General features: G+C 60.1%; 45 protein-coding genes and 3 tRNA genes. 23 read left to right on the top strand and 25 right to left on the bottom strand.

The annotated features are described in order from the left end of the window. The first annotated feature begins 504 nt into the window (after positions 1–504). From K6T12_RS07800 to K6T12_RS07815, 4 genes are all read left to right on the top strand, one after another. Positions 505–1,008 (top strand): DUF4402 domain-containing protein, encoded by a 504-nt coding sequence (locus tag K6T12_RS07800; protein WP_222221168.1) that lies wholly within the window; start codon positions 505–507, stop codon positions 1,006–1,008. Then, positions 992–1,456, top strand: coding sequence for a hypothetical protein (locus tag K6T12_RS07805; protein ID WP_222221169.1), 465 nt, complete (start codon positions 992–994; stop codon positions 1,454–1,456). The genes K6T12_RS07800 and K6T12_RS07805 overlap by 17 nt, the downstream gene beginning before the upstream one ends. Beyond that, on the top strand, positions 1,456–2,268 hold the full coding sequence (locus K6T12_RS07810) for a fimbrial biogenesis chaperone (RefSeq protein WP_222221171.1): 813 nt from the start codon (positions 1,456–1,458) through the stop codon (positions 2,266–2,268). The genes K6T12_RS07805 and K6T12_RS07810 overlap by 1 nt, the downstream gene beginning before the upstream one ends. Positions 2,269–2,374: 106 nt before the next feature. Next, complete coding sequence (locus tag K6T12_RS07815; protein ID WP_222221173.1) at positions 2,375–5,782, top strand: SPOR domain-containing protein; 3,408 nt, start codon at positions 2,375–2,377, stop codon at positions 5,780–5,782. Between the two features lie 280 nt (positions 5,783–6,062). Here K6T12_RS07815 and K6T12_RS07820 read toward each other — a convergent pair. The 3 genes from K6T12_RS07820 to znuA all read right to left on the bottom strand — a co-directional run bounded on the left by K6T12_RS07820 (position 6,063) and on the right by znuA (position 7,381). After that, positions 6,063–6,149: transfer RNA gene (locus tag K6T12_RS07820), tRNA-Leu, on the bottom strand. 84 nt (positions 6,150–6,233) lie between these two features. Further along, a tRNA-Leu gene (locus tag K6T12_RS07825) sits at positions 6,234–6,320 on the bottom strand. A 143-nt stretch (positions 6,321–6,463) separates the two neighbouring features. Beyond that, positions 6,464–7,381 (bottom strand): zinc ABC transporter substrate-binding protein ZnuA, encoded by a 918-nt coding sequence (znuA, locus tag K6T12_RS07830; protein WP_222221175.1) that lies wholly within the window; start codon positions 7,379–7,381, stop codon positions 6,464–6,466. Positions 7,382–7,440: 59 nt separating this feature from the next. Here znuA and K6T12_RS07835 point away from each other — a divergent pair, with 59 nt between their 5' ends. The 6 genes from K6T12_RS07835 (at position 7,441) to K6T12_RS07860 (ending at position 12,694) form a co-directional block, all read left to right on the top strand. Beyond that, complete coding sequence (locus tag K6T12_RS07835; protein WP_222221177.1) at positions 7,441–7,932, top strand: Fur family transcriptional regulator; 492 nt, start codon at positions 7,441–7,443, stop codon at positions 7,930–7,932. Further along, positions 7,929–8,687, top strand: coding sequence for a zinc ABC transporter ATP-binding protein ZnuC (znuC, locus tag K6T12_RS07840; RefSeq protein ID WP_222221179.1), 759 nt, complete (start codon positions 7,929–7,931; stop codon positions 8,685–8,687). The genes K6T12_RS07835 and znuC overlap by 4 nt, the downstream gene beginning before the upstream one ends. 4 nt (positions 8,688–8,691) lie before the next feature. After that, positions 8,692–9,483, top strand: coding sequence for a zinc ABC transporter permease subunit ZnuB (gene znuB / locus K6T12_RS07845; RefSeq protein WP_222221181.1), 792 nt, complete (start codon positions 8,692–8,694; stop codon positions 9,481–9,483). Continuing rightward, positions 9,480–10,817 (top strand): MATE family efflux transporter, encoded by a 1,338-nt coding sequence (locus K6T12_RS07850; protein WP_222221183.1) that lies wholly within the window; start codon positions 9,480–9,482, stop codon positions 10,815–10,817. Before znuB ends, K6T12_RS07850 begins: the two co-directional genes overlap by 4 nt. 27 nt (positions 10,818–10,844) lie before the next feature. Continuing rightward, positions 10,845–11,948: a PQQ-dependent sugar dehydrogenase gene (locus K6T12_RS07855; protein ID WP_222221184.1), complete on the top strand. Its 1,104-nt coding sequence runs from the start codon at positions 10,845–10,847 to the stop codon at positions 11,946–11,948. A gap of 218 nt (positions 11,949–12,166) precedes the next feature. Continuing rightward, the gene (locus K6T12_RS07860; protein WP_222221186.1) at positions 12,167–12,694 is read left to right on the top strand and encodes a MerR family transcriptional regulator; all 528 of its coding nucleotides are present in this window, start codon (positions 12,167–12,169) and stop codon (positions 12,692–12,694) included. A 371-nt stretch (positions 12,695–13,065) separates the two neighbouring features. Here the strand turns inward: K6T12_RS07860 and K6T12_RS07865 are convergent, their stop codons facing one another. The 3 genes from K6T12_RS07865 to K6T12_RS07875 all read right to left on the bottom strand — a co-directional run bounded on the left by K6T12_RS07865 (position 13,066) and on the right by K6T12_RS07875 (position 15,983). Then, positions 13,066–13,320, bottom strand: a complete 255-nt coding sequence (locus K6T12_RS07865; RefSeq protein ID WP_222221188.1) for a YheV family putative zinc ribbon protein — start codon at positions 13,318–13,320, stop codon at positions 13,066–13,068. A 5-nt stretch (positions 13,321–13,325) separates the two neighbouring features. Beyond that, the gene (prlC, locus tag K6T12_RS07870) at positions 13,326–15,362 is read right to left on the bottom strand and encodes an oligopeptidase A (RefSeq protein ID WP_222221190.1); all 2,037 of its coding nucleotides are present in this window, start codon (positions 15,360–15,362) and stop codon (positions 13,326–13,328) included. A gap of 105 nt (positions 15,363–15,467) precedes the next feature. Then, positions 15,468–15,983 (bottom strand): carboxymuconolactone decarboxylase family protein, encoded by a 516-nt coding sequence (locus tag K6T12_RS07875; protein ID WP_222221192.1) that lies wholly within the window; start codon positions 15,981–15,983, stop codon positions 15,468–15,470. A gap of 126 nt (positions 15,984–16,109) precedes the next feature. Between K6T12_RS07875 and K6T12_RS07880 the strand changes: the two genes are divergently transcribed. The 5 genes from K6T12_RS07880 to K6T12_RS07900 all read left to right on the top strand — a co-directional run bounded on the left by K6T12_RS07880 (position 16,110) and on the right by K6T12_RS07900 (position 21,922). Continuing rightward, positions 16,110–16,658, top strand: coding sequence for a gamma carbonic anhydrase family protein (locus K6T12_RS07880; protein WP_222221194.1), 549 nt, complete (start codon positions 16,110–16,112; stop codon positions 16,656–16,658). Between the two features lie 187 nt (positions 16,659–16,845). Further along, on the top strand, positions 16,846–18,144 hold the full coding sequence (locus K6T12_RS07885) for an imelysin family protein (RefSeq protein WP_222221196.1): 1,299 nt from the start codon (positions 16,846–16,848) through the stop codon (positions 18,142–18,144). Between the two features lie 106 nt (positions 18,145–18,250). Continuing rightward, a complete protein-coding gene (locus tag K6T12_RS07890) occupies positions 18,251–19,735 on the top strand; it encodes a di-heme oxidoreductase family protein (RefSeq protein ID WP_222221198.1) in 1,485 nt (494 codons plus the stop codon). Next, positions 19,735–20,829 (top strand): imelysin family protein, encoded by a 1,095-nt coding sequence (locus K6T12_RS07895; protein WP_222221200.1) that lies wholly within the window; start codon positions 19,735–19,737, stop codon positions 20,827–20,829. Before K6T12_RS07890 ends, K6T12_RS07895 begins: the two co-directional genes overlap by 1 nt. Beyond that, positions 20,816–21,922: a DUF1513 domain-containing protein gene (locus K6T12_RS07900; RefSeq protein WP_222221202.1), complete on the top strand. Its 1,107-nt coding sequence runs from the start codon at positions 20,816–20,818 to the stop codon at positions 21,920–21,922. The genes K6T12_RS07895 and K6T12_RS07900 overlap by 14 nt, the downstream gene beginning before the upstream one ends. A 355-nt stretch (positions 21,923–22,277) precedes the next feature. Here the strand turns inward: K6T12_RS07900 and K6T12_RS07905 are convergent, their stop codons facing one another. After that, complete coding sequence (locus tag K6T12_RS07905; RefSeq protein WP_222221204.1) at positions 22,278–23,054, bottom strand: exodeoxyribonuclease III; 777 nt, start codon at positions 23,052–23,054, stop codon at positions 22,278–22,280. Between the two features lie 231 nt (positions 23,055–23,285). Here K6T12_RS07905 and pyrE point away from each other — a divergent pair, with 231 nt between their 5' ends. Both pyrE and K6T12_RS07915 read left to right on the top strand, forming a co-directional pair. Beyond that, the gene (pyrE, locus tag K6T12_RS07910) at positions 23,286–23,930 is read left to right on the top strand and encodes an orotate phosphoribosyltransferase (RefSeq protein ID WP_222221330.1); all 645 of its coding nucleotides are present in this window, start codon (positions 23,286–23,288) and stop codon (positions 23,928–23,930) included. Between the two features lie 131 nt (positions 23,931–24,061). Next, on the top strand, positions 24,062–24,883 hold the full coding sequence (locus tag K6T12_RS07915) for a hypothetical protein (RefSeq protein WP_222221206.1): 822 nt from the start codon (positions 24,062–24,064) through the stop codon (positions 24,881–24,883). A 71-nt stretch (positions 24,884–24,954) separates the two neighbouring features. Here K6T12_RS07915 and K6T12_RS07920 read toward each other — a convergent pair whose 3' ends face one another. From K6T12_RS07920 to K6T12_RS07990, 15 genes are all read right to left on the bottom strand, one after another. After that, positions 24,955–25,608 carry a type II secretion system protein gene (locus K6T12_RS07920; RefSeq protein ID WP_222221207.1) on the bottom strand — a complete coding sequence of 218 codons (654 nt, stop codon included), beginning with the start codon at positions 25,606–25,608 and terminating at the stop codon, positions 24,955–24,957. A 157-nt stretch (positions 25,609–25,765) separates the two neighbouring features. Next, positions 25,766–26,389, bottom strand: coding sequence for a type II secretion system protein (locus tag K6T12_RS07925; protein WP_222221209.1), 624 nt, complete (start codon positions 26,387–26,389; stop codon positions 25,766–25,768). 391 nt (positions 26,390–26,780) lie between these two features. Continuing rightward, entirely contained in the window at positions 26,781–27,869 is a 1,089-nt protein-coding gene (locus tag K6T12_RS07930) for a sensor histidine kinase (protein WP_222221211.1), read from the bottom strand. Continuing rightward, positions 27,850–28,479: a response regulator gene (locus K6T12_RS07935; protein ID WP_222221213.1), complete on the bottom strand. Its 630-nt coding sequence runs from the start codon at positions 28,477–28,479 to the stop codon at positions 27,850–27,852. Before K6T12_RS07935 ends, K6T12_RS07930 begins: the two co-directional genes overlap by 20 nt. Next, the gene (locus tag K6T12_RS07940; protein ID WP_222221215.1) at positions 28,454–29,218 is read right to left on the bottom strand and encodes a type II secretion system protein; all 765 of its coding nucleotides are present in this window, start codon (positions 29,216–29,218) and stop codon (positions 28,454–28,456) included. The genes K6T12_RS07935 and K6T12_RS07940 overlap by 26 nt, the downstream gene beginning before the upstream one ends. Before the next feature lie 12 nt (positions 29,219–29,230). Further along, the gene (locus K6T12_RS21740) at positions 29,231–30,757 is read right to left on the bottom strand and encodes a prepilin-type N-terminal cleavage/methylation domain-containing protein (protein ID WP_222221217.1); all 1,527 of its coding nucleotides are present in this window, start codon (positions 30,755–30,757) and stop codon (positions 29,231–29,233) included. A gap of 92 nt (positions 30,758–30,849) precedes the next feature. Next, positions 30,850–31,788, bottom strand: a complete 939-nt coding sequence (locus K6T12_RS07950) for a hypothetical protein (RefSeq protein WP_222221219.1) — start codon at positions 31,786–31,788, stop codon at positions 30,850–30,852. Between the two features lie 13 nt (positions 31,789–31,801). Continuing rightward, positions 31,802–32,410, bottom strand: coding sequence for a hypothetical protein (locus K6T12_RS07955; RefSeq protein ID WP_222221221.1), 609 nt, complete (start codon positions 32,408–32,410; stop codon positions 31,802–31,804). After that, positions 32,403–33,035: a hypothetical protein gene (locus K6T12_RS07960; protein ID WP_222221223.1), complete on the bottom strand. Its 633-nt coding sequence runs from the start codon at positions 33,033–33,035 to the stop codon at positions 32,403–32,405. The genes K6T12_RS07955 and K6T12_RS07960 overlap by 8 nt, the downstream gene beginning before the upstream one ends. Beyond that, entirely contained in the window at positions 33,019–34,533 is a 1,515-nt protein-coding gene (locus K6T12_RS07965) for a hypothetical protein (protein ID WP_222221225.1), read from the bottom strand. Before K6T12_RS07965 ends, K6T12_RS07960 begins: the two co-directional genes overlap by 17 nt. Positions 34,534–35,528: 995 nt before the next feature. Then, positions 35,529–36,728 (bottom strand): type II secretion system F family protein, encoded by a 1,200-nt coding sequence (locus K6T12_RS07970; RefSeq protein WP_222221227.1) that lies wholly within the window; start codon positions 36,726–36,728, stop codon positions 35,529–35,531. Positions 36,729–36,735: 7 nt separating this feature from the next. Further along, the gene (locus tag K6T12_RS07975; protein WP_222221229.1) at positions 36,736–38,424 is read right to left on the bottom strand and encodes a GspE/PulE family protein; all 1,689 of its coding nucleotides are present in this window, start codon (positions 38,422–38,424) and stop codon (positions 36,736–36,738) included. Positions 38,425–38,429: 5 nt separating this feature from the next. Further along, complete coding sequence (locus tag K6T12_RS07980) at positions 38,430–40,349, bottom strand: tetratricopeptide repeat protein (RefSeq protein ID WP_222221231.1); 1,920 nt, start codon at positions 40,347–40,349, stop codon at positions 38,430–38,432. Continuing rightward, on the bottom strand, positions 40,346–42,154 hold the full coding sequence (locus K6T12_RS07985; RefSeq protein WP_222221233.1) for a pilus (MSHA type) biogenesis protein MshL: 1,809 nt from the start codon (positions 42,152–42,154) through the stop codon (positions 40,346–40,348). The genes K6T12_RS07980 and K6T12_RS07985 overlap by 4 nt, the downstream gene beginning before the upstream one ends. Positions 42,155–42,179: 25 nt before the next feature. Beyond that, on the bottom strand, positions 42,180–43,604 hold the full coding sequence (locus K6T12_RS07990) for an AAA family ATPase (RefSeq protein ID WP_222221235.1): 1,425 nt from the start codon (positions 43,602–43,604) through the stop codon (positions 42,180–42,182). Positions 43,605–43,832: 228 nt separating this feature from the next. Here K6T12_RS07990 and K6T12_RS07995 point away from each other — a divergent pair. After that, a tRNA-Phe gene (locus K6T12_RS07995) sits at positions 43,833–43,908 on the top strand. A 197-nt stretch (positions 43,909–44,105) separates the two neighbouring features. On the opposite strand, the gene K6T12_RS08000 is transcribed toward K6T12_RS07995, so the two are convergent. Next, entirely contained in the window at positions 44,106–44,672 is a 567-nt protein-coding gene (locus K6T12_RS08000) for a DUF1415 domain-containing protein (RefSeq protein ID WP_222221237.1), read from the bottom strand. A gap of 84 nt (positions 44,673–44,756) precedes the next feature. Between K6T12_RS08000 and K6T12_RS08005 the strand changes: the two genes are divergently transcribed. From K6T12_RS08005 to phoR, 4 genes are all read left to right on the top strand, one after another. Continuing rightward, a complete protein-coding gene (locus K6T12_RS08005) occupies positions 44,757–45,293 on the top strand; it encodes a chorismate--pyruvate lyase family protein (protein ID WP_222221239.1) in 537 nt (178 codons plus the stop codon). A gap of 32 nt (positions 45,294–45,325) precedes the next feature. Continuing rightward, positions 45,326–46,213, top strand: a complete 888-nt coding sequence (gene ubiA / locus K6T12_RS08010) for a 4-hydroxybenzoate octaprenyltransferase (protein WP_222221241.1) — start codon at positions 45,326–45,328, stop codon at positions 46,211–46,213. A gap of 112 nt (positions 46,214–46,325) precedes the next feature. Beyond that, positions 46,326–47,021 (top strand): phosphate regulon transcriptional regulator PhoB, encoded by a 696-nt coding sequence (phoB, locus tag K6T12_RS08015; RefSeq protein ID WP_222221243.1) that lies wholly within the window; start codon positions 46,326–46,328, stop codon positions 47,019–47,021. Between the two features lie 11 nt (positions 47,022–47,032). After that, positions 47,033–48,397 (top strand): phosphate regulon sensor histidine kinase PhoR, encoded by a 1,365-nt coding sequence (phoR, locus tag K6T12_RS08020; protein ID WP_222221245.1) that lies wholly within the window; start codon positions 47,033–47,035, stop codon positions 48,395–48,397. A gap of 211 nt (positions 48,398–48,608) precedes the next feature. On the opposite strand, the gene cysZ is transcribed toward phoR, so the two are convergent. Continuing rightward, on the bottom strand, positions 48,609–49,364 hold the full coding sequence (cysZ, locus tag K6T12_RS08025) for a sulfate transporter CysZ (RefSeq protein WP_222221247.1): 756 nt from the start codon (positions 49,362–49,364) through the stop codon (positions 48,609–48,611). A gap of 6 nt (positions 49,365–49,370) precedes the next feature. After that, complete coding sequence (locus K6T12_RS08030; RefSeq protein WP_255611626.1) at positions 49,371–49,598, bottom strand: hypothetical protein; 228 nt, start codon at positions 49,596–49,598, stop codon at positions 49,371–49,373. 100 nt (positions 49,599–49,698) lie between these two features. Between K6T12_RS08030 and K6T12_RS08035 the strand changes: the two genes are divergently transcribed. Then, on the top strand, positions 49,699–50,640 hold the full coding sequence (locus K6T12_RS08035; RefSeq protein ID WP_222221249.1) for an NADP-dependent oxidoreductase: 942 nt from the start codon (positions 49,699–49,701) through the stop codon (positions 50,638–50,640). Positions 50,641–50,849 lie beyond the last annotated feature (209 nt).

Genomic DNA, 50,849 nt, shown 5'->3' on the forward strand with positions numbered 1-50,849 from the left:
CTCTGACCGGCCTGAAGTGCTTTGGCAAACGCCTGGATATCGATTTCGTACTTATCAGCCATGATGTGTCGCTCCCTTTTTCAGTCAAGTGTAGGAAACGACACAGAACTCTGAACACTACCGCCTATTGGCTTCAGCTGAAAAAATTTCCGTAATATTTGGTCAGCACTAGCAAACCAAGAGGCATAACGATGTAGAACAGTTTATATGTGCGGTATACGAAAATTTGTTAACCGATATTTAACTTCATATAACCGAGAACAAATATTTTCGTTAGCCTCTACATACATGCAGATGAACCCTGCTCTTTCTATGACACACTCACTCTAAGTCAATAAAACTCTTTCCTCCCCTTAGGTATTCACATTGGTTATATCTGGTTTAACAAAACTGGATATTGAAACCAAATCAAAAGCAAACAAAATAGAACCCTAAAGATTATCGGGCAAACCGTAAAACAAGCCTTTTACGTTTCGCACCTGATATTAATAGAGGATTAGACAGATGCGTTTTGGGAAAGAGCTAGCAACCAGCATTTTATTTTGCAGTGCACTGACCAGCGCACCAGCATGGGCTTTGGATTTTAACGCTACAGCCAACGTAATTGTCACGACAGCGCTCAGTTCCGCCGAAGTTGCGCAGGTCGACTTCGGTACAATCGAGGCTTCAAACGGAGCGACCTGCGCTATGGACCCCACAGCAGGTAATGCCTTGACCGGCACCAGCTGCACTGCAGGCACAGGTACATTAGGTGACTACACCCTCACCGGCGCAGCTGGCGCAAACCTTCTGGTCACCGTAAACGCCCCGGCAGCAGCAGTAAACGATATCACCTATACACCAACCTGGAACAACGGGGGCGCCTTGGTTGCTGCTGGCGTGCAGGGCACCATGGCAAATCCGACCGGCACCACCACCTTGAACATCGGTGGCACCCTGACTAACGGTGCTGCGGTTACTCCTGGCAATACATCCTTCACCTTTAACGTGAATGTGGTTTACCAGTAGCCGGCGCCTGATCCGCAAGCTGCTATTGGCGGCGCTTACGCTAGGGGCTACACCTACCGCCCTGGCCGCCGATAGCTATCAAATTAATAGCACTATCGACTTCGGCCGGATCATGAATGAATCCGGCTCCAACTGCCACCTCAGCGCCACCACCACGGCCCTGTCAGGTAGCGCCTGTATCGATAGTTTGGGGACGATCGGCGACATCGATATCACAGTCACACCGAACCAGTCCTACACCATCACAGTGTTCCCACCAGGCGCCCAAGTAAACCAGATCAGTTTTCAGCCTGCACTTGAGAACGGCGGCAACAGCGATACCGTGAATGTCGATGCAAGTGGTACTTTCAATCTCCGCATTGGCGGCACACTAACCATTGGCGGTGCAGCCCCTATCGCGGGCAGCCCTACCAGTTTTTCCTATACGATTCAGGTGATTAGTAACTGATGTCTGGTACGTTGACTGTTTTCAAATTTGCCATCTTGGCTGTGAGTCTGCTGACAAGCTTTGAGGCATCAGCAACCAGCAATCTAATGATTACTACGCCAAGGGTTGTGCTGGAGGGGCGTAGCCGAACCGATTCGATCAACCTGAAAAATCGCGGCGACAGTACCGGCCGCTATCAAATTTTCTTCCGCGAAAAACAGATGACCAGTAGCGGAAATATCGTTGACTCTAAAGCCCGAGCCAATCAGTGGAGTGCCGCTAGGTTAGTGCGTTTTTCCCCCAGCCGGCTGAAACTGGGCGCTCAGCAAAGCCAACGCATCAGACTTGCGGTAAGGAAGCCAGCCGACCTGGCAGAAGGAGAATACCGTAGCCACTTGGTCTTCCGCAGCCGTGCCCTAGCACCAGAGCAGAATCAAAATAATGGACGAGCCGGTGTTAACTTTTCTCCTACCTTTGAATTCAGCATCCCGATTATTGTGCGCCATGGCCGCACTTGGGCAGAAGCCAGACTGAGCGATGGCAGCGTAGTTTATCAAGCCCATCAACAGCAGATAAGGCTGACCTTGCAGAGACAAGGTAATCGGTCTCTATACGGAGACTTCCACGTCTTCGGGCTTGAGGACGATCAGACCGCCATTTCCTTGTTCAAGCTTAAAGGCATAGCACATTACACCCCCTTGCCAGAGCGCGAAGTTCTCCTGGCCGTCCCCAAGCACCTGTCGCTGCACAGCTTTCAACGGCTTCGTGTCGTGTTCGAAGAACAACCGAAGTATGGCGGCAATCAACGTGCCGAACTCGATATTGAACTCTAAGAGTTAGTTTTGAAAACAGGGCCCTCTACCTGTTCCCACTTAGAACTTAAAAATTAATTGGTTATCGATAAAAGATAACCCGGCAAGGGTAGATCACCGAAGCATTATGCTGTTACTTCGCACCCTCTCTCTGTTACTTCTACTTAATCTGCCAGCGCTGGCAAACGAACCTGAATCGTCAGAGAGCAGCACGAACGAAGCGGAACTGATCATTGTTGAACTTCGATTCGACCAGCATAGACTCACCGAAAACCTGTTCCTCTATCGGCAGGACAACCGGCTACTGCTGCCACTGGAAACACTGGCCAACCTACTCGATTTCGCCATTACGATAAACGAACATCAAAGCGGCGCCAGCGGCTGGTTTATTGATCCCGAGCGAACATTTGAATTGGATCTGCCTCGTCAGCAAGTCAGCATCGCAGGGGTTGACCGGCACCTTCCAGCGAACAGTGACATCCGAGCCATCGACGGCGACCTCTACATCCCGAAAGGTCTGCTGGAACAGTGGTTTCCAATCCACCTCGCATTTAATTTTGCCGAAATGCGGCTTTTCCTGCGCAGCGATGAACCCCTCCCCTTGCAGCAGCGACTGCAGCGGGAAAAGCAGCATCTGGGATTACACAGTGGGGGTAGACTGGCCGAAACCCCGGTTCGCTATCTCGAAGACCGTTACAACTGGGTTAGCTACCCAACGCTGGATGTGGCGCTGAATAAATCCCTCTCAAATAAGAGCGACCTGGACACTTTCTCCGCATCCCTGAGCGCCAGCGGCGACCTGCTCAAGCACAGTGCCTTTCTTAACTACAACTATAACGATCAGAGCCACAAGGAAAATATCCGCCTTAACCTGTCGCGCTATGCGGCTACGCCGGAGAGCCGACTGGCGGGAGGACTTTACAGCTACCAGTTCGGCGACCTCTACACTATTGGTGACTCGTTGATCTCAGCCGGTGGCGACGGTGTCGGTCTGAGCCTCACCAGCAGTGCTACCAACCAACGAACCCGTTATGCCAATACCGTCATTGAAGGGAATGCGCCAGCCAACTGGGAAGCGGAGCTCTACCGCAACGGCACTTTGCTGGCGTTCCAAACGATCAGTAGTGACGGTTTCTACAGCTTTGAACAGGTTGAGCTCTGGTACGGAGCCAACAATTTTGAGGTCCGCCTGTTCGGCCCGCAAGGCCAGGCCCGCATCGAACGCACCTCCACCTACATTGGTGATAGCCTATTGCCAAGCGGGGAATCCAGCTATGCATTTTACACCTTGGACGAAAAGAACAATCGCCTATTCGGTGACCTGGTGCCATCAACCGACCGGCGCAGCGATAGCGATCTACGCGCCGAGTGGACCTATGGAGTGACCGATAACTGGGCGCTGGGCACAGCTTGGAACCGCCTCGTAAGAATGAACACAAACAGTACCGATACCCACGACTACCTGTCACTGAGCAGTGACCTGTCACTACCAAACAGTTATCTGCAAACGGTGCTAAGTCATGACACGGACGGCGGAAACGCATTACTGCTGTCACTTCGCAGCAACCTGGGAGCCCACAACATCGACCTGCAACATCGCCAGTTCAATAATTTTACCAGTGAAGAAAACCCAGCCAGCGACCAGTTAAAAACTGACACCCGATTACGATTGAGCGGCACCTTAACAACTGACGCCTTTATCAACTACACCTTCACGGCCCAGCGGGAATCACTCGTCGACGCACCGAACCGATACAAACTGGAAAGCCGCCTCTCCAGCCAGCTGTCCGGTATCAACCTGACCCACACTCAGAGCCTCAGCAAGAGGAGCGACGATGCCAATCTGGCCCTACCGGGCTCGCTTAGTGCCAGCCGGTACAATAGCCAGGGCGGCTTGTCTGGCGCCCTGAACTACGACCTAGGCAACAATGACGAGATTCTACAATCCATCTCCGGAGGCCTGCACACCAACCTGGACGACCGTCGCCACAACCTGCTTCGCCTGACCTATGAACCAGGCATCGACGAAAGCTGGTCAATCAAAGATGATTTCACCTGGCGGTGGGACGGGGCCGATCTGACCTTGCGCGCCGAGGCCAACGACCAGGATGACTGGCTGCTGGGCGCTTCCATCACCTTTAGCACCGGGTACGACGCATATCGCCGAAGTCCTTGGATAAGCTCGCGACGCAGCAGCCGGCAAGGTACGGTTAATGCTCGGGTATTCTGGGATCGGGATAACAGCGGTACGTTCAGCCCCGGCGACCAACCGTTGAGCGGCGTCAGACTTAATGCCAGTGGCACCTATATCGACCAGCACACAGACGACAACGGCCGATTGCAGGTGCGAAATATACCTACCTTTAAGCCGATGGTACTGAATATCGATGAGAGCACACTAGACGATCCATTCTGGCAGCTGCGTGAACAACCGGAACAACTTTACCTGCATACCAGTGCCCAGGCAGAGCTGGAGTTGCCCATCATTGCGGTCAGCGAGATCGAAGGACGGATGTTTGCAGGCGATGAGCGGGGGCAGCACCCCCTCAAATCAACCCGGATGCTACTGGTGGATAAGCAGGAAAAGATTGTCGCAACAACCTGGTCGGAATTCGATGGCATGTTCATATTTGATAATGTGCCTCCCGGTAATTACAGCGTACAGGCAGACCGGGATTTTCTTCAACAGAAAGGGCTGTCGATACCTCCAGCCCAACCGGTAACCGCCAGCTTGGATGGCGGCGTTATCAATGTCGGCACAACCATACTGTACGGCAAGAGCGTGATACAGGCGGTCCCAACAGTCATTGCCAGCCACCGTCCCTTGGCAGACCAATCCGCGCCTAAACCAATTGATCTCCAATGGCTTCAGGCACAACCGTCCAACCATTACACAATTCAGCTCATGGCCGGACATAAGAAACGCAGCCTGCAGCGCTTTATCAAGCGCTACCAGCTGACAGACACCCGCTACTACCATATCCGCAAAGATGGCCACGACTGGTATGTGCTGTTACAGGGATTTTTCCCTGACCACCAACAGGCCCTCAGCGCATTTAGCCGGCTGCCACAGTCGCTACGCAAGAAAAATCCATGGGTGCGCAGCCTGGCTGGCATCCAGAAGCTGCTGCACGACGGCCCTGGCGAGCGGGTCGATGAATATCCGAACAGCTTCCCACAGCATTACCGACTGACAGCGGAAAGCATATCCGAACGCATACGGACTACTCACAGTTGGCTTAACGAACAATCGCAAGTCGGCTACACCATCCAGCTGATGGCGAGTGAGGACCCTGCCGACCTGGAGCGATTCATCATTCGCCATCAGCTCCAGCGTCAGGCGCTGGTGAATAAAGTCTGGAGGAATGGCTCGCCATGGTATCTGCTGCTGTACGGATACCATCCCACCAAGCAGGGAATCAAGCAGGTGTTGCGAGAGTTTCCGCCGCAACTTAGCCGATTCCAACCCTGGATTCGAACAACCGCCTCATTGCAGACCAATCAGACAGGCAATAAAGCGGCCTCTAAGTATTAGTACAGTGTCGCTTTTGCCCGTAGCATAACCGCACTCCTCTAATGAAGAGTGAAACTCAAAAACAAGAACCGAGAACCGAGAACCGAGAACCGAGAACCGAGAACCGAGAACCGAGAACCGAGAACCGAGAACCGCAGAGCCTGCCGGCGGTGCTGGCGACTGTGAACTCACAACTGTCTAACGGGAAAACTCCGTCAAACAGGCACAAAAAAACCAGCACTAGGCTGGTTCTCTTTTTACCGCGCATCTTTTACTTTGCACCAACCTCCATATTAGAAGTTGGTGCAGATGGGGAGACTCGAACTCCCACGCCCGTGAAGGCACCAGCACCTGAAGCTGGCGTGTCTACCAATTCCACCACATCTGCGTCGGTATGCGTTTTGTTTTACGACAGTCGCAATACTGTACCTTTCATTTTACTTTCTTGCACCGTACCTCGCTAAGCGAGGATTGGTGCAGATGGGGAGACTCGAACTCCCACGCCCGTGAAGGCACCAGCACCTGAAGCTGGCGTGTCTACCAATTCCACCACATCTGCGTCGAAAGTGGGGCGTATTGTATAGAGCGGTTTTGGGTTCGTAAAGAGGCAAAAAGCATTTTTTTTCATTTTTCTCGAATACGGCTGCAACGCCCGTATTCCGGGCGCTGCAGCCATCGCGACCCGCCTATCGACAGCTTTGCTCAGGGCTTGGCGGTCAAATTTGCCCCCAGGCAGCCGCTGAACCGGTCGGCCAGCTGTTGCAGGTACAAGGCATAGCCATCGGCGCTCACCGCCTGCTCGCTGGCCAGCGGATCCAGCTCGGCATAGCCGACCGACAACCCCTCGGTAACGGTCCGAACCACCGCCGCCTTGAATTGCGGCTCGCCGAATACACAGACCGCTTCGGCCGCTTTCAGCCGTTGACGGATCTCGGCCAGCCGCCGGGTGCCGGTCGGCCGGCCCGGATCGACCGTAAAGTAACCGAGTTGTTTCAGCCCGTAGCGCTTCACGAAGCCGCTATAGGCATCATGGAACACGAAGAAGCCTCGCTGCTGCAACGGCTGCAACTGCTGCTGAAGCTGGCGATCCTTGCTCAGCAGGCTGGCGGCGAACCGCTCCAGGTTCTTCGTCAGCGTTTCACGGTGCTGCGGGAATCTCCCCGCCAGCGCCTCGCTCAGCTGCTCGGCGGCCCGCAAAGCCTGCAGCGGGTTCATCCACAGATGCAGGTCGCGCTCATGATCGTGGTGGTGGTGCCCACCCGTCGTATCCTGTTCTTCATCGGCCTCATGCTGATCCCCGCCATCCTCCATCGGCAACAGCGCCAGCGCCGGCACGGCCTGCTGGCGCAGCGTCTTGGCCAGAAACATCTCCAGCTGCGGGCCGACCCAGATCAGCTGATCGGCTTCGCCGAGCTTGCGCATATCGGAGGGCTTCAAGGCGTAGTGATGCGGCGAGGCGCCGGGCGGAATCAGCACCTCGGCCCGGCCGATGCCATCGACCACCGCCGCGGCGATCAGTTGCAGCGGCTTGACCGACGCCACTACCCGCACCTCGGCCCAGGCGGGTAGCGCCGCCAGCGACAGCAGCAGTGCCGCAAAAAAAACTTTAGACTTGATCAATTCTGGTTTGCTCCGTGCCTGTTGCGTTACAATGTAACAAATTATATTGAAGCCCCGATATGAGTGCCAATTCAATCGCCTTTCATTCCGATCATGACCACCAGCACTGCATCGAGCAGGCGCTGAGTTCGGCGCGCCAGATCTGTAGCGAGCGCAAGCAGCGGCTGACGCCGATCCGCGAGCTGGTATTGAAGCTGATCTGGCAGAGCCACAAACCGCTGGGCGCCTACGAGCTGCTGCCGGCACTGGCCGAGGCGGGCTTCAATTCGGCACCGCCGACCGTCTACCGGGCGCTGGAGTTCCTGCAGAGCCAGGGGCTGGTGCACCGCATCGCTTCATTGAACGCCTTCATCGGTTGCCCATCACCGGACCACAGCCATGACGGCTGCTTCCTGATCTGCACCGGCTGCGGCACCGCCAACGAGATCGAGGCCGCCAGCGCGATGCGCGACCTGCAACGGCAGGCCGAGGCGCTGGGTTTCAAGACCCAGCACCAGACCATTGAGATTGCCGGGCTCTGCCCGAACTGCCGGGAGTCCGCAGCGGAATGAGTGAGCATCAAGACCTGGTACGCCTGCACGGCGTCAATGTCAGCTTCGGCGACAACCATGTATTGCAACATGTCGAGATGGCGTTGCACCGCGGCTGCATCACCACCCTGATCGGACCGAACGGCGCCGGCAAAACCACCCTGGTGCGGGTGGTGCTGGGGTTGATCGAGCCGGACAACGGCGAGGTCTGGCGCGAACGGGCATTGCGCATCGGTTATATGCCGCAGAAGCTGCATGTCGACCGCACTTTTCCATTGACGGTGGAACGTTTCCTGCGCACCGCCAGCATCAACGATCGCCAGGCGCTGCAGGCGGCGCTGGCCGATGTCGGTGCCGAGAAACTGTTCAAGCATTCGATCCACGACCTGTCCGGCGGCGAGATGCAGCGGGTGCTGCTGGCCCGTGCGCTGTTGCGCGATCCGACCCTGCTGGTGCTGGACGAGCCGGTGCAGGGGGTCGATATCAACGGCCAGATCGAGCTGTACGACCTGATCGGCCGGATCCGCGACCGGCGCGGCTGCGGCGTGTTGATGATCTCCCACGACCTGCATCTGGTGATGGCCGCCACTGATCACGTGGTCTGCCTGAACCACCATATCTGCTGCTCGGGCCACCCGGAGCAGGTCAGCAACGACCCCTCCTACCAGGCCCTGTTCGGCAAGGCCGGTGCCCGCGCGCTGGCGCTGTACAACCACCACCACAACCACCGACACAATGCCCATGGCGACGTGGTCCCGGTTAAGGAAAATCAGTAACTCCATGGCCGACTTCCTGATTCGTGCACTGCTCGGCGGCATCGGTGTCGCCGCGATTGCCGGCCCGTTGGGCGCCTTCGTGGTCTGGCGCCGGATGGCCTATTTCGGTGACACCCTGGCCCACTCGGCGCTGCTCGGCGTGGCGCTGGGCTTCCTGTTCGACATCAACCTGAACCTGGCGGTAATCGCCTGCTGTGTGCTGCTGGCACTGGCGCTGGTGACTTTGCAACGGCAGCGGATGGTGGCCACCGACACCCTGCTCGGCATCATGGCACACAGCGCGCTGTCGCTCGGCCTGGTGACGGTGTCGCTGCTGGAGGAGGTGCGCATCGACCTGATGGCCTACCTGTTCGGCGACCTGCTGGCGGTCAGCAACGTCGACCTGCTGTGGATCTACCTCGGCGGCGGCCTGGTGCTGGCACTGCTCTACCAGCTCTGGCAGCCGTTGCTGGCGATCACCATCAACGAGGAACTGGCCGAGGTGGAAGGGGTGCCGGTGGCCGCAGTGCGGCTGGCACTGATGCTGCTGATCGCGGTAGTGATCGCGGTGGCGATGAAGATCGTCGGCATCCTGCTGATCACCTCGTTGCTGATCATCCCCGCCGCGGCCGCCCGCCGGCTGGCGGTCAGCCCGGAGCAGATGGCGCTCGGCGCCGCCCTGCTTGGCTGCAGCGCGGTCACGCTGGGGCTGGGCTTCTCCTACCAGTTCGACACCCCCGCCGGCCCCTCGGTGGTGGTACTGGCACTGCTGCAGTTCCTGCTGCTCTACGCGCTGCCATCACGTAAGCAGGCATGAGTTTCTGGCGCCGCTACCGGCCGGACGCCAATCAGCACCGCGAGGTGTGGGGGCTGGCGTGGCCGATGATCCTGTCCAATATCAGCGTGCCGCTGCTCGGCATGGTCGACACCGCGGTGATCGGCCACCTGCCGGAGAGCCACCACCTGGGCGCGGTGGCAGTCGGCGCGATGATCTTCTCGATCCTCTACTGGGCGTTCGGCTTCCTGCGGATGGGCACCACCGGCCTGACCGCCCAGGCGGTCGGCCGCCAGGACGGCGACAACAACCGGCTGGTGCTGGCCCAGTCGCTGGTGCTGGCGACGCTGATCGGCGGTCTGATCCTGTTGCTGAACCAGCCGGCGGTCCAGTTGGCGCTGCAACTGATGGACGCCGCCCCCGAAGTGACCGTCGAAGCGGACAAGTACGCCGCAATCCGGGTGCTGGGCGCGCCGGCGGTACTGTGCAACTACGCCCTGCTGGGCTGGTTCGTCGGTAACCAGAACACCCGCATCCCGTTGCTGTTGCTGCTGGTCACCAATATCAGCAACATGCTGCTCGACGTGCTGGCAGTCTACGGCCTGGGCATGAAGGCCGACGGCGTGGCGCTGGCCACCGTCTGTTCCGAATACCTGGCACTGGTGCTGGGGCTCTGGCTGGCCCGCCGCCAGTTGCAGCGGGTATCCGGCGCGCTGAACAGGGAGCGGCTGCGCCGCTGGCGCGACTATTACGATCTGCTGGTACTGAACCGCTACCTGTTCATACGCACCCTGGCGATCCTGTTCGCGATTGCCTTCTTCACCGCCCAGGGTGCCCGTCAGAGCACCGAGATCCTGTCCGCCAACGCGGTGCTGCTGAACTTCCTGTTGCTGATCTCCAACGGCCTGGACGGCTTCGCCCACGCCACCGAAGCGCTGACCGGGCGCGATATCGGCCGCCGCGACCTGGGCCGCTTCTACCGGATGATCAACGCCGCCGCGCTCTGGTCGCTGATCACCGCGGTACTGATGAGCCTGCTGTTCTGGCTGGCCGGCGACGGGATCATCCGGCTGCTGACCGATATCGAGCCGGTCCGCCAGCTGGCGATGCAGTACCTGCCGTGGATCTGGGTCTTGCCACTGATCGGTGTCTGGAGCTATCTGCTGGATGGCATTTTTGTCGGCACCACCCAGGTGAAGGCGATGCAGGACACCATGCTGCTGTCGGTATTCGGCGTCTACCTGCCGCTCTGGTGGCTCTGTCAGCCGCTCGGCAACCACGGCCTGTGGCTGGCGTTTATCGCCCTGTTTGTGGCCCGCGGCCTCAGCGGCGGCTATGTTTACTGGCAATTGTGTCGCCAGCAGCGCTGGTTCTGACGACCGCAATCTGCCAAGGAGGCCGCGATGCGCCACACGTTCGGCTGGCTCTGTCTCTGCTGCCTGATCGCCGGCCTGCCCGCCGGCCCCGCCACCGCACTGCCGCTGGAGCGGCTGCAGCTACCCGACGGCTATCGGATCAGCCTGGCCGCCCGGCTTGATAACGCCCGCCAACTGGCACTGGCGCCGGACGGCACCCTGTTCGTCGGCAGCCGCCGCGCCGGCAATGTCTACCGGCTGCGTGACCGGGACGGCGACGGCCAGTACGAGCAGGTCGAGCGCTTACTGAGCAGGCTGGAGCTGCCCAGCGGCATCGCCTTCCACGACGGCAAGCTATATATCGCCGCATTGAGCCGAATCCTGCGGCTGGATGATCCGCTGGCCGAACAGCCGGCAAGACCGGTGGTGCTGACCGATCGCTTGCCCGATGCCACCCATCACGGCTGGAAATACCTCAAGGTGGGCCCGGACAACCAGCTGTACTTCAATATAGGCGCGCCCTGCAACGTCTGTCTCAGCAAGGATCCGCGCTTCGCGACGCTGGTGCGGATGCCGTTGAGCGGCGGCAAGGTGGAACTGGTGGCGCTGGGGGTACGCAACAGCGTCGGCTTCGACTGGCACCCACAGGATGGCGCGCTCTGGTTCACCGACAACGGCCGCGATTGGCTGGGCGATGACCAGCCGGCCGACGAACTGAACCGGCTGGACCGCCTCGGCCAGCATTTCGGCTTTCCCTACCTGCACGGCGACGGCCTGGCCGACCCGGACTACGGCAGCCGCAACCCCTACCGCAACAGCCAACCGCCGGTGCTGGCGCTGGGCGCCCATGTGGCGCCGCTGGGGATGGTGTTCAGCCAGGCCGCCCCCTGGGCCGCGCCGGACGAGACCAGCTTGCTGATTGCCCAGCATGGTTCCTGGAACCGCAGCGAGAAGGTCGGCTACCGGGTGATCAAGGTGCGCCTGAAGGGCAACCAGGTACTGGAAAAGTCGGTGCTGGTCGATGGCTGGCTGCGGGCCGACAGCTACTGGGGCCGGCCGGTCGATCTGCTGTTCGACCGCGACGGCAGCCTGCTGATCAGTGACGACTACGCCGACGCGATCTACCGGCTCAGCCCGCCGACAACACCCTAGGAGCCTGTCGGACTTAGCACTGACCTACTCGGCTCTGGCTTCCTGCTTCGCCCTAACTCCTGCATCCATGCAGTCGTGCGGAAAAGCGAATATTGGCCAGGCCCGACAGGCTCCTGGCCTCTTGGCAACCGACTCCAGCAAGTTAAAAAACAGGCTTGACCCGTCTACAGGTGTCACCCTGATACTGGCCCTGTATTGAACGAAGAGTGAGTGTCCCGATGTCGTTAACCATCAGCCAGCTGGCGCGCCGTTTCGGAATCAGCCGTTCAACGTTGCTCTACTATGAGCGCGAAGGACTGCTGTCGCCGGCCCGTACCGCCGCCAACGGCTACCGCCACTATGGCCCGGAACAATGCAGCCGGCTCGAACAGATCCTCAGCTTCCGCGCATTGGAGGTGCCGGTTGCCGAGATAGGCCAGCTGCTGCAGGCGGACGAAGGCGACCAGGCTCGCATCCTGCATCAGCAGTTCGACCGGCTCGGCCAGGAGATCCAGCGGCTGCAGCGGCAACAGCGCACCATTCTTCGCTTTCTGCAACAGCATCAGGATCAGGAGGAAAACATGGTCAGTAAAGAACGTTGGACCGAAATCATGCGCGCCGCCGGCCTCACCGATGAGGATATGCGCAACTGGCACCGCCAGTTCGAGAAACTGGAACCGGAAGCACACGACGAGTTCCTGCATTCGCTGGGGATCGAGGACGACGAGGTGGCGCGAATCCGCCAGTGGTCTAGAAGTGCAGAGTAAACAGTCAGACCGTTAACAGTGTCAGCGGCACGATGAAGTATTGTGGGAGCGGCGCCCCGCCGCGACTGCCGCGGACTGGGAAGTAGGAGTAGGAGCGGATTTATCCGCGACCACTTTGCAAGGAAGGGTCGCCCACAGAGTGGGCTGCCACGGAGCTCGGAACCCGTAGCAGCGGGCTCCGACCGCGACCCACGGCGGTATTGCAGAACTCGGCGGCCTGTCGCCCTCGGAGCGGGCTGCTACGAAGCACGGGCGCCACCCGAACCACCGCCGCAGGCGGTTGCAAACGCTGAAATCGCGGATAGATAGACAAAAACGGCCCACAATTGCGGGCCGTTTGCCTTTAAAGCGGTAGCTAACGTTCTGTTAGCTCACTTTTTAACCGGATTGGGTTTGAACAGCAGCGGCTTGGCCTCAGGATCGACCGGCTCCGGCACCCGGTTAACACGGGTTTCCAGTTCCTGCGACGGCATGTCGCTGCCGTCCAGTGCCATCGAGTCACTGAAGTCGCAACTGACGCATTCACGGTACTCGCGGGTTTCGTCGCGGTACATCCGCAACTTATCCATCTCGCCGCAACGCGGGCAGACCGCGCCGGCGATAAAACGTTTTACGGGATTACTCATCACACTCACTCTGTAATGCCACTGTGGCGCAACAGCGCGTCGACCTGCGGCTCGCGGCCGCGGAACTCGACGAACAGCGCCATCGGCTCGCGGGAGCCGCCCTGCTCCAGGATGCTGTGGCGGAAGTCGGCGCCGGTCTGCCGGTTGAAGATCCCCTCCTCCTCGAAACGGGAGAAAGCATCGGCGGACAGCACCTCGGCCCATTTATAACTGTAGTAGCCCGCCGCATAGCCCCCGGCAAAGATATGGCTGAAACCATGCTGGAAGCGGTTGAACTCGGGCGGAATCACCACCGCCACCTCGGCGCGCACCTGGTCCAGCAATTTCTGAATATCGGTTTTGCCGGCCTCATATTCCATATGCAGGCGGAAATCGAACAGGGCGAACTCCAGCTGGCGAACCATCATCATACCGGACTGGAAATTTTTCGCCGCCAGCATCTTGTCCAGCAGGTCTTGCGGCAGCGGCTCACCACTCTGGTAGTGGCCGGAAATCAGCGACAAGGCCTCCGGCTCCCAGCACCAGTTCTCCAGGAACTGGCTGGGCAGTTCGACCGCGTCCCAGGCAACGCCGTTGATGCCGCTGACATCGGCCTGCTCGATACGGGTCAGCATATGGTGCAGACCGTGGCCGAACTCGTGGAACAGGGTGGTGACCTCGTCGTGGGTCAGCAGCGCCGGGTCCTCGCCGACCGGCGAGCTGAAGTTGCAGACCAGGTAGGCCACCGGCAGCTGCAGGCTGCCGTCGTCCAGACGACGACGCACCCGGCAGTCGTCCATCCAGGCGCCACCGCGTTTCTTGTCGCGGGCGTAGGTATCGAGATAGAAGCGGGCGATCAGCTCGCCATCGCGATGCACTTCGAACAGCCGGGCATCCTGATGCCAGCTGTCGAACTGCTCGACCTCCTTGAACTGCACATCGAACAGCCGGCCGGCGACCTGGAACAGGCCGTCGAGTACCTTCGGCAGCGGGAAATAGGGCCGCAGCGCCTCCTGGGAGACCTCGTACTTGGCGTGCTTGAGCTTCTCGCCGTAGTAGGGCAGGTCCCAGGCATTGAGCTGGTCGATGCCGTGCTGATCGCGGGCAAAGGCGGTCAGCTCGTCCAGGTCGTGCTGGGCCACCTTACGGCTCTTGTGCGCCAGGTCGGTCAGGAAGCCGAGCACCTGTTGCGGTGATTCCGCCATCTTGGTTTCCAGCGAATATTCCGCGTAATTGGCGAAACCAAGCAGTTTCGCCAGCTCCTGACGCAGGGTCAGGATCTCCTCCATGATCGCGCTGTTGTCCCACTGGCCCGCCTGCGGGCCACGGTCGGAGGCACGGGTGCTGAACGCCTCGTAGACCTCGCGACGCAGTTCGCGGTTGTCGGCATGGGTCATCACCGCCAGGTAGGAGGGGAAATCCAGCGTCAACAGCCAACCCTCCAGCCCCTTGGCTTCGGCCAGCTGGCGGGCGGCGGCCAGCGCCATCGGCGGCAGGCCGGCCAGTTCGCTTTCGTCTTCGATCTGCTTCTGCCAGCCGCCGGTGGCGTCCAGCACATTCTCGGCAAACTTGGTGGTCAGTTCGGACAGCCGCTGCTTCAGTTCGCCATAGCGCTGCTGCTCCTTGTCCGGCAGTGCGATGCCGGACAAGCGGAAGTCACGCAGGTGATCCTCGATCACCTTCTGCTGCGGTACGCTCAGCCGGCTGAAGCCCTCGCTGTCGTGGATCGTCTTGATCGCCCGGTACAGCCCCTTGTGCTGCCCCAGCTCGGTCCAGTACTGGGACAGTTTCGGCAGGCAGGCGTTGTAGGCGTCGCGCAGCTCGTCGCTGTTGACCACCGCATTCATATGGGAAACCGGCGACCAGGCCTTGGCCAGGGTATCGTTCATCTCCTCCAGCGGGGCGATCAGCGAACCCCAATCCGGCTGCTCCAGCTCCTCCAGCAGACGGGCCAGTGTCTGGCGGTTTTCCGCCAGCAGCTGGTCGACAGCCGGCTCCACATCTGCGGGTTTGATTGCGGCAAACGGTGGCAGCAGATGGGGTTGCAGCAGCGGGTTGCTCATAAAGGCGCTCTCCTGGGCGGGCGGATCGGACGATCGGCCGGTTACTGTTTGGTTCTGTTATGGGGGGCCGGCGGCCACTTTTCAATGGCGCCGGGCCTGCTCGGCTTACTCGGCCTGCAGGTAGCTCAGCTGGTCGATGCTGTGCAGTGCGGCTGCGATCCGCAGTGTTTGGTCGATCGCCTGGGAGGGCTGACCGGCATCCAGCAACGACATCATGTGGCTGCGGAAACAGGGCATACCGCCGTTGATCACCGCGATCGCCATCGCGAAGTAGTGGTAGCCGATCTCGTCGTCGATGGCGAGCTCCTGCAACGGTGACATCGCCAAGGCCTGCAGCGAGCCGCCGGCACCGACCTCCACCTCCATCCGGGCCTGGAAATAGGGGTTGGTCACCCCCATCCGGGCGGTGGCCAACTGCACCAGTGCCTGGCCCGAGGCGCTGACATGGGGGCGCACCTCGGCCACCAGCGACCGGTTGCGCAAGGCGCCAGCCGCGGCCAACGCCACTCCGTAGCGGTATGCCTCACTCAGGGCGTCGTCCTCGTCGAAAACCCGGTTGATCAGGTTGGCCAGTTCACTGCTGCCCTCCGGCAGCCGCTCGATCAGTTGTTTTGCCAGCATATGGATATCCTCCGATGATTCTGTTCCATTCAGTGTAGGCTCCTTTGATGGGGGCTTGCCGCTTAGGTTCAACTGGCAGCTCACTGAGGTTCGCCGGATAATGGGGCCAACCAGAGGAGTGTTGAGATGAAGATCCGTACTTTCAGAGGGATGACCCCGAAACTCGGCGAGCGCGTTTTCGTGGACCCCAGCGCGGTGGTGCTGGGCGATGTCGAGCTGGCCGAAGATGTGTCGGTCTGGCCGCTGACGGTGATCCGCGGCGATATGCATCGCATCCGCATCGGTGCCCGCACCAGTGTACAGGACGGCTCGGTGCTGCATATCACCCACGCCGGCCCCTATAACCCGGACGGCTTTCCGCTGCTGATCGGCGAGGACGTCACCATCGGTCACCAGGCGATGCTGCACGGCTGCACCATCGGCAACCGGGTGCTGGTCGGCATGGGCGCGATGGTGATGGACGGCGCGGTGGTCGAGGACGAGGTGATCATCGGCGCCGGTTCGTTGGTGCCGCCGGGCAAGACACTGCAGAGCGGTTACCTGTATGTCGGCCGCCCGGTCAAACAGATGCGGCCGATCAGCGACAAGGAACGCGAGTTCTTCCGCTACACCGCCGCCAACTACGTCAAATTGAAAGACCAGCATCTGCAGGAAGACTACGCCGAGCTGGATTGATTTTCGTTAATACGGTCGCCTGCTCGCCTGTTGGCGACCGTTCTTCACTGCCGCCAACTCACCTTGACCTGAATCAAGCGTGCGACAAAAAGAGAAACGAAACACTAGTTAATATTGATAACGATTCTTATTTTAACTAAAGTGTTGCGCAACTTTTGTTCACACTCTCTCGATAAGGTTAATCGTCATGACATTCCGCAAGTCCCTGATCGCCCTGTCGCTGGCGGCGGCCGCACTGACCGGTTGCAACCAAAGCAACGTGCAGACCACAGCCCAGACCGAGCCGTCTGGTCAGGCGGTGTTGACCAACTACGCCAATATCGCCCACGCCGGTTATGAAGATTCCCTGATCACCGCCAAAGCGCTGCAGCGTGCGGTCGATCAGTTGCTGGCCGAGCCGACCGAAGCCAACCTGCAGGCGGCCAAGGACGCCTGGACAGCGGCCCGCGCGCCCTACCAGCAGACGGAAGCCTACCGCTTCGGCAACGCCATCGTGGACGATTGGGAGGGCCGTGTGAACGCCTGGCCGCTGGATGAAGGCCTGATCGACTACGTGGCCGCAGGCTACGGCAGCGAGTCCGACGAGAACCCGTTCTACGCCGCCAACGTGATCGCCAACAAGACCCTGCGGGTGGGCGGCAATGAGGTCGACGCCAGCGAGATCACCAAACAGCTGCTGGCGGAAACCCTGCACGAGATCGACGACGTTGAAGCCAACGTCGCCACCGGCTACCACGCCATCGAGTTCCTGCTGTGGGGCCAGGACCTGAACGGCAACAACCCGGGTGCCGGCGCCCGCCCGGCGTCCGACTACGACCTGGCCGCCTGCAGCGGCGGTAACTGCGAGCGCCGCCGCCAGTACCTGAAAGCGGCCACCGAGCTGCTGGTCGACGACCTGCAGGAGATGGTCGACAACTGGACCGCCGATGGCGCGGCCCGCCAGGAACTGTTCGCCAAGGGTGAACAGGGCGCCATCGCCACCATCCTGACCGGCATGGGCTCGCTGGCCTACGGTGAACTGGCCGGCGAGCGCACCAAGCTGGGCCTGATGCTGCACGACCCGGAGGAGGAACACGACTGCTTCTCCGACAATACCCACTGGTCGCACTACTACGACGCCAAGGGGATCAAGAATGTCTACCTGGGTGAATACACCCGTGTCGACGGTTCCTTGGTCAAGGGCGCCAGCCTGTCCGACCTGGTGAATGCCGCTGCACCGGCAGTGGACCGCGACCTGCGCAACAAGCTGAACAGCACCGAGCAAGCCGCCCAGGCGATGGTCGACGCAGCCGCCAAGGGCAATACCTTCGACGTGCTGATCGGCGCCAACAACAGCAGCGGTAACCAGGTAGTGCAGACCTTCGTCGACGCGCTGACCGACGAGACCCGCTCGATCGAAAACGCCATCGCGGTGCTGAAGCTGGACGGCATCGAGCTGGAAGGTTCCGACAGCCTGGACAACCCGCAGGCCGTACTGGCCGAGTAACAGCGGCCGCGCGGGCCGGTCGGCGGCAGGCCCGGTCCTTCAGTGACCGGGCGGGCACCTCTTCAGGAGGTGCCCGCCGGCCCGCATAACCCTACCGAGCACCACCATGAAAGATCCCCTATTGCAGCGGGTCGCTACGCCACTGCTCTGCGCCCTGCTACTCGGTTCAGCCCTACCCGTCCATGCCGGCCGGCCGGCGCCCACCAACGATTTCAGCAAGGCCGAAGCGGGCGAACGGGCCCAGGGGGGCGACACCACCCACGACAAGCGGCTCAACGCCGATGCCTTCTCGCACAGCAGCGCCAACCTGAGCTTCGAAAAACGGCTCGATTTCGCGCTCGGCAACGGCATGTTCAAGAAGATCTGGGTTTCCTCCCCGTCCAGTACCACCGCCAGCGATGGCCTGGGGCCGCTGTACAACGCCCGCTCCTGCCAGCGCTGCCACCTGAAGGATGGCCGCGGCCACCCGCCCGAGGGCAACTATCCGCAGGACACCGCGGTCTCGATGTTCCTGCGGCTCAGCATCCCGCCACAGAATGAAGCTCAGCGCAAAGCACTGGCCGAGGGGCGGCTCGGCGTGATCCCGGAACCCACCTACGGCGGCCAGCTGCAGGATTTCGCCATCCAGGGGCTGCCGGCCGAGGGCCGGATGCATATCGACTACCGCGAAATCCCGGTCCAGCTGTCCGATGGCGAGACCGCCTCGCTGCGCCAGCCGAGCTACCGCATCACCGATCTCGGCTTCGGTCCGTTGCACCCGCAGACCCTGCTGTCGCCCCGCGTGGCACCGCCGATGATCGGCCTCGGCCTGCTGGAGGCGATCGACGAGGCCGATATCCTGGCCCAGCAGGACCCTGAGGATCGCGACGGCGACGGCATCTCCGGTCGCGCCAACCAGGTCTGGCACCGGCAGCGCCAGGCGCTCGCGTTGGGCCGGTTCGGCTGGAAAGCGGGCAACCCGACCCTGAACCAGCAGAACACCAGCGCCTTCAACGGCGATATCGGCATCTCCAACCCGGACAGTCCGGCCCCATCCGGCGACTGCACAGTTAACCAGCCGCTCTGCCTGCAGGCGCCGAACGGCAACACCGAGCAGCACGACAACCAGGAGATCTCGCGCCAGATGACCGATCTGGTCCTGTTCTACAGCCGCAACCTGGCGCTGCCGCCGCGCCGCGACGTAGACGATCCGCAGGTGCTGGCCGGCAAGAAAGTGTTCTATGAGACCGGCTGTATCCGCTGCCATACGCCGAAATATGTCACCGGCGACAACCCGGCCCTGCCGGAGCAGGCCAACCAGCTGATCTGGCCCTACAGCGACCTGCTGCTGCACGATATGGGCGAGGGGCTGGCCGACCACCGGCCGGAGTTCCTGGCCAGCGGCCGCGAATGGCGCACCCCGCCGCTATGGGGCATCGGTCTGACCGAAACGGTTAACGACCACAGCTATTTCCTGCATGATGGCCGGGCGCGCAGCCTGCTGGAGGCGATCCTCTGGCACGGCGGCGAAGCCGAGCCGATGAAACAGGCGGTGATCGAGATGCCCCGCCAGCAACGCGCCAACCTGATCCGTTTTCTGGAGTCCCTTTGATGGCCAAGCCGATCCGAATTTCCATCGCCGGCCTGCTGGCCGGCAGCGCCCTGACAGGTGTGGCGTTCACCGCCCAGGCGGCACCGACCGAACAGCAATGGCAAGCGTTCAGCCAGGCGGTCGCCGCCGAGCACATCCTGCCGCGCTACCGCACGCTGGCCGAGAGCTCGGCCCAGCTGCAGCAGCAGAGCGAGGCGCTGTGTGGCGACAGCAGTGAGGCAACCCTGCACAGCACCCGCCAGGCCTTCCACCAGACCATGGACGCCTGGCAGGCGATCCAGCACGTGCAGTTCGGCCCGGTCGAGCTGCTGATGCGCAACTTCAGCCTGCAGTTCTGGCCCGACAAGAAGAACCTCGGCGGCAAGCAGCTGTCGGCGTTGCTGCAGAACGCCGATCCGGCCACGCTGGATGCCGAGCACTTCCGCGCCGCCAGCGTGGCGGTCAAAGGGCTGCCGGCGCTGGAACGGCTGCTGTTCGCCGACGACGCTCTGGCGCAGTACCAACAGCAGCCGTTCCGCTGCCAGTTGACCGCAGCGATCACCGGCCATGTCGCCACCATGAGCCGCGAGATCGACAGCGAATGGCAGCAGTACAGACAGGAGTTCGAACAGCTCAACGGCAGTGGCTACTACGAGGATGCCAACGAGGCGGCCACCGACCTGCTCAAGTCGCTGGTCGAGCCGATCGAGGTGGTGCGCGACAACAAGCTGCTGCGACCGATGGGCAGCTCGGCCAGCAAGCCGAAACCGCGCCGTGCCGAATCCTGGCGCAGCGGCCGCTCGCTGCGGAACATCCGCATCAACCTGCAGACCCAGCAGGCGCTGTTCAACAGCGGTGGCGAGCACAGTGTCAAGGCGCTGCTGACAGCGGAGGGCGAAGCGGCGCTGGCCCAGCAGATCGACGACGCCTTCACGCTGATCCTCGGCCAGCTGGAACAACTGCCCAGCCCGCTCAGCCGAACCCTGAAGGACGCGCAGCACTACCAGCAGCTGCAGCTGATCAGCGACGAACTGAAAGCGCTGCACTTCGCCCTCAGCCAGGCGATGCAGCCGCTCGAAATTCAACTGGGGTTCAACAGCCGTGACGGGGATTAATCGACGCCAGTTCCTGACGGCGCTCGGCGCCGGCCTGCTGCTGCCGGCAGTGCCGTCGCTGGCCGCTGCGCCGGCTTTGCGGTTCGCTTCCGCCGGCCAGGACGGCGACAACAACCACTGGCTGACGCTGTTCGACGACCAGGGCCAGCTGCTGCTCAAGCACCAACTGCCGGGCCGCGCCCACCATGTGGCCGCCCATCCGACCGAGCCCTGGCTGATGGCGGTGGCACGCCGGCCGGACCGTTTTATCGAGCTGGTCGACTATCAGAGCGGTGAACTGATCCAGCGGATCGAGGCCGGACCGCAGCGCCACTTTTACGGCCACGGGATCTTCTCCGCCGACGGCCGCTGGCTGGCAGCCACCGAGAATCACCTGCCCAGCGGTGAGGGCCGGCTGGTGATCCGCGACTGCCGGGACAATTTCCGCACCGTCGCCGACCACCCCAGCTACGGTATCGGCCCGCACGAGCTGGCCTACCTGCCGGACCAACGCACCCTGGTGGTCGCCAACGGCGGCATCCTGACCCACCCGGAGCAGGGCCGCAAGAAGCTCAACCTGGATAGCATGCAGCCGACCCTGGCCTATATCGACAGCGCCTCCGGCCGGTTGCTTGAGCAGGTCAGCATGCCGGCCGAACTACACCAGCTCAGCATCCGCCATCTCGACATCAACCGCCACGGTGAGGTGGCGATCGCCCTGCAGTACCAGGGCGGCAAGCAGGACCGGGTGCCGTTGGTCGCGCTGCACCGTCAGGGCCAGCCACTGCAGCTGCTCGAGGCGCCGGAACCGGTCCGGCTGGCGATGCGCCAGTATTGCGGCAGCGCCCGCTTCGACCGCAGCGGCGAGCTGTTCGCGATCTCCTCGCCACGCGGCGACCTGGTCACCCTGTGGCAGCGCGACGGCCGCTTTATCGACAGTTTTCGGGTACGCGACGGCTGCGGCCTGGCGGCCACCGACCGGGATGGTGAGTTCGTGATCAGCAGTGGCAACGGCCGCTGCTACCGCTACGACCTGGACAGCGGCCGCAAGCAGAAGCTGCCGACGCTGATGAGCAGCTCACTGGCCTGGGACAACCATATGGTGCATCTGTAATGATTTGAAGTCTCCTACGGGCACTCACCCTGTAGGAGGCGCTTCAGAGGGTTTCGCAAAATGTAGCGAGCGAAGGTGAGCCGATTTTTAACGCAGTATCACCGAGCGCAGTAGTTTTGCGACAGCCTCTTCAGCGGCGACCAAGGCTTGCCAAAACCTCCGGTCATCACATCAGAAGGACATAGGTGAACAGGCAGCCCAGCAGGTCGGCCTAATTTTTTGCCCACGTGAATCATGCCAGGATGCAAGTAATGGAGTTAATCGCCGGATTGCCGGACCACGCGGGCGCGCCCCCCACGAACGGGGTAGGACGCGCGCCCTCGCAGCGACAAGGTTCGTCAATATGTGAAGCCGATCAGATATCGATCGCGTAATCGATGGTCAGCGGCGCGTGCTCGGAGAAGCGCTGCTCGCGGTAGACCTGCACATCCTTGACCAGCGGTCGGATATTGGCAGTGGTCAGCTGGTAATCCAGCCGGGCGCCTTCGTTCAGCTTCCAGGCGCGATTGTAATCCGGCCACCAGGTGAACTGGCGCTCGGCCTTGTTGATCTCGCGGAACGCGTCCACGTAGCCCATCTCGCCCAGCACTTCATCCATCCAGGCGCGCTCGTCTTCCAGGAAGCCGGAGACCTTCTGGTTGACGTACCAGTTGCTCAGGTCGATCGGCCGGTGGGCGATCTGGTAGGTGCCGGCGAAGATGAAGTCGCGCCGCTTGCGCAGGGTCTTCTTCAGGTGGCCCATGAACTGCTGCATGTAGTCGCGCTTGACCGCCTGCGCCTCGTCGCTGGCCAGCCCGGACGGGATGGTCAGGGAGGCAACGCTGACCTTGTCGAAATCAGCCTGAATGAAACGGCCGTGGAAATCGCACAGCTCGAAGCCCATGCCGGTCATGATCGCCTTCGGCATCACCCGGCTGTAGATCGCCACGCCGCTGTAACCGTCTTCGAAGGCGTCGAAGAAGAAGCGGTGATAGCCTTCCGGCTGCAGCTTCAGGTTATCGTCCAGCTGATACTCCTTTGCGCGCAGATCCTGCAGGCAAACTACGTCGGCATCCTGCTGAACCATCCAGTCGAAGAACCCTCTCTCCGCCGCCTGTTCAATACCCTGGGTGTTGAAGGTAATGACACGCATATCAGACTTTTCTCACCTCAATCAGCGCGCAAATGGATATAAGTAAATTTACGGGAGGAATTGTATAGCGAACCCCGCTGGTTTGGAAATTGCTGCGCCCCGAAAGCGGCGAAATTCCTCGCCTGAGGGCCCTTTGACAGCCTATCGGAAGCAATTCCGGCCAACGGGGTAACTTTCCAGCCGTTAGCCGTTAGAATAGCGCGGTTGCCAACCCGAGAACCGGAGACCCTGATGCTCGACTACCAGAGAGACTTTATCGAATTCGCTATTGAACAACAGGTACTGCGGTTCGGCGAGTTCACCCTCAAGTCCGGCCGCAAGAGCCCGTACTTCTTCAATGCCGGCCTGTTCAACAGCGGCCGCGCACTGGCCAAGCTGGGCGAATTCTACGCCGCCGCCATCGACAATGCCGGCGTCGACTTCGACGTGCTGCTGGGCCCGGCCTACAAAGGGATCCCGCTGGCGGCAACCACCGCGGTAGCCATGAACAACCAGTATGACCGCGACGTGCCCTACGTGTTCAACCGCAAGGAAGCCAAGGACCACGGCGAAGGCGGCAATCTGGTCGGCGCGCCGCTGGAAGGCAAAGTGATGATCATCGACGACGTGATCACCGCCGGCACCGCGATCCGCGAGGTGATGACCCTGATCGAGCAGGCCAACGCCCAGCCGGCCGCCGTGGTGATCGCCCTGAACCGCCAGGAGAAAGGCAAGGGCGAACTGTCCGCCATCCAGGAGGTCGAGCGCGACTACAACATGCCGGTGATCAGCATCGTCAGCCTGAACGACCTGATCGCGTACCTGGAACAGAAAGGCGGCATGGAATCCGAACTGGCCGCAATCAAGGCGTACCGGGAAGAGTACGGAGTGGCTTGATTTTCTCCTTGCGGTAAAAGAAGGCGCCCATTGGCGCCTTCTTTTTCATTACCCGTTCGGCAATGATCCCCGCCCAGGATGCGGATAAAATAGCTTCATCTCCTATTTGGTTGAGTACCCAGGGAACCGGCATGAACCAACCAGCACACCTAAGTACGGCACAGAACGATAGCCTTGCCGTGCCCTTGCAACGCTGGATAAGGCTGATCTGTATAAGCAGCCTGAGCCTGCAAGCACTGTTTGTGCTGGGCGACTACCTGTTCAATTACCGTGATATCGCCAACAGCGACAATGTCCGCCAGCTATGGAACATCGCCCGGGAAGAGTCGTTGCCCACCTGGTTTTCCTCAATGCAGGCACAAGCGGTCGGCCTGACCGCCTGGCTGATTGCGTTTGTTCAAACAAACCGGATCTCTCGCCTGCAAAGATGGGGCTGGCTGGGCGTCGGGCTGCTGTTCCTGTGGATCGGCATCGACGACTATGCCTCGGTGCACGAAAAACTCGGTAATGTGCTGGAACGGATGGCGACGGCAGGAGAGTCACCTGTCGGCGGATTAACCGGTCTATTGCTGGAGAACCCCTCCTACTCCTGGTTTACCTTTATCGCACCCACTTTCGCGGTCTGCGCCCTGGTAGCCCTGGTGTTCCTGTGGTGTGCATTCAGGCCACTGGGGCTTACACGTTACCTGGTGGACGGTTTCGGCATACTGGCGCTGTCGCAAGGACTCGACTTTATCGAGGGGTTGGACGCCATGGAACGGGCCTACGACGATCTGCAGCAGCATTTCGCCATTGAGCGTCGCTATGCGGTCAGCCATTCGTTCCGGGTATTCGAAGAAGTATTGGAGATGTTAGGCACCCTGATGATCTGGCTTGGCCTGTTGTGCTACCTGGCGATTCAATGTGATGGCCGCCGGTTGATACTGGTGAATGCTAAAGAACCGTCTAGTTAAATTCAAGGATGACGAATAGCACCCAATTTATATAAAATTCCAAAAATTCTATAGCTTATAAAAACAAACACTTAAAATTTAAAGCAGAGTGCTCTATTAAGCCCATAGGCGTCGACGATCTCTTTAATATGAATCTCGGTCGCCACCACTTCGCCGGTATTGGCCACGCCATCGTCGTAGGCGATATCGATCTTGTTACCGACATCCTGATCGATACCGTCGAAACAAAGCACCGGAATACCCAGCTCCTTCAACCGCCCTTTTTTATCACGCTCGGTATTGTATTCAAAACCGATCACCCCGCCGAACGGATTGACCGGGCGCGGTGTTTCGCCACCAAACGGGTTATGGCTATCGGACAGATCGGCAAAGTTGGACAGCAGTCCAGACGCTCGCAGGTGTAACCAGAGCAGGACCGATTCATTACCGTTCTCCTTGCCCCTCCAATGGCCGGTCACCTCACCGTCGCCATTACCGTTGTACTTGCTGGGCACACCATCGAAACGGTCGGCACCGGGGTCATCGCCCGGATAGTAGCGGTACATATCCTGGTAAAAATAAAATGCCGCCTTGAACTCGTCGTGAAAGCGCTTGACCTGCTTGATCTTGACACTTTCGATCAGCTCGTAGCCCTTGATCGAACCGCCCAATAACAGGCCGATAATCACCAGAACGATTGCTATCTCGACCAGCGTAAACCCCTGCTCGCTTTTTTTGATATGCATCCTGACAGCTCTTCAATACAAGATTGACGAACCGTCATTTGACTATAGTCGTAGCTGGATTGGAAAGAGTATATTTTCTTTACTGGCCAGTACTTACAAAAATCAGCAAAAAAATAAAAACCCGGCTTAGGCCGGGTTTTTTATCACTTCTACAAGATTAAATCTGGAAACAGAGCTGGTTTTTGTAGTTACCAGTATAGTCTGATTTATCTGTGAGCGCGCCATTATCACCACCAATTCCTCGAACCGCGCCTGTCTTTGCATCACCATCATCATAGGAAGCGTCAAGAATTACTGCGGTTTCAGCCTCAATACCACTGAAGCAGAAAACATGGCTATTCGTCAGACTAACCAGACCATAACCGATACCGACCTTGCCCCCCATTGCGTTGGTAGGCAGGTTTGCGCCAGAACCAGAAATCAACCCAGCGGCACGAATATGCTCCCAGAACAAGCCTGATTCATTAGCGTCAGAGGCAGCTAAATCCGTGTCCCAAGCTCCAGTATCAATAAATCCATTACCAGCTTTGTTAGCTGCCGGTTTTGTACCACCCACGTGGGTATCTGCGGCGGCATCATCCCCTGCCAATGTACGGTAACGATCCTGATAGCTGTAGAACGCCGCCACATACTGATCGAAGTCACGCTTGATGTTCTTGATCTTAGCGTTCTGGATCATCTCCTGGCCTTTCAGAGCACCGCCCAGCAGCAGGCCGATAATAACCAGGACTATGGCAATCTCCACCAGCGTAAAGCCACGCTGCAGCTGTTTCTTCATCATCCACTTCTCCATCAAACAGTTCGGCGTCTAGGCCCGATTCATTGAATTTGGTATTACGGTAACCGCTAACGACGGTAGCGGCCAAGAGTATATTTCTTTTACAACAGGATACCCGTAGAGCACCCGTCGTTACTGATCTTGCGCAACTGTTGGCGCAAAATTATGCAGTAGACGAACCGCGAAACACAGCATCCGGCCAACCGATTTTCGGCAGCTTCTCAGCAGTTAACACTGTGCTTTTCTATCAAGCTGTCTGCGGCCAGCCAGCAAAGCCCTTACTTTCAACAGGTTATAGATAGACTAGGAGCGGACTCCCGGTAGCCGACAATGGCAAATACATCCACACCCTGACGAGGCGTCAAATTTTAACCGCTGTATGGGAGAGACTGTATTACGAACTTTTTACCGTATCCGGCAACCGCAGTTCGAAGCAGAGTTGATCATCCACGCAGTTGGCACTGAGGGTTCCACCATAGCGTTTCAACAGGGTGCGACAATGATACAGACCGATTCCGCTGCCCGGCTGCTCACTACTGCTGACAAAGGGCTCGAAGAGCCTTGGTAGTGTATCGTCACAACCGCCGGCGCAGTGCTGAAAAAAACGGGCTACTGAATAATTCGGTTCCTGCGTGAGCTCAACCGAAATAACACTTCCCTGGCCATGCTTGACGCTGTTGCTGAGCAGGTTATCGAGCAGGGTATCGACCACCGGGCGCGGCAACGCCAACTGCAGACTGCCACTTAAACTCAGTTCCACGCCGAATGCCTGGGCCCGATCACGACAGCATTCGGCCAGCTCAAGCGTTTCTTCTGTTGAGCCTTCGTCAGGTTCCACAGGTTCCTGCAATCGGAGCAGCACCTTGTCCGCCTGGCGAGCCGCCAGGGCTGAAGATTTCTGCAGCCGTTGTAACAATGGATCGTCGGGCCGTACCTCGACGGACTGCTGTAGCATCTCGCCCTGCAATTGAATGAACTGGGCCAGGTTCTTGATATCGTGACGCAGGAACAACTGCTGCTGCGACGCCTGTAATTGGGCATTCAGCTGGGACTGCTGCTTCAGCAGCATATTCATCCGGATCAGTGCCCGAACGGTACGCAGGGTAACCTCGTTGAAGATCCAAACCTCGCCAGAAGCCCGCCGCGGCCAGTGCAATTCCAGCTCCAGCTCGATATCGTCGCTCTGTTCCTTGATAGAACGGACATTGCGGGATTTACGGCCGGTTCCGCCGACTATCGGCTGGCCATACCAGTGGATACGGTAAAACAGCCCCCTGCAGCCGGCCGCATTGAGCAGCGGGTACAGCTGCTGGATGAACAGGATCAGATCCTGCTCCACCTGCCGATCCAGGTGATAAATGCGGTCCAGCAGTACCAGCGCCCGCAGGCCGCGTCGGTTAAGCATCCAGACCGCAACAAACAGCAGGCTGCCGGACAGCACCAGGCTGGCCGCCAGCAACCACTCAATCTCGGGAAAGGCCATATTTCTTCAGCAAGTAGTAGACGTTTTCCCGCTTGATACCGAGCCGGCGGGCTATCTCATGAACATTGAAATCGGTTTCCCGCACCACCGCGCGCAGCAGCTTCTCTTCGGCCTGGTTGCGGATATCCTTCATCCCCTTCTCTACCGGCGCATCCAGTACCAGTCGGCGAGTGCCCAGTTCCCACTGCAGGCGGGCTTCGGACTGCAGAAACATAAAGGCCCGCTCAACCGACTGCAGCAACAGTTCGCGACCGACCGGCTTGGCAACGAAGTCAAAAGCGCCCGCCCTGACTGCACGGTAGGCATTGCCCTCCTGATTCTGCCCGGTTAGTACGATCACCTTCAGCAGTGGATACTCTTCGGTCAGCTGCTCCAGCAGCGCCAAGCCTACTTCCGGGCTGTCGGGCAGCGGCGGCAGGCCAAGGTCCAACATCAACACCGGCGCGCTGTCGCCCTGTTGCCAGGCCTGCTGCAGTTCCTGGGGGTTGGCGTAGAGGCTCACCTCCAGCTCCTGCTCCTCCAGTACCCAGCCCCACATCTCGCGCAGCGCCGGATCGTCCTCCAGCACCGCCACGGCACGGCGGTTAGTTTGAAAGGTCCCAGCCTGCATCCAGCGCCTGCCCCTTGACCGCATTGGCATCGATCCAGATCAGCTGATCATCGAAAGTCTCGGTCGGTGTATCCATCACAAAAACCGCATCTCCGTCGCAGTTTTCCTTCTCGTCATTGCTGGCGGCGCTGTTGCAGTTACTCTCGGTAATTGCGCTGTTCTTACCGTAGCTGCCGATCACCGCCAGGATATGCCGGCCAGCCAGATTTCCATCGCGATCATTTACCTGCAGACTGAAGTTATTGCCGTCACTACTAACCGGTGGCGTGGTACGATTAAAGGCCAACACATTGGTGGATTCGAAAAAGCAGGACTTCTGCCCGCCATCGGTGCAGGCAGTGGTATCCACATCGGTATCTATTGCATAGAAAGCCACCCGATCCCAAGGGGTCAGTCGCTCCAACCCCAGGTCGCTGTATGGCAGGCCTCCGTTATCCGCTTCACACTCGCCTCCGTTGGTATCACCACGATCTTCCATACCATCGTCATCGGTATCCGGGCAGAGCAGAAAGCCATTGACGGCGGCATAGTTCAGCAAAGCGGTACGCGCCTCCTGCAGGTAAGTCTGCGTAGCCTTGGTTTTTCCCGAATCGACAAAGCCACTTAAACCGACCAGGGTAGTGGCCATCAGCGCCGAGATAATCACCAGTACGATCGCCAGCTCGACCAAAGTGAAACCGCGCGATCGGTATGCTCTGTGGTACAGCTTTGCTTTATCGATAAGGTTGGAATCAGCCATAATTCACGTCCATTACTCGATACGCTCTATGTTAGAGAACGTGATCACTTTATCGCCGTTCTCATTGTAGATTTCACCCGAGGTGCTCTCGCCGAAGACATATTCACCATCAATTGGACTTACGACCTCTCCATTCACCTTTACGGAAAAGTCCCCCAAGTCATTATCGGTAAACTCTATGGTATCGGTGCCACCTCCACCGTCGATGGTGTCCAAGTCGCCACTATCACCTGACTGATGGTAGAAATAATCGCTGCCCTCTCCACCATACATCTTATCTGAGCCCGCATCTCCCCAGAGTTCGTCGTTATCGGCGCCACCATAGATCAGATCATCACCGTTACCACCAAACAGATCGTCGTTATCCTCACCGCCATAGAGTGTATCGTTGCCGTCGTCTCCCTTGAGGGTATCTTTGCCTTTGCCGCCGTAAAGCGTGTCATCGTCCGCACCACCACTAAGGGTATCCTTGGCATTTCCGCCCACAATCAGGTCATTGCCGGCACCACCTGATACAACATCCTTCCCCTCGCCGGAGTAGACTTTGTCATCGCCGGCCCCGGCATCGATATTGTCCTTACCGGTCCCGGATACGATCGTGTCGTCTCCATCGGTGCCATCACCATCGGATATACAGCCAGAGATACCATCGCAACTGTCGGGAACATTGCCCGGATCATTGGCATCCGGATCTGAACTTTCATCATGACCACTACCGGCACTGCCACCATCACCGCCCTGGCCGCCATCCCCCGAATCACCTCCGTCGCCACTAGTATCAAGCCATAGCAGCTTCACCTCGCCGGCATCCAGCCAGACCAGTTGATCATCGAATCCGCTATCGGTATCTGTTGGCCGTTGTTGGGTATGCAACACGAAGGTTCGATCGTCATTGCAGTTTTCGTTTTCATCCTCATTACTGATGGCTGCACAGTCGGCACGGGTGATCGCCGCATTCTTGCCATAGCTACCAATAACAACCACCAGTCCGACAGCAATATTGTCAGTTTCTCCAGCCCCAGCATCCGCCGTACTTCTCACTTGGAGGTTGTCTGCGTCTGGTACATCAGTAACGGGTTCGGTGGACAGATCGAAAGCCGGTGCATTGGTATCTTCGAAATAGCAGACCTCTGACTCTTCCGGATTGTCGCCACACTGGAAATCGTCAGCATTGTCACTGACCGCATAAAAGGCGACATCATCCCAGGGAGTCAGCCGCTCCAGGCCCAGGTTGATGTACGGCAAGTCCCCATAAGCACTAGCGCAGACGGCGCTGCCGCCACGATCCTCCACCCCATCACCGTCAATGTCCGGGCAAGGCAAATAGCTGTTTACTGCAATATGATTTTCAAGTGCTTTTCGAGCCTGCTCAAGATAACGACCAGTCGCTTTGCTGCGCAGAGTATCGGAGAATCCACTGAAACCAACCACTGCGGATGCGGTAAGAACTGAGAGCACCACCAGTACAATCGCTACCTCGACCAGCGTGAAGCCAAATTGCTGCGACCTGTGTGCCTTACTAGAAAATACGTTCTGCACGGTGGCTGTCTCTTATCTGATTAATACTCGGTAAGAAAGCAGACCTGAATCGACTCCGCAATATTTGGGCAAGGTTCCTGTAGAAGCACACATTACCAGCCATTGTGCTTTCCGTTATTACCCTTACCGTTTTTCTTACCGCTCTTCTCGCTGGATTCACTCTTCTCGCTATCGTCTGGGTCTGGGTCTGGGTCACTCCCCCCGTTGCAGCGGCCCGATATCACAGAGTCATCAGCCCATTGGTTACGTGAAAACCAATGATCGGTGTCGGCAAGCCCCCCATCGCAGCCGCCATTATCGCTAATATCTTGAACAAGCCGCTTGCGCATCAACGCCAACCACTCTGCCTTGGTGATTCCCACCACCAAATCGTTTATATCGTTGCCGGCCTGAACCGAGAAAAAATCACCGTCACCATCGGCATTGCCACCATCAAGGAAATCAGTCACATCGTTGGAAGTACCGCGGTCCTGCCCGCCTTGAGCCATTCCGGCATAAAACAGCAGGGCAACATAATCGCTCTTCCCATTCAGAGTGATTCGACTGGATGGTGCATCATGATTTAATGGCTCACATCGATCGATAGGGTCTTTATTTGACATGGGCGCATCACAACGGCTGTCGCCCCCTTGATAGGAGTAGTTGCTATCCAACGCATACCAGACCAGTTGTCTATCTAGCCCCTCTGGTAAAAAGTTTACGCCGCGGCTCCCTATTTTTTCAGGTAACCGGCCGATAGCGACCTCATCGGAGCATGAGCCATCAGTCCAGCGATTATTGTCCTGGTCTGGACAAGGAAAGTAGCCTGGACCTGGCGTTGGAGTCGTGTCGCCGTAAACTTCCGGATGGGTCGCCGCATAAGTGAGCAATCGGTCGCGCGCATTACGCAGCTGCTTCAGAATATCCTTGTTGCGGCCCGCTTCGCTCTGGATCGCCGTTTCATTGACGGTCGATACAAAATAGCCAGCCCCGCCGGCCATCATCAGCGCCAGGATGACCAGCAGAACATATCCCTGTTGTTTGCTTCTCATCATCGCCTCCTGTTCAAGGTTTCAGGCTAATCGACGCCTGGGTTTCGCGAATGTCACGCAGTAACTTGCCAGCTGATTTATTGCTTGCCTCACCACCGGACGGAGCTTCTTCTGGAGCCACTGACTCACTCTGAGACTCTGCCAACGGTGACAGCAGAGCCGGCTCCGGTTTAGAGGGCTTGTACTCATGGCCTTCGATTACCGTCATGCTGGCCCGGTCCAATACCTGATTGGGCCTGAGGGTAAACCAGCGCCCGTCGGCCAGCAGCTGCAGGGAGCCTTTGTCCGCTCGAATCGCAGTCAGCGCCAGCTCTTCCCACGCCAGCTGCCATTGACCGGCGGTTTTCGCGACGCCGTTCAGCCAGATAACCTGATCACCATTACTGCGAATTGCCGCACCGTTAAATTGGATATCCGGTTTTGAGCCAATCACCTCGTTGATAATCACCGCTGGCGAGACCTCACGGACCTCTCCTTGCTGACGCTGACGATCGATCTCGACCCGCTGAGCCGGGGTGGTAAACAACCGTCCCAGAGTCGGCCCCTCGGCCACGACGGGAAATACCTGCAGCAATAGCGGCAGGCACAAAATCAGAGGCAACCGCTTAGCTAACTCAGCCATGATCACGTTGCCTCGGTAAAGCTTCCAGCACCTGTAGTTTGCAGTACGCTTTCAGGTTGCCTTCATCCCTTAGTTCGACCGTTGGCTGGTCACCCAGCAAGCTTTGTAGTTTGCAGTAATCCAGAATCGCCATTGGACTGATATAACGGTCGATCATATTCAGCATATTGAACAGGTCTCCCTCATGTTGCAGCTGGAAATCCAGCTTCAGCTCAAAGGCATTGTATATTTTTTGATCTACATCAAAATGGCGAGCCTGTTCTTTTTCCAAGGCACGTCTGCCACTGAAATCGAATTCCAGGTTTTTAAGCTCCAGCCGTTGGCCCAGGTTTATCAAGCGATCCGACCACTGCAGTCGATCAGTTTCTCCCAACAGCTGCTTCGAGCGGTAAGCGTTGAAGCGGGCCAGGTATTCATCGGCAATATCCACCTGGCGCTGGGAGATTTTCAGTCGCTGCTGTGCACTGCTCAGCCTGCGTTGTTGCATCTGGTACTGACGCTCCACCTGTTCATCCACCCATCCGGACAATAGATAACCACCAGCCAGAAACAGAACGGCCAGCAGCAGACACACGCCCGGCAGCAGTAAAGGTTGATGGCGGAACCTCTCAGCCAGCTTTCGCATAACCGCCCCCCATCTTGATGCGCACGTCAAACTCGTAGGCTTCTTTTACCAGCTCCTTGCTATCGAACTTGATGCTATCGGTTGCCGATCTATCGATCGGCAACTTGCCACGTTCGATCTCATGGACCATAGGACTTTGTTTCAACTCGACCAGAAAGCGATCCACCATCGACGATAACTCGCTCAGCTTCTGATCCGCAGGCTTAAGCTGCAGAGTCAAGCGGACTTTCTGCCGCGAGGGATCTCCGAACTCGGCCAGCTTCCAGCGCAACTCCAGCAACGTCAGAGCGGGATAACGCGCCAGCACCCGGCCAATTTCTACAAACGCCTCCCGCATCCCCGGTTGTTGCTTCATCGCCAGCAGTTTGTCGACGAACTCAGTGCTGTCCTGAATATCCTCGGCCCGCGCCGGCAAGTTGATCTGAGCTTCGTAGCGGCGGGCCTGGGCCAGGTACTGGTGCTCGGCCCGCGCCATCTCGCCGGTCAATGTCCAGCGGCTGTACGCGTGGGTTGCCAGACTGGCCAACTGCAGCAGACCGGCTAGAGTCAACAGACCGGTCAGCGTCCAGAGCAGGGCCACGGCACCGCGTTTTTTAACGTTCTGCGCCAGGCAGGCCGGCTTGAAGTGGGTCTTCGGCGCGTGTCTGGCGAGGCCATCGACGATCAATGCCAGTGCCGGGTTGTGTTGGCTCAGTTCCTGTTCGCCCTTCAGCAGGCCATCGGCGGCGGTGAACCGGCTGGCCGCCGCCGCTTCCCGGTCGTTGCTCAGGAACGGCCGTAACCGCAGCGCGGCGTCTTCGTCGGCGGCGATCAGCTGGTAGCTGAACTGCTGGCCATAGGGCACCAGCCGCTGCACCATGATGAAGCGCTCGAAACTGCGTTGTTCGGCCTGCAGCGCTTCCAGATCGTCACTGGCCAGCAGTACCTGTCGGCTGAGCCGGACATAGCCATCCAGGATCAGCAGCTGCTGGTAGTGGCCCGGCCCGCTGCAGGCAAGCAAGATCTCCGCATCGCCCGCCTTTTTGCGCGGCGCCTTGCCGCGGCCATAGCGGAACGCCGCCAGCAGCTCGGCCTGCGAGTAAACCCCTTTCAGGTTGATACCCAGTGCCGTCAGATGGTCGAGCAGTGGAGCGAGCTCGCCGCTGTCGGCAATGCTGACCACCTGGGCGATCAGCTCCCGCTTGCCTTCGGCGTTGGTGGCCCGACCGCTCCAGCGGGAATAGACCTGCGAGTTGTTGCCCAGCCGGCGGCGCAGCACCCGTTCGAACAGCTTGTCCTGCTCCCAGGGCATCACCTTGGCGACTCGCTGCTCGAAGCGCTCCTCTTCGATCAGGTTCAGCACCAGATAGGTGGCGGTATCCGCCGGCAAGCCGTCGAACAGCTGTGCCAGTTCGCCATCCGCCAGCGGATAGTCCAGCGTCTGCGCACGCAGCACCGTGCCCTTGTCGATCACGACAACGTCGAGCTGGTGGTTGGACAGGACGAGGATCAGTTTCAACGGCCGACTCTTTCTCTTTTGTTTTTCATTAACCTAATCCCTGTAGCAGCGGGCTCCGACCGCGACAGGCTGGCACAATGCCAAGATGTCGCCCTCGGAGCGGGCTGCTACAAGCACAAGCCCCGAGCAGCGGGCTCCGACCGCGACAGGCTGGCATAGCTCCCAGGTGTCGCCCTCGGAGCGGGCTGCTACAAGTACAAGTCCCGTAGCAGCGGGCTCCGACCGCGACCGGCTGGCATAACGCCCAAGTCGCCCTCGGAGCGGGCTGCTACAAGCACAAGCCCCGAGCAGCGGGCTCCGACCGCGACAGGCTGGCATAACGCCCAGATATCGCCCTCGGAGCGGGCTGCTACAAGTACAAGCCCCGAGCAGCGGGCTCCGACCGCGACGGGATGGCATAACGCCAAGATGTCGCCCTCGGAGCGGGCTGCCACAAGTACAAGTCCCGTAGCAGCGGGCTCCGACCGCGACAGGCTGGCATAGCTCCCAGGTGTCGCCCTCGGAGCGGGCTGCTACAACCACAAGCCCCGTAGCAGCGGGCTCCGACCGCGACAGGCTGGCACAATGCCAAGATGTCGCCCTCAGAGCGGGCTGCTACAAGCACAAGCCCCGAGCAGCGGGTTCCGACCGCGACAGGCTGGCATAACGCCCAGATATCGCCCTCGGAGCGGGCTGCTACAAGCACAAGCCCCGAGCAGCGGGTTCCGACCGACCGGCGGGCACAATGCCAAGATATCGCCCTCGGAGCGGGCTGCTACAAGCACAAGTCCCGAGCAGCGGGTTCCGACCGCGACCGGCGGGCACAACGCCAAGATATCGCCCTCGGAGCGGGCTGCTACAAGCACAAGCCCCGAGCAGCGGGCTCTGACCGCGACGGGATGGCACAACGCCAAGATGTCGCCCTCGGAGCGGGCTGCCACAAGTACAAGTCCCGTAGCAGCGGGCTCCGACCGCGACCGGCTGCTACAGCTGGACCACCGATCCGCGACCGCCCGCTAAATCTTGGTGATAATGTCGTAGATCGGGCCCAGTACCGCCATCATCACCCAGCCGATGATGATCGCCATCGCCAGGGTCAGCAACGGCTCGATCGCCGGCTCGATCCGGTCGATCGCCTCCTTGGCTTCGCGGTCATAGAAGTAGCTGATATTCAGCATCGCTTCGTCCATCTTGCCGGAGTTCTCACCGACCTTGACCATCTTGACCACCAGCGACGGAAACTCGTTGGTCAGCTGGAAGCTCTCATGCACCGAGCGGCCCTCGTTGAGGAACAGGCTGACCCGGTCCATCGCCCGCTCCAATACCGAGTTGTCCAGCACGTTGCGGACCATCTTCAGGGTGTCCGGCAACGAGATGCCGGAGGCGTACATCACCGCTATGGTGTTGGCCATGCGGGCCAGCTTGATCTTGCGGATGATCGGCCCGAACAACGGAACTCTGAGCTTGAACCGGTCCCAAACCATCTGGAACGCCTCCGAGCGGCCAAGCATGAACTTGAGACCGAAATAGAGCGCCATCGGCACCAGGAACAGGGTGTACCAGTAGTCGACCATGTAGTTGGAAGTGGCGATCAGCGCCTTGGTCATACCGCCGATCTCACCGCCCATATCCTGTACGAAGGTCACGATCTCCGGCACCACGAAGGTCATCATGAAGATGAACACGCCGCTGATCATCAGCAGCAGGATGCTGGGATAGACCATGATCTTCTTGGCCTTGGCCTGCAACTCGTCCTGCCACTTCTTCATATCGGCCAGCTGGGCCAGGGTATGCTCCAGGTTGCCGCTCTCCTCGCCGACCCGCACCAGATGCACGTAGACCTGGTCGAACACCCGCGGGTGCGCCTCCAGCGCCTGGGAGAAGCTGCGGCCGCCCTCCATCTGCTCGTGGATATCGCTGACGATCTCCTGCAGGTGCGGGTTCTCGGTCGACTCGGCCAGGTCGTTCAGTACATCCATCAGCGACAGGCCTGAGCTGAGCAGCTGCTGCAGCTGCAGGGTCAGCGACACCAGCTCCTTCAGCGGCACCCGCTTACGGCCCAGCCCCAGACTGAGCTGGCGCTCCTCGCGCAGGTCGATGATATCGATATCGGAGCGCGCCAGGCGCAGTTCCAACTCGGTCTCCGAGGTGGCGCGGGCACTGCCGCGGATCCGTTCGCCGTTACGGCTGATACCGGTGTACTTATAGCTCTTCACGGCGCGCTCACATCAACCGGTCGGTCAGGTCGACCACCCGGCCCAGTTCGTCCAGCGAGGTCTCGCCGCGCAGCACCCGGCGAATCCCGGCGTCGGCCAGCGAGAAGAATCCCTTGCGGTTGGCGACATCCTGCAGCTCCTTGTAGGAGGCCTGCTGAATCAGCATATCGTCCATCTCGCTGTCGAAACGCACCGTCTCCATGATCGCCACCCGGCCACGGTAGCCGGTCAGGTTGCAGTAGTCGCAACCGTCCGGCTCGTAGAGGTCGAGCGGTTCGCTATCACCGACGCCGAGCAGCTGACGCTCGAACGGCTCGGCCGGGTGCGGTTTCTTACAGTGCTCGCACAACCGGCGCACCAGACGCTGGGCGACGATACCGGCGATATTGGTGCTGAGGATGGTCGGCTTGATGCCGATATCCAGCAGCCGCGGGATCGCCCCCATCGCCGAGTTGGCATGCAGGGTGGCGAACACCTTATGGCCGGTCATCGCCGCCCGCACCGCCATCTCGGCGGTCTCCTGGTCACGGATCTCGCCGAGCAGGATGATGTCCGGGTCCTGTCGCATCAGCGAGCGGATACCGGCGGCGAAGTCCATACCGGCGGCCTCGTTGATACTGGTCTGGCGGATCATGGTCATCGGGTACTCGACCGGGTCCTCCAGGGTCATGATATTCACGTCCACCTTGTTCAGCTCGTTGAGGATCGAGTACAGGGTGGTGGTCTTACCGGAGCCGGTCGGCCCGGTGACAATGGTGATGCCGGTCGGCCGGGAGATCATCAGCCGTACCTGGTCGTGCGATTCCGGGTCCAGGTCCAGTTTGTCCAGCGGCACGATCCCCTTCTCACGGTCGAGAATACGCAATACGAAGTTCTCGCCGTGGCTGGTCGGCTGCGATGAGGCACGGAAATCGATCTTGCGGCCCGACACCGTCAGGCCGATGCGGCCGTCCTGCGGCAGCCGCGACTCGGCGATATCCATATGGGAGATCACCTTCAGGCGCACCAGCATCGCCGACCAGAATCCCTTCTGCAGCAACCGCACCTGGCGCAATACGCCGTCGATCCGGTAACGGATGCGAACGAAGAACTCCTCCGGTTCGAAATGGATATCGGAGGCGCCCCGCTTGACCGCATCGGTCAGCAAACTGTCCACCAAGCGCACCATCGGTTGGGCGTACTCGTCCAGGCCGGTGGTGTCGAGGTTGATCTCGCCGGACTCCAGCTCCTTGAGGATCCCTTCGATCGACAGCTCGTAGCCGTAGTACTGGTCGATCGCATCGCCGATATCGCGCTCGTTGGCCAGCACCGGCACCACGCTGATACCGGCACCGATCTGGCGGCGCAGTCGGTCCACCAGCATGATGTCGTCCGGATTGACGGCGGCAACGCGGATCCGCTTCAGCTCTTTGTCGTAGTCGATCGGCAGCACTTTGTAGCTGCGCGCGAAACGCTCGTCCAGCAACGCCAGCGCTTCGGCGTCGGGCACGATGCTGGTCAGGTCCAGCGAGCTGACGCCGACCGATTCACTGACACTCTCCTGCAGCTGCTCGGGGGTCAGGAAGCCGAGCGAGAACAACACCTCGCCGAGCCGCTTGCCGCTGCGACGCTGCTCGTAGAGCGCAATCTCCAACTGGTCCTGGTTGATAATCCCTTTTTCGAGTAGCTGGTCACCCAGTCGTTTCGGCTGTGCCATGACAACTACCTGCCTGTCTTCTCAAGGGTTTCGATACGCTTCTGGATCGCCTGGCGGTCGATGGCCGTGCGCTCGCCGGCCAGCTGCAATGCGGTCCGGTAGTATTGCAGCGCCTGCGGGTACTTGCGCAGGTGGTCCAGGCTGACCGCCAGGTTCAGCGCATAGTTGGCGTTGCTCTTGTCCGCCGTGTAGGCGTTGAAATACGCCTGTTGCGCCTCATACCAGCGCTGCTGGCCGGCCATCAGCTGGCCCAGTGCCTGCTGGGCGCGGGCGCTGTCCGGGAAGCGCGACAGGAACACCTTCAACTTGGATTCCAGTTCGACCGGGTCGTACGCCTGGCCCGGCAGCGCAATCAGCCCTTCGAACGCCTGCCGGTCGGACGGGTCGTACTCCAGCAGCAGCCGGTAGTAATCGGCGGCTTCCTGGTATTGCCGCTGCGCCGCCGCCACCGCCGCCAGGCCAACTACCGCATCACGATTACGCGGCTGCTGTTTCAGCACCTGCTGGTATAGCCGGCCGGCCTGTGCCAGGTCGCCCTGCTGGAATGCCCGGTAGGCGCGCAGCACCGCCGAGTCTTCGCTACGGCGTTGAATATCGAGCGTACCGGCACTGCCACTCGGCACGATCCGCCGCGTAACCTTGACTGCGGCATCCACCGGCGGCGCGGCCGGCAGCTCAGCCGGAGGTGGTACGGCCGCTGCCGCGGGCGTGTCAGTTTCCGCCGCGCCAGCTGACTCTCCCGCTGAGGCTTCAACATCGGCCTCCAACCGCTGATCAAGCAACGGCTTTACCGAGGCAACCGCGTCTTCACCGACGAAGTTGCTCAGCAACTCCAGCTGGGCTTCCAGCGCCGCCACCGTCTCCTCGTCGGACAGTGCCGCCTGCAACTCGCTCTGCAGCTGCCCGCCGGACTCTTCTGCCGGCACCGGTTTGGCGACCGGCGGCCGGTAGCGCGCCATGATCCGGCTGCTGTCTTCGCTCTGCTCCAGGTAGGACAGGTAACCCCAGCCACCGGCCGCCAACACCGTCAGCCAGCCCAGTGCCAGCAGCAATATGGTACGGCGGCGCTTGGTGCGCTCGATCGCTTTCAATACCCGGTCTGGCGCGACTCGGTCTGGCGCGACCCGGTCAGGCGCGACCCGGTTTTGCTCAATCCGGCTTTTTTCAATACGGTCCGCTACCGGCCGGGTAGATTGATCAAACCCCGCCGGCCGGGCTGTTTCTTTGGCGCGTAGCGGCGGCTCGGTAACCGCTACCTCTTCACCGGGCTGCTCCGGAACCTCGGGGGCAGCGGCCGTCGGCACTTCGGTCTGCAGCGCTTGCACCGGCGCGGGGTCGGCCAAAGCCTCTACCGCCGCGGCCTCTACATCAGGCTTATCAGTATCAGGGGCAACCGCTGCCGCCTCCGGCTGAAACTCGCCGACCGGCGATGCCTCCTCAACGGGGAAGGGTTCGGAATCCGCTTCATCCGGTTCAATCAGCGCTTCCACCGTCGACAGGGCCGGCTCGGGCCGATCGGCCGCCAACTCGCGCTCAATCTCCGCGTCGTCGAGCAGGCTCAAGCTGAAGCTGCCGTCATCATCGGCGGGCTCGTCCGTGGCCGTTAACGCCGGCGCCACTGGCTCCGGCATTTCGTCCAGCTGACTTGCCGTCTGCCCGTCAGACAGCAACGATTCCAGGGTTTCCTCTGGCTGATCAACTTGTGGAGCTTCGTCCTGCAATCTCAGCGCCGAACGTGGCCGCTCCGCCGCCGGCGTGTCGCCCGACGGGCCTGCATCGCCGAGGTCAGCACCCGGTTCGTCCAATACGAAGGTGAAGCCGCCACTGTCCTCCTCAACCTCCGTGGATGGTTGATGTTCGCTCCTTGCCTGTTGGCGCTGCTTCTCCTCCGCCGCTTTCTTCAGCGCCTCCAGCAGCAAGCTCATAGATGTCCCCCACCTGGAGCCTGGCCTTCCTGGGCGGTTTTGAGGGTCTTGCCGGCCGAACGGGCAGGCAGATACTGCTGGAAGCCTTTCAGGTCACCCCCCTCGACATCGGGGTTTTCGACAATCAGCGGCCGGATGAAGATCACCAGCTCGGACTTACGTCGATCCTTGCCCTGGAAGGCGAAGGCGTTGCCCAGCAACGGCGTTTTCTCGACGCCCGGGATGCCGTCACGCAGGTTTTCGTCGGTGTCCTGCATCAGGCCACCGATCACCGCTACCTGACCGTCACGGACCTTCAGCACCGCTTCCATCTCACGTTCGCGGATTATCGGCACCTCGCTGGTGATATCGCCGGCATTGGACAGGCTGGCAGCGGTCAAAGCCACCGCCGGGTCTTCGACGAAACCGATGATGCGCGAGATGGTCGGGCGCACGCTGAGGGTGACCTCGTCGGTGCTGCTGATAAACGGCGTTACGCTCATGATCAGGCCGACCGGCACGGTACGCAGTTCCGAGCTGAAGGTGATGGTATCCGGCTCGCCGTCGGTACCTTCGTCCCGCTCCACCTCGAGGCCGAAGTAGACGAAGTTGTCGACCACTTTCAGCAGTGCGGTCTGGTTGTTGATCGCCATGATCTTCGGGCTGGACAGCACCTTGGTATCGCCGTAGCGCTGAATCCACTCCAGGCTGAAGGACAGGTCGCCGCCGCCGAAGAAGCCGGCGGTGCCGGCATTACCGGGGGCGGTGGCACTGTTGAGCCCATCCGGTGACAGCACCGTACCGATCACCCCGGAGCTGACGTCGGAAAAGTTATTACCGATCAGCGACTGGTTGAGCTTGAGCTTGCCGCTACGGCTGATCGCGGTCCAGTCGACCCCCGACTTGAACTCGTCGTACAGCTCGACCTCGACGATGGTGGCTTCGATCAGCACCTCCTTCTTGACCCGGTACATCACCCGGTCCAGGTAGGCCTGGATCTGTTCCTGGGTCTTGCTGTCGGCATATACGGAAACGACCCCCGCTTCCTTGTTAACCACCATATCGTCGGTGGTCTCGGCATCCTGAGTGCTGGCGATGCTCTCCGCCACCGGCGCCGCAGCAACCGGCTCGGCCATCGCCGCAGCCTGCTTGTTGCGCTCGGCCTTGGCGCTGGCCACCAGGCTGAGGATGTTCTGGGTCATGGTCTTCCAGAAATCGGTCTGCGACTTGGTGGTCACCTGGGTCTGCGAGCTGGTGGCATTACCGGAATCGTCACCGCTGGGCCCGGACGATACCGCCATGTTCAGCACCACATTGCTGTCCACTTCGCGCTGCACGTTCAGGTAGTCGATCTCGTAGGTACGCCAGTACGGTTTATCCTGACGCACCACCAGGTGGGTATCGAGCAATTCGAACACCAGCCCGGTCTGGTCGGTAATCCGCTTGAGGATCTTCGGCAGAGTCTGATCGATGGCATTAATGGTGACATTGCCCTGCACGCCATCATAGATATCCAGCTCCAACCGGGCATCGCGCGCCAGCGAGAACAGCAGTTCCCGTACCGGCACATCGCTGGCGGTGACGGTGTACAGCTCCAGAGGCTCGGCCTGTTGCGGCGGCGGCAGGTAGACATCACTGGTGGCCAGCGCCGGAATCTCATCGCCCGCCGCGACAGGCTCGGGTACCGTGCCGGTCAGATGGCGATCTTCCAGGTCCCGCTCCGACAGCGGCTTGACCGCCTGCGGTTCGACCGACGCGCAACCCGCCAGCAGGATCGAACCGGCCAGCCACAACAGCAGTGAGCGAAAAGAGAACTGTGTACGCATCGATGCCTTCACAAAACAACCTTGTTCATTCGGTTGCGACATAAACACCGGCCTCCTTCAGGTCAGAGTTTATATCGGCGATATTCCGTACAAACGCACCATATTTAACGAAGGGTTTCGGCAACTGTGCCAACGCCCGGCGCGCATCTTTAACACTTGGATAAGCACCCAGCACCAGTACCGCGGTTTCAGCACCCTCGCCCTGCACCCGGTAATAGCGCGCGACCGCATCCGTGCCGGCATCCGGCAGGGTACGGATAAAGCGCGCAATCTCTTCAGGGGCCGCGGTCAGCAACTGCAGCGTGTAATTGTTGCCGGCCGCCAGCTGCTCCGCCGACCAACGCCGCATCGACGCCCGGCCTCCGGTATCGGCCATCGGCTTAACCGCTCCGGGCGGTAGACCGAGTTTTTCAGGCGGCTGAACGAGCTCCGGCTCGTCAGCTGTCGCCGTCGCGACCAGCTGTGGCGGTTGCGGCGGCATCTGTGCCGGCTTCGCGTCCGACACTTTTTCAGGCACGTTTTTTACCATCGCCGCATCCGTCTGCAGCGGAAAACCTCGGGTACCGAGCCAACCGCCTACCAATGCCGCCAGCAGGGCCACCATAACAACCGCGGCGATGATTGGCATTGATACAGATACCTTATTGCCACTGTCGCCCAACGCATTGCGAATCAACTGAGGTCGCAGTTTGCGCTCGCCGGCGGTGAAAGCCGCCAACAGCACCTTGTCGGCCAACAGGTTGACCCGACGCGGAAAACCACGGGTATGCCGGTGTATCTGCCGGGCGACCGGATCGGTGAACAGATCTTCACCGTTATAACCGGCCCGGCGCATGCGGAAGTTCAGGTAATCCTTCAGTTCCGTGCGTGAGAACGGCTCCACCTCCAGCTCGAAGGCGATACGGTCCTTTATCTGGCGCAGCTCGGCCCGGTCCAGTTTGTCGTTCAGCTCCGGCTGACCGAACAGCACCATCTGCAACAGCTTGTCGTCATCGGTCTCCAGGTTGCTGAGCAGGCGGACCTCTTCCAGAGTTTCCGGCGGCATCGCCTGGGCTTCGTCGATCAACACCACCACCCGCTCCGCCCGGCTGTGGGCATCCAGCAGGTGGGCCTGCAACCGCTCGACGTGGACGAACTTGGGCTCACTGCCGTCCGGCTCGAGCCCCAGCTCGCGGCAGATAAACAGCAGGATATCGAGCGCCGGCATATTCGGGCTGTTGATATACACCAGCCGGATTCCGCTCTGTTCCAGCTTGGCGGCCAGCGCACGCAGCAAGGTGGTCTTGCCGCTGCCGACTTCGCCGGTGACCTTGACGATCCCCTCGCCCCGGCTAATGGTATAGAGCAACGCGCTGAGCAGCTCTTCTCGCTTGCCCCCGCCGAAAAACGCCCTCATATCCGGCGTAATCTTGAACGGCGGGTTTTCCAACCCGAAAAAGGATTCATACATTCTTGGACAAGCCTTTAAAAACTGGGCGACTTCTATACTTGAAAATTCAACAACTTCCCGCCATCTTCCCTGAATGACCTATCCTACTAGACCTGCGCCGAGAGCGTAAACACGCCGCCTTCCCGACTGTGCGGCGTTAATCTATTTTTAGTTACAAAAACCACCAGCAGCGCAGGGCTATCTATCCGTTGACTCGGCAACGTCGTTGCTGTTTAATACGCCCTCGTTGCCCAGATAGCTCAGTCGGTAGAGCAGGGGATTGAAAATCCCCGTGTCGGCAGTTCGATTCTGTCTCTGGGCACCAACCTATTCAGAAGCCTCGCTTTTTAGCGGGGTTTCGTCGTATTAGGCCTTAAAAACGATCGCCCTCTGAGCGGGCTGCTACTGGGTCCGTGCCGTAGCAGCCCGCTCAGAGGGCGACAGGCCGCGGATTTAGCAAGAATCCCCAAGAGTCGCGGCTGAAGTCCCTCCTACCACTGGAAGGCTTTTCATCAAGCCACATCAAAACAGATGCGGAAACAGCTCCCGCAACCGTTCTTCCGGCAACGAGCGCAGCAACTCGATATTGCGTTCTGGAATCTGCTCCGGATCCTTGTAATGCATCAGCACCCGGCTCATCTGCCCTTCGCGGATAATATGCACCGCCGGCCAGGGCGACCGATTGGTCCAATGGCTGCGATCCTCCGCATCGACCCCATCGAACAGGTAGTCCGGGTGAAAGCTGGCCAGCTGAAATACCCCGTCCAGCCCTGCCTGCTCCACCAGCCCCTCCATCACCGCCAACAGATCCAGGTAGTCGTCAAAGCATTGCAAAGCCCGCGAGAACGACAGCACCGTGGTGGCGATCTGCTCTTCGTCGCTCTGCTGCAGCAAGTGCAGCTCCCGCAGGAAGTCCTGTAGCAACACCTCCTCATCGACAGCTTCACTGACCGCATAGCGGATCGTCTGCTGACGCACCACTGGCGCGGCGAACGGACAAAGGTTCAGGCCTACGACAACCGCCTCCACCCATTCGCGGGTTTGCTTTATAACCGTTTCCGGTGTGGCTTGCTGCACTTTTTTGTTCATTTGTTAAACAGTATGTTCCGGTACGTTACGTCATTTGCCGACCGATGGTACCATGGCGCCACCTTTTCACCGGACGATTTTGCAGTGCCCATCCCCACCGCCCTGACCCAACAACAGTTCAATACCCGCTGGCATTCACTGCGCCGCCCCAGCCAGCTGCAGGCACCGCTGCAGTGGCGCCGCTGGCTGACCGATCCCGGCTCGCTGACCCAGCGGCTGATCAGCAAGAGCAAAGGCGATTTCCGGGTGGAGGTGATCCGTCAACAGTGGGATCTGCCAACCCGGTCGGAGTTGCGGGCACTGGGTATGCGCAATCGCGAACGGGCACTGGTGCGGGAGGTTCAGCTGATCGGCTGCGGCACCCCCTGGGTTTATGCCCGTTCGATTATACCGGCCAGCACCCTGACCGGCCGCCAGCGGATCCTGGCGCAGCTGGGCACGACACCACTGGGCCAACTGATGTTCCGCGACCCGACCATGCGCCGCGGACCACTGCAGATCGCCCAATTGAAACTGGCTGACAACGGCCACGCCTGGGCGCGACGCTCGTTGTTCTACCTGGCCGGCAAACCGCTGCTGGTATGCGAGGTTTTTCTGCCGGAACTGCTGCGGGTAGAATAGTCCCAATCAACAGCAGAACGCCGAGTCGACCGATGCAGCAGCAAGCTCAACTTCCAACGCCCAGCTTCGAAAAACTGGCCGCCTATGCGCAGCTGATGCGCATCGACCGGCCGATCGGCACCTACCTGCTGCTGTGGCCGACATTCTGGGCTTTGTGGCTCGCCGCTGACGGTTTCCCCCCCTGGCATCTGCTGCTGATCTTTACCGGCGGCGTTTTCCTGACCCGCGCAGCCGGCTGCGTGATCAACGACTTTGCCGACCGCCGCATCGACGGTCACGTCAAACGGACCGCCGACCGCCCGCTGCCGGCCGGCCGGGTCAGCTCGAAAGAAGCGCTGCTGCTGTTTGCCGGTCTGATGCTGGCCGCCTTTGTCCTGGTGCTGTTCACCAACCCGCTGACCGTGCAGATGTCGCTTGGCGGCCTGCTGCTGGCGTTTTGCTACCCGTTCATGAAACGCTATACCCACCTGCCGCAGGTGGTGCTGGGGGCTGCGTTCTCCTGGGCGATCCCGATGGCATTTACCGCCGTGCAGGAAACAGTACCGGCCTACGCCTGGCTGCTCTACCTGGCCAACCTGCTGTGGACCGTGGCCTATGACACCATGTACGCGATGGTCGACCGGGACGACGACCTGAAGATCGGCGTCAAATCCACTGCCATCCTGTTTGGCGACGCCGACAAGCTGATCGTCGGCCTGCTGCAACTGCTGACCCTGAGCTGCCTGATCGTGGTCGGCCAACAGCTGCAACTGTCGCTCTGGTACTACCTGGGGCTGGCCGCCGCCGCCGCCCTGTTCCTCTATCAGCAGTACCTGATCCGCCATCGCGAGCGGATGCCCTGCTTCCGGGCGTTCCTCAATAATCACTATGCCGGTATGCTGGTGTTTATCGGTCTGGCACTGCATTACGCACTCGGCTGAACGCTGACAGGAGCGGAACAACGGCAAGAATTGCCGTCCTATGTCATATTTGTGTAACAAAAACATCCTGTAATAGTGCGATCTTAAAAAATCGATCGAGGGGCGGTTATTCATGTCTTCTTCGAAAAAGGTGCTGATCGTCGACGACGAAGCACCGATTCGTGAAATGATTGCGGTTGCACTTGAGATGGCCGGCTATGAATGCGTGGAAGCGGACAGTGCCAACCAGGCGCACAGCCTGATTGTCGATAACAAGCCGGACATGGTGCTGCTGGACTGGATGATGCCGGGTACCAGCGGTGTCGAGTTCGCCCGCCGCCTGCGCAAGGACGAGATGACCGCGGATATCCCGATCATCATGCTGACCGCCAAGGGCGAGGAAGACAGCAAGATCAAAGGGCTGGAAGCGGGTGTCGACGACTACATCATCAAACCGTTTTCACCGCGCGAGCTGGTCGCCCGACTGAAAGCGGTGCTGCGCCGTACCACACCGAAAGGGATCGAAGAGCCGGTCAGCGTCGACGGCCTGACCCTGGACCCGATCTCCCACCGCGTCACCTCCGACAGCACGCCGATCGAGCTGGGGCCAACCGAGTTCCGCCTGCTGCAGTTCTTCATGACCCACCAGGACCGCGCCTACTCGCGCAGCCAGTTGCTGGACATGGTCTGGGGCGGTAACGTGTACGTGGAAGAGCGCACAGTGGACGTGCACATCCGTCGCCTGCGCAAGGCACTGGGCGAACGCCACGACTATCTGGTGCAGACCGTACGCGGCACAGGCTATCGCTTTTCAGCCAAAGTTGCCTGAGACCACGAACAATGACCAAACCTCGCCATTCCATTCTGGGCAGCCTGCTGATCGTGATGTCGGCAGCGGTGGCGATCGGTTTTATCACCGGCCAGGTCGCCTGGTGCCTGGCAATTGCGGCCATCGCCTGGAGCCTCTACCAGATCCGCCAGTTCGACCGGCTGATCCAATGGCTGCAGGGTGAGAATGACAGCGAGCCTCCGGAAAGCTTCGGCCACTGGGGCGACCTGTTCGACGAGCTGTCGCGCCAGCAGAAACGCCAGCGCTCTCGCGAAGACTACCTGCGCAATATCATCTCGCGCTTCCAGCAGTCCTCCGCCGCACTGCACGATGCGGTGGTGATTATCGATCGCGACAACAACCTCGAATGGTGGAACCGCGCTGCCGACCGGCTGATCGGATTGCGGGCCGCCTCCGACCGTGGCAAGCCGGTGATGAACCTGCTGCGCGATCCGCGCTTCATCCGCTATTTCAAGAAAGGCAGTTATGCCGAGCCGCTGCAACTACCGTCGCCGGTCAACAGCGATATCCAGCTGCAGTACCTGATCACCGAGTTCGGTGAAGGCGACCGGCTGCTGGTGGCCCGCGACATCACCCGCTTGACCAAGCTGGAACAGACCCGGCAGGACTTCGTCGCCAACGCCTCCCACGAATTGCGTACGCCGCTGACGGTTATCCGCGGCTATCTGGAAACCTATCTGGAGCAGGATCTGCCGTCGCCGCTCACCCGCGGCCTGCAACAGATGCAACAGCAGTCCCGGCGGATGGAAAACCTGGTATCCGACCTGCTACTGCTGTCGCGGCTGGAGGCCAGCCAGCAGATCTCCGACGAACACCCGATCCAGATCCACAGCATGCTGCAGCATATCTACGAGGACGCCGTCGAGCTGGGCCGGGAGAAGGGGCACCAGTTCCAGCTGGAGATGGATGACGGCTACGACCTGCTCGGCCAGGAGATCGAGCTGCACAGCGCCTTCTCCAACCTGGTGTTCAACGCGGTGCGCTACACCCCGGCCGACGGCGAGATCCGCATCCGCTGGTGGGTCGACAAGGAGGGTGGCCATTTCTCGGTACAGGACAACGGGATCGGTATCGACTCGATCCATATTCCGCGCCTGACCGAGCGCTTCTACCGGGTCGACGAAAGCCGCTCCTCTTCAAGCGGCGGTACCGGCCTCGGCCTGGCGATCGTCAAGCACGTGCTGGCCCGTCACGGCGCCCACCTGACCATCAAGAGCAAGAGCGGCCAGGGCAGCACCTTCGCCTGTCACTTCCCGCACGAGATGGTCACCGCCGCCCGGCTGGCCAGACTGGAAGATGACGACGATGACTTTGACGACGACTTCAGCGACGACCAGCAGGATTCTGTTGCCTGATCAGCCTTAAACGTCCGTCCGACAACCTTTAATCCGGCGGCAGACGCGTCCCGCATGGATCCAGGCGAGGAGGCGGGCCGGGCCAATCCGCGAAGGCACACATCAAAAAGGCATTTCGCGGATTAGATGGAAACATCTATATCGGGTCAACAAGCGCCGCGTGGGCACAAAAACGTGCCCACCCTAGCCGATTCAACAAGGCACAAGGCGATCAGCGCAGATCCATCAGCTGATCGGCTTCGCCGGCATACTCCTCCACCCAGTAAACCGTGGCACCGACCACCGCCGCCGGCATCAGGATCAGGTTCAATACCGGCACCAGCATCCCCAGCTGTACCAAGCCACCAAACCCCAACGCCGTCAGCCGGTGCGACTTCAACAGGCTTTTCATATTGCCGAAACTGACCCGGTTGTTATCCATCGGATAGTCGCAGTACTGGATCGCCATCATCCAGCTGCCGAACAAAAACCACAGCAGCGGCGACGCCAGGTTGACCAACGGGATGAAGGTCAGCAGCAGGATGAACAGGAAGCGTGGCAGGTAGTAGCGCAGTTTGGCCAGCTCGCGGGCTAGCGCCTGCGGGATCATCTTCAGCGCCGCCTGCCAGCCGCTTGCGCTGTTAACCTGGCCACGCAGCTTCATCTCCACCTTCTCGGCCAGCAGGCCGTTGAAGGGGGCGGCAATAAAATTCGCCACCAGGGTGAAGGTGTAATAGACCACGATCAGCACCAGCACGGCGAACAGCGGCCACAGCAGCCACTCCAGGAAGGAGAGCCAGTCGGGCAGCTTCGCCAGCCAGTAACCGACCCAGTTCTCGAACTGGTCGATCAGCAGCCAGATCGCGCCGCTGAACAGTACGATGTTGATCAGCAACGGGATCAGCACGAACATGCGCAAAGACGGCTCCGGTAACATCTGCAGCCCACGCAGCAGGTAGCCGGCGCCGCGAAACGGATTTCCTGTCATCCTGACTTACCCCAAGAAATAGTTGTACAAACGGATCGCCACCGCGATCAGCATCATCGTCAAGCCGGTACGGTTGATGATGAATTCGATTTTGCTGAACAGGATGGTCGGCTGCCAGAATAATACCAGCGACTTGAAATCCCGGGTGCGGCCCGCATAGATCGCCAGTGAGATCAGCAGCACCAGCAGACCACCCCAAAACAGTACCTGTTCGATCATTGCCAGATAGATCATTTGCGTCCCTGTGCCAGTAACATGGATAAGGGTCACAGACTAACAAAAATCGCCGGCGCCCTCCTCTGCCTTGGGTGCCTGACAGATCAGGGAGATTCCGATGAAAGCAATCCAGATTCAAGCCTTTGGCGGCCCGGAGCAGTTGATGCTAACCGACCTGCCGGTACCGCAACTGAACGCCGGCGAGGTGCTGGTACGCACCGAGGCCTGCGGCGTCAATCCGATCGACTGGAAGACCTGCAGCGGCGGCGGGGCGGCCCCCTTCATCGGCGAGCTGCCGTTTGTGCCCGGCTGGGAGCTGGCCGGCACCGTCAGCCAGGTTGCCGATGACGTCACCGACCTCAAGGAGGGTGATCGGGTGCTGGGGGTAATCCGTTTTCCGGAGCGCGCCGGCTGTTTCGCCGAATATGTCGCGGCACCGGCCGACCAGCTGGCGATCTGCCCCGACGGACTGGACAGCACCACCGCCGCCGGCCTGTCGATCGCCGGCCTGACCGCCTGGCAGGCGCTGTTCGACAAGGGTGAGCTGCAGCCGGGCCAGACGGTATTGATCCTGGCCGCTGCCGGTGGTGTCGGCCACCTGGCGGTGCAGTTGGCCAAATGGCGCGGAGCCACGGTGATCGCCACCGCCTCGGCCGGCAACCATGAATTTCTGCGCCAGCTCGGCGCCGATCGTTGCATCGATTACCGTGACACAGACCTCAGCCGCGAAATCAGCACGGTGGAGCTGATCATCGACGGCGTGGGTGGCGACACCGGTGTCGCCGCGCTGGACTGCCTGGCCGATCAGGGGATTTTGGTAACCCTGCCGTCGGTTACCAAGGATCAGTTGATCGCCGCCGGCGAAGCCTGTGGCAAGCGGGTATTGCCGATCCGGGTCGAACCGAACCCTGACCAGCTCGGCCAGCTGGCACAGTTGTGCGCCGCCGGCAGCGTCAAGATGCAGCTGGCGGACAGTTTGCCGCTGGAGAACGCCGGCAAGGCCTTCGAACAGATCGCCAGCGGCCATACCCGTGGCAAGCTGGTGCTGACGGTTGCTTAACGGATACCGGGGGCCGGTGCCGGATTCGGCACCGGGTCGCCCGCGGAACCCAAAGACATAAAAAGCGAGCTGCTGCCCCGGAGGGGCCGTAGCAGCGGGCTCCGACCGCGACAGTTTCAGGCTTCAGGCAAGGTTCCGGTCGCCCACGGAGTGGGCTGCTACCAAGCATCTGCCCCTTGTAGGCGATTCATCCGCGACCATCCCCCAAC

Origin of the sequence: Marinobacterium arenosum (genome assembly GCF_019795155.1) — a bacterium.
Lineage (GTDB): Bacteria > Pseudomonadota > Gammaproteobacteria > Pseudomonadales > Balneatricaceae > Marinobacterium_C > Marinobacterium_C arenosum.

What these genes read in the sequence shown, in the direction of transcription:
- K6T12_RS08035 (WP_222221249.1), top strand. Translation starts at nt 49,699, where the DNA reads ATGAAAGCAATCCAGATTCAAGCCTTTGGCGGCCCGGAGCAGTTGATG.
- prlC (WP_222221190.1), bottom strand. Translation starts at nt 15,362, where the DNA reads ATGAGCAACCCGCTGCTGCAACCCCATCTGCTGCCACCGTTTGCCGCA.
- K6T12_RS07805 (WP_222221169.1), top strand. Translation starts at nt 992, where the DNA reads ATGTGGTTTACCAGTAGCCGGCGCCTGATCCGCAAGCTGCTATTGGCG.
- K6T12_RS07940 (WP_222221215.1), bottom strand. Translation starts at nt 29,218, where the DNA reads ATGGCTGATTCCAACCTTATCGATAAAGCAAAGCTGTACCACAGAGCA.
- K6T12_RS07985 (WP_222221233.1), bottom strand. Translation starts at nt 42,154, where the DNA reads ATGCGTACACAGTTCTCTTTTCGCTCACTGCTGTTGTGGCTGGCCGGT.
- K6T12_RS08030 (WP_255611626.1), bottom strand. Translation starts at nt 49,598, where the DNA reads ATGATCTATCTGGCAATGATCGAACAGGTACTGTTTTGGGGTGGTCTG.
- K6T12_RS08000 (WP_222221237.1), bottom strand. Translation starts at nt 44,672, where the DNA reads ATGAACAAAAAAGTGCAGCAAGCCACACCGGAAACGGTTATAAAGCAA.
- phoB (WP_222221243.1), top strand. Translation starts at nt 46,326, where the DNA reads ATGTCTTCTTCGAAAAAGGTGCTGATCGTCGACGACGAAGCACCGATT.
- K6T12_RS07890 (WP_222221198.1), top strand. Translation starts at nt 18,251, where the DNA reads ATGAAAGATCCCCTATTGCAGCGGGTCGCTACGCCACTGCTCTGCGCC.
- ubiA (WP_222221241.1), top strand. Translation starts at nt 45,326, where the DNA reads ATGCAGCAGCAAGCTCAACTTCCAACGCCCAGCTTCGAAAAACTGGCC.
- K6T12_RS07990 (WP_222221235.1), bottom strand. Translation starts at nt 43,604, where the DNA reads ATGTATGAATCCTTTTTCGGGTTGGAAAACCCGCCGTTCAAGATTACG.
- K6T12_RS07810 (WP_222221171.1), top strand. Translation starts at nt 1,456, where the DNA reads ATGTCTGGTACGTTGACTGTTTTCAAATTTGCCATCTTGGCTGTGAGT.
- K6T12_RS07850 (WP_222221183.1), top strand. Translation starts at nt 9,480, where the DNA reads ATGAGTTTCTGGCGCCGCTACCGGCCGGACGCCAATCAGCACCGCGAG.
- K6T12_RS07980 (WP_222221231.1), bottom strand. Translation starts at nt 40,349, where the DNA reads ATGAGCTTGCTGCTGGAGGCGCTGAAGAAAGCGGCGGAGGAGAAGCAG.
- znuB (WP_222221181.1), top strand. Translation starts at nt 8,692, where the DNA reads ATGGCCGACTTCCTGATTCGTGCACTGCTCGGCGGCATCGGTGTCGCC.
- K6T12_RS07955 (WP_222221221.1), bottom strand. Translation starts at nt 32,410, where the DNA reads ATGGCTGAGTTAGCTAAGCGGTTGCCTCTGATTTTGTGCCTGCCGCTA.
- K6T12_RS07880 (WP_222221194.1), top strand. Translation starts at nt 16,110, where the DNA reads ATGAAGATCCGTACTTTCAGAGGGATGACCCCGAAACTCGGCGAGCGC.
- K6T12_RS07975 (WP_222221229.1), bottom strand. Translation starts at nt 38,424, where the DNA reads ATGGCACAGCCGAAACGACTGGGTGACCAGCTACTCGAAAAAGGGATT.
- K6T12_RS07930 (WP_222221211.1), bottom strand. Translation starts at nt 27,869, where the DNA reads ATGGCCTTTCCCGAGATTGAGTGGTTGCTGGCGGCCAGCCTGGTGCTG.
- K6T12_RS07935 (WP_222221213.1), bottom strand. Translation starts at nt 28,479, where the DNA reads ATGCAGGCTGGGACCTTTCAAACTAACCGCCGTGCCGTGGCGGTGCTG.
- K6T12_RS07875 (WP_222221192.1), bottom strand. Translation starts at nt 15,983, where the DNA reads ATGCTGGCAAAACAACTGATCGAGCGGCTGCCGGAGGGCAGCAGTGAA.
- pyrE (WP_222221330.1), top strand. Translation starts at nt 23,286, where the DNA reads ATGCTCGACTACCAGAGAGACTTTATCGAATTCGCTATTGAACAACAG.
- K6T12_RS07885 (WP_222221196.1), top strand. Translation starts at nt 16,846, where the DNA reads ATGACATTCCGCAAGTCCCTGATCGCCCTGTCGCTGGCGGCGGCCGCA.
- K6T12_RS07855 (WP_222221184.1), top strand. Translation starts at nt 10,845, where the DNA reads ATGCGCCACACGTTCGGCTGGCTCTGTCTCTGCTGCCTGATCGCCGGC.
- K6T12_RS07920 (WP_222221207.1), bottom strand. Translation starts at nt 25,608, where the DNA reads ATGCATATCAAAAAAAGCGAGCAGGGGTTTACGCTGGTCGAGATAGCA.
- K6T12_RS07905 (WP_222221204.1), bottom strand. Translation starts at nt 23,054, where the DNA reads ATGCGTGTCATTACCTTCAACACCCAGGGTATTGAACAGGCGGCGGAG.
- K6T12_RS07860 (WP_222221186.1), top strand. Translation starts at nt 12,167, where the DNA reads ATGTCGTTAACCATCAGCCAGCTGGCGCGCCGTTTCGGAATCAGCCGT.
- K6T12_RS07925 (WP_222221209.1), bottom strand. Translation starts at nt 26,389, where the DNA reads ATGATGAAGAAACAGCTGCAGCGTGGCTTTACGCTGGTGGAGATTGCC.
- znuC (WP_222221179.1), top strand. Translation starts at nt 7,929, where the DNA reads ATGAGTGAGCATCAAGACCTGGTACGCCTGCACGGCGTCAATGTCAGC.
- K6T12_RS07865 (WP_222221188.1), bottom strand. Translation starts at nt 13,320, where the DNA reads ATGAGTAATCCCGTAAAACGTTTTATCGCCGGCGCGGTCTGCCCGCGT.
- K6T12_RS07815 (WP_222221173.1), top strand. Translation starts at nt 2,375, where the DNA reads ATGCTGTTACTTCGCACCCTCTCTCTGTTACTTCTACTTAATCTGCCA.
- cysZ (WP_222221247.1), bottom strand. Translation starts at nt 49,364, where the DNA reads ATGACAGGAAATCCGTTTCGCGGCGCCGGCTACCTGCTGCGTGGGCTG.
- K6T12_RS07800 (WP_222221168.1), top strand. Translation starts at nt 505, where the DNA reads ATGCGTTTTGGGAAAGAGCTAGCAACCAGCATTTTATTTTGCAGTGCA.
- K6T12_RS07915 (WP_222221206.1), top strand. Translation starts at nt 24,062, where the DNA reads ATGAACCAACCAGCACACCTAAGTACGGCACAGAACGATAGCCTTGCC.
- K6T12_RS07960 (WP_222221223.1), bottom strand. Translation starts at nt 33,035, where the DNA reads ATGCGAAAGCTGGCTGAGAGGTTCCGCCATCAACCTTTACTGCTGCCG.
- K6T12_RS07950 (WP_222221219.1), bottom strand. Translation starts at nt 31,788, where the DNA reads ATGAGAAGCAAACAACAGGGATATGTTCTGCTGGTCATCCTGGCGCTG.
- K6T12_RS07835 (WP_222221177.1), top strand. Translation starts at nt 7,441, where the DNA reads ATGAGTGCCAATTCAATCGCCTTTCATTCCGATCATGACCACCAGCAC.
- K6T12_RS07895 (WP_222221200.1), top strand. Translation starts at nt 19,735, where the DNA reads ATGGCCAAGCCGATCCGAATTTCCATCGCCGGCCTGCTGGCCGGCAGC.
- phoR (WP_222221245.1), top strand. Translation starts at nt 47,033, where the DNA reads ATGACCAAACCTCGCCATTCCATTCTGGGCAGCCTGCTGATCGTGATG.